The following is a 57671-nucleotide window of genomic DNA, read 5'->3' as shown; positions in this document are numbered from 1 at the left end:
CTCATCATGTTCTTTATTATCGTCGCGTCTGCAGGAACACTCTATGCCAATGGCATACATGATATTGCTACTGCAGCGCAAGCTGCTGAAGCTCTGCGCCCATTTGCAGGTGATGCATCATATCTTCTTTTCACACTTGGTATCGTGAGCACCGGTCTTTTGGCTGTGCCGGTATTGGCGGGGTCTGCGTCCTATGCAGTCGCCGAGACATTTCGATGGAAGAATGGGCTTTACAATAAACTTCATAACGCTCATGCTTTTTATGGAATCCTGATCATCTCCATGGCAATCGGCTTCCTTTTGAATTTCATAGGCATCAACCCAATGAAGGCTCTGATTTATTCTGCTGTCGCCAATGGACTGGTTGCCCCTCTTGTTCTTGTTCTCATTGTTTCTATGAGCTCAAACAGAAAAATCATGGGTAAATGGGTGAGTGGCCCTATAACAAAGTTTTGTGGATGGTTTGTTACGATCCTTATGGCGCTTGCAGGTGTTGCGACGATTGCATCACTATTTTTGTAAAGGTGCATTGCATTAATTATTTAATCAATACGCATATATGGGTAAAATAATAGGGTTTCCGGGTAGAAAGGGGCAATCAGATCAGTCAAATCAAAATCAAGACGATCCGGCGTTAAATGAATCTCTATTTAGAACTGACGAGAGAAAAGGGATTTCGCTCAAAGGGCGTGCGATTATGGACAAGCTTGAGGCAGAGCGGCAAGAAATGATTACTCAAACACCTCCCGAAGAAATCCGAGGATATGAAATGGCGATGTTGAAAAAAGCCGGGCTAGACATTGATCACTACGCCACAGTCATGAAGCTTCTCCATTCACTCGTCGACCAAGTGCCTCCTGCACGAAAGAAAAGACAGGAACAGGAATACCGGTCGCTTATCAATACCTATGGATTTGAACAGGTCGCTGTAATGATGAACGATGCGACAAAGGCAGATATTACGAAAAAGCCGATGTTTTATCATGTACTCGCCCTAAGAATCGAAGCTCAGCGCGAACACTATCGAAGTGGTTATATAGGATTGAAACTTTCTGAAAAACGCCGAAGCGAAAGAAAGGATGGGAAACCAGAAGAATAAGATAGTACATAGAAATATGAAAAGGTTTTTATTTTTCTTTGTCTTAGTGGGCTCACTTATTGGTTTGCTGTGCGCTGCAAGTATGCCGGTAATTGCAGCAAAGTCCGGATCGGCTAGTACGTATAAAGGGACGCTTATGGGGCATATTCGATTACAGTGCGTATTGAATTGCCGTTATAATAAACCCTTTATTAAAGATTACACTAAACTGAAAAAATGCGCCGAAAAATGCGCCGCTCACCCCTCTCAATCTGTACGAGAAGCCGCTTCTATAGGTCAGAAGGTATGCAAAAAAGAGGTTCCAAATCGTGATAAAAATATATGCGAAGCAATTTCCACAAAACGTGATATCACGGAGCTTGTGCTGAACATAGGAAATACAACAGATGACCGTTGTCCACTTGGAGCAAAAGTGAATGGAAAGAAATGCGTCTGTCCGCTTGGGAGCTCCGTTGACAAATCTCATACAAAATGCAAGAAGGAATCAATGGCACCAAAGGAGTTAAAAGAAAATATTACGCTCATAAAAGAACTTCTTAGCGAGGATCAATCGAGCACAAAAGAACCTGTTCAAGCGCCAGCTGCACAAAAGCAAGAATCGCTTTCTCCACAGGCACCACAAACGACGCCAGAAGAACCATGGTATGTACAATGTACAACGCCATGCCAAGAACCTTTTTCCTGTCATAATGTCGAGGGTATATTTGCGCATGCATGCTCTACGCCGCTTTATAATTCCGATCGTACTCGAAAGGATTGTGAGGGCATGAAGGGACGTCAGGTCGGTACATGGTGTGTGCGGGAAAGGAATTGATGCATGGGCATACATAGCAGAATGCTCATAGGTATTTTTGCTTTCAGCGTATTTGTTATACTTTCTTCGATCGCCTATCTTACCGTGGGTATAACTCTACTATCTTCCTTTGTAGTACTCCTTGGCAGTATATTGATTGCCTTTGCAGCACAACGGTCATTTCCTGTATCAGAAAAACAGCCCCTTACTGACAAGAAGATACATGTATTGGCATACCTACTTCCTTCTAGTGCCATACTTTTTGATTGCATTTTTTTGTTTGCACTGTGGAATGCACGTACCAATGCGCCACTCCAAACACCATGGTCGCTTGTACCCTGGTGGATGTTTGTATGCGTTGCTATTTCATTTTTTTGTCTAGTACAAACTGCTCTAAGAGCATCTGTGGTAAGCAGGATCCAGTGGGTAGCAATGAGTGTGCATTTTTTTACCATCTACGGCATTGCGTTAATCGCCTTTCCCTATGGTTTTGGATATGATCCGCTCATTCATCAAACTGCAGAAGAGTATATTAAGCTTCATGGGGTAATTACTCCACTACAACCCCTGTATATCGGACAATATGGCATTGTCAGTGCATTGAGTTTTCTTACAGCAATTCCTATAGATATCATAGACCGTTTTCTTGTACCAATTCTTGTAGTAGCTACCTTGCCGTTTATTATTTTTTTTGGTCTTGTACGCGGGTATGGTTGTTCTGTTCGGCGCGCACACATTGCAATAGTTTTATTTACACTCTATCCACTTACAGAGCTTACATTTACCGTTCCTCATAATCTCACAGTGATTTTATTGCTTTGGTGGATATTTCTTGCCCCGATCTGGCAGCAGCATGTGTTTAGCAAAATTATTCTTTGGTGCATTTCATTGGCGGCGATGGCAATTCACCCCCTTATTGGCGTTCCGCTTGTGATCTCTACTCTCGCACTCTCGCTCCATACGTGGAAAGTCGTCCAAAGGCACAGAATTGCATTACTTTTTGGCGTCGGTGCATGTATTGGAGTTGCGCTTGTAACTCTATTTGCTATCTATCGTTTCATGCATGGCATGACTCTCTTTGAATCCAGAACTCTTTCTTCGGCATTTGAAAAAATAAAATCGATCTTAGCATTTCCGCGCTCAGTAGGTATGGCCTCACTTGGTAGCAGTATTATTAATTACTATGAATATTTCATAAAAGCCACTTTCTTCGTAATCGGTATAGTATGCAGTATTGTATATTCAAAAAAAACACACCTTCACATTCCGAGCAGTTCTCTTGCCATTGGACTAGCGATAGCTGCATTTGGCCTCTCGATGTATATTACCCTGCCAGGAATTGTAGTAAATGAGCAGGGAGAGTTTGCAGCGCGCCTCTATCGCATTATCCCCGCTATCTTTTTCCCACTGCTTATTTCGTTTCCCCTGCCGATGATTTTGAAGCAGATTTTGAATAATGGCATTGTTCGTGTATTAAGTATTAGTATTCTATCAATCTCTGCGGCACTCTCGCTCTACCTTATGTATCCCCAAGTCAATGAATTTAAACCAAGGGCTGGATGGAATGCATCTGCTGATGATTTTGAAGCAGTTCGATTTATAGAGGATATCGAAAAAGGAGGAGAATATGTAGTGGCAAGCGATCAACTCTTTGCAGCAGTTGGATTGAGAGTACTGGGATTTGAGAAAACATTTAAGAATGCTTTGAGTGATAAAATGCATACCTATGCAATTTCACCCATTGAGTCTCTGTATCCCTATAGCAACTATTTTCTGTATGGCGAGGTAAACGAAGAAATCATTCACAATCTTAAAAAGGTCATTCAAGATCGCCCACTCTATTTGGTAGTGCATTCATATTGGTATCGACAGAGGGGAATTGAAAGGGAAGTAGAAGGACTTGGAGGATCAAAAATATTGATAAGTCCGTCGATAACTGTTTATAGGCTTTGACAGAGCTCTTTTTAACACCTATACTATAGACAATAATTTATTCATATCCATTAATCCTATGGATAGGCGTTTAATGCGTTTTCATGTTATATTTTTAACAATTACTGCCTTAGTTTTGAGTGGCACACCTGCGCCATCATTTGCGGAAGAAGACGAAGATTTGGATTTGGTATTTGTCGCAACTCCCCGGACGATTGTAAAAGGCGAGCGTGTTGTACTGGAATGGGAGGCATCTGATGCCACCTATTGTGTAGCATCGGGTGCATGGTCGGGTAGGCAAAAGACATCAGGGTCAGTGGTGGTATATCCAAAAAAGAAAAAAACAGAATATTCCCTCGAATGCTTTGATGATGAGGGCTTCAGTACCGATGAACAAACCCAGAAAGTCCAAGTGATAAAAAAGAAACCTGGGAAAAAGAAAGTTCCCGGCGTTACATTCAAAACAAACAAGGCAAAAATTACTGATGGTGCTACTGTTACGCTACAATGGCGCGCAAAAGATGCAGTAGCGTGCCGCGGGTATGGTCCAGATGCATGGGAAGGTATGAAGCGAAATAGCGGTAGTGAAGTTATCGCGCCTGATACTACGACCACGTATTTCCTTCGATGCTGGAATGATCAGCGTACATTTACAGCAGATCTCTCCGCAAATGTTATAGTTGATCAAGCTAGTACCGAAATGAAACCGGGGTACAGTTATTCATTTCCGTATGATTTATCGCAACCCTTACCTATTCCAATTCAAGCATATCCCGTGCCATATCAGCCATATATGCCTCCTCCGGAAATGAAATCTGGCTATGGCACCATGCAAGCACCGTATTATCAACAGTATGAAGCACCACCATTACCGTTGAGTATTTCACTGTATCCCTCCACCTACTATTTTGCAAAACCTGGCGATCCAATTGTTCTGACATGGAAAGCAAAGAGCGCCAAGAGCTGTGTTGCATCCGGTGGCTGGAGTGGAGATAGACCCGTTGAAGGCACGGAACATGTGCGCCCAACAGAGGATACAAGTTATAAACTGACATGCACGTCAGAAACAGGAGTTGAAAATTCGGTATCGGTAAATCTGTCAAAAAAGAAAATGAAGGGAGATATTTCCATGAGCATGCAACCGGCACGGGCAAATATCAAAGCTGGCAAATCGACAACCGTAACGTGGAATGTGCATAATGCAAGAAGCTGCACGGCATCCGGTGGTTGGACGGGAACTCGTGATTTAGAAGGCTCGGAAACATTTTCACCTGACAAAACGACAACCTACTACCTTGACTGCAAGAATGATGAGACTTCAAAGCGTAAGTCCTTTGTTGTTGAAGTACTTGAACCAGATAATGCTCCGGTAAGTTTGACGCTCTATCCTTCACGCTATTCTTTTAAATCACCGGGTGAATCAATTCTCCTGACATGGAAGACTAAGAACGCAACACAGTGTAGTGCGTCCGGCGGATGGAGCGGCGACCGTTCCGTCGATGGTTCTGAGTATGTACGTCCGCAAGAAGAAACGGATTATAAGCTTACCTGCAAAAATAATGAAAGCGGCAAAGAGGCATCTGTCTCTGTTGCCATTGCTAAGGCAAAGAAAACAGGGAGTATTTGGCTCGATTTCTATCCTCAGAAATCAGTGATTGCATTAGGCAAAACAGTAACGGCATTTTGGGATGTACGGAATGCTAACATGTGTACGGCATCCGGCGGCTGGACTGGCACAAAGGAGTTGAGCGGTTCAGATGTTTTTGCTCCGGATAAAACAACAACCTATTATTTTGATTGCAAAAATGATGAACGATCAATGCGCAAATCAGTCGTCGTTGAAGTTGTTCAACCACCTCAGTTGCCGGTGATTACTCAGGCAGAACAAAAAGCAGGGTATGAGCAAAAAGCAGGATACGCACAACCACCTGTCCAATTGCCCGCAGCCTTTTTGAGTGTAAAGACGAATGCTGCTGTTGGATCCCCTACACTTGTCCGCGGTGAAATACAGCAGCTCATTGGTTCATTCGTCATCGTAAATGGATTTAGTGAAAGTGTCAGTATCGAAGAGCCGACCATAAGTGACAGTGACGGAACTGAAGGACTTGGTAAGGCATTTAATAATATCAAGTACTTTATTGATGGAAAGCATGTTGGAATCACCCATGTTACACCATTTACTGCTCCAGGCAGTCAGATAGGTTTTGGAGTAAACTCGTATACTATTGCGCCAGGCGCGAGTGTTGTTGCTAATATTTATGCAGATGTTTTATTGGAAGCAAAGCTTACCGGTGAAGATGACCAATTGCGATTGGTTTGGGCGCTTGAGTACTCAACTAAATATGGTGTATCCAGAAAAGTAACGAGCCTTCCGATTTATTTGCAACGCTTTACGCTTAAACCGGCAACAACAACGAGTACATCAGCTACTCAACCTGCGCAGCAAAGTACAAGTACGGGCACCGGAAGCTCAACTTCGACTACCCAGCCAGCACAGCAGAATACAACCACGTCAACAGGTTCAAGTAGTGCAACAACAACTCCACTGAACTAGGTGGTAATAGTTTGGCGTTGCTTTTTGAACCAGCGAGCAATAATTTCCTTTGAAAAAGGGGATATTGTGATGTTCTCGAGTTCTGGAATAGAAACCCATTGTATTCCTCGAATATCTTTATTGTTGATATCCACGTCTTTACTATTCAACTCAACAACGAAACAAAAAATACGATCCCTGCGGCATTGGAATCTACAAAAGACGTATCCGATGTATTGTAGCATCTTTGTCCGAATGGAAAATTCAGTTCTGAGCTCACGGTGAGCAGCGTCTTGTGGACTTTCGTTTTCTATTTGAATGAGCCCTGTTGGAAAATTCCATCCACTGCCATATTTGTAGTCAACAAGCAATACTTCATTGCCACATCGCAAAATACAAGACGTACCTTGAAGTTTGGGCCGTGTAAAAAACCACACAAATGCTCTGTAGGGTGATGCTTTCAATGGCATAGTATGGGTACTATACCACTCAATCTATAAAAAACAATACAACCATAAGGAAAAGTGTCATTTCTTCAGTTGTCAAAATAAGTGGTGAAAAGTGGAAAATGCACTCCAGTATTTGTTTGATAGCAAATACATGCTAAAATTTAGTTATCTTAATTGATTAAACTATGAATCAACAACCACAACAAATGACTATTGATGAACTCGCTCTTATAGTGAAGGCATGCTTTGATGATATCTCACAGAGAATGGCAACCAAAGAGGATATTAAGGACATGGCAACCAAGGAAGATCTTAAGGCCTTTGCCACCAAGGAAGATCTTGGAAGGCTTCGTTCGGACCTTATTGATTATATCGCTAAGCAAAATATGGAACTTAAAGGGGATCTTGTTGTGCTTCTGCGAGGCGAAGACCGCAAATTATTTACGCTTGTCGAGATTATGGTAGAGAGAAATCTCTTAACAAAGGCAGACGCAAACCGCATAACAAAGCTTGAGCCGTTTCCGCAAGCTGTATAATCAATACCTTTTTTATGAATCCACAAAAAACAGGACTTACACTGGGAATTCTTGTTGGAGGGCTCCATGTTTTTTGGTCACTACTTGTAGCACTTGGGTTGGCACAGGGACTTGTTGATTTCATCTTCATGCTTCACATGATTGTTCCCAATCATCAGATCGCATCATTTAATCTGATGTATGCAATTGCCCTTGTTCTCATTGCGCTCGTAAAGGGATACGTTGTCGGTTATCTATTTGCTTTGCTTTGGAATTACGTAAGTAAAAAATAGATCATAGAATACTCAAGTAGAGTCGCGTTAGTGATGCTAGCTTTTTGTATGTTTTCATTTGTGGTATCATTTTTTTATTATGACAAAAAGTATAAGCGCTCTTAGTGTAACCAATCTCACGAAAATCTACGGCACCTATAAAGCCGTTGATACTATTACTTTTGCCGTTCCGCAAGGAGGTATTGTGGGACTCTTAGGACCAAACGGGGCAGGCAAGACAACGACAATTCAGATTCTCCTTGGTATTACCCAGTCAAACGGAGGGCGCATTGAATATTTTGGCATGGATTTTAGCAAAGCAAAACAGGCATGCTTGGCGCGCATCAACTTTGCGTCTTCGTTCAATACGCTTCAGGGTCGCATATCTGTTATGGAAAATCTATTGGTATTTGCTGATTTATATTGTGTAAAAAATGCCCGAAGTAAAATAGCTGAACTTACAGAACTTTTGGAAATAACCAATCTCGTAAAGATGAAATACTGGGATCTTTCTAAGGGTCAACAAACAAGAGTGAATATTGTCAAAGCATTGCTTAACGATCCTGAACTTCTTCTCTTTGATGAGCCAACTGCTTCACTCGACCCGGATATTGCCGATAAATTACTTTCACTTATTGAACGAATGCGAGACGAACGGAAAATCTCTATCTTGTATACAAGTCATGACATGGCCGAAGTCACGCGCATTTGCGATGAAGTGATCTTTCTTGATCACGGTGTTATAGCTGCCCATGATACACCGCTTAATTTAACGCAAAAGATAGAATACGCACGGCTTCAAATCACCTTCGGTGGAGAGAAAAAGAAAATCGAAACACTCATGCACTCATACTCAAAGCAGGTCACCTTTCCCTTCACACATACCATCTGCGCTGAAGTTAAACAAAAAGAAATTCCTGCTATTCTGGCAAAATTAAGTAAAGCACAGATTGCCGTTGAAGATATTTCCATCGAAAAACCTACACTCGATGATGTATTTATGCAAATAGCACGAGGCACCTATGATTTCACCCCAAAGAATTAGAGGCGTACTCATACAGCAGTGGCATATTACCAGGCGATCCCTTGAGGTCATTATGGATATTCCATTTTTTGCATTTATCGGTGTGGTTGTGTTTGGGTACATATCTCAAGCAACACTTGGAAGTATTGCGACTCAGACAGGACAGTACCTAATTCTTGGAGCAATGCTTTGGGAGGTTATGCGCATTAGCCAATATTCGATGACGGTATCAGCATTTTGGAATGTCTGGTCCCGTAACTTAGGGAATATGTTTGTATCACCTCTTTCACTTACGGAGTTTCTTCTTGCACAGATGGCACAAGGGATACTTACTTCAGGTGGTGTATTTTTGGTTCTTATTCCACTCGCCGGAGCTCTTTTTAAATTCAATATGTTTAGTATGGGTCCTTTGGCGCTGGTGATGATATTTATTAATCTTCTTCTCTTCTCATGGTCTGTAGGGCTTGTTCTATTGGGTTGTGTTTTTCGTTTTGGAACTCGTGTCCAAGCGCTTGGATGGGCGCTTATTTTTATCTTCCAGCCTCTCTGTGGGGTGTACTATCCTATGAGTATCATCCCCGAACCGTTCCATAGTTTTGCATTTCTCTTTCCGATCACGTATGTTTTTGAGGGTGCACGAGAAACGCTTTTGATGGGTAATCCTGCCCTGAATTGGCAAGTGCCGGCACTTATGCTTAATATCCTCTATTTCATTTGCTCTCTTTTGATTTTTAAATATCTTCTTTTGCGTGCGCAAGAAACCGGACAATTCGCACGAAATGAAAGCTAATAAAAAAAGACCCTTTATAGAGGGTCGGTGGGCTAGATCATAAGTATGAGTGATCCAACGTTGAAGCAGACATTTCCATCGGAATCAATCCATGGTCCCAATCTTTCCGAAAACTTCCGAAGTCGCTTTACCAGATCAAGGTAAGGTGCTATTGACGGCTTGGTTTGCTCAACAAGCGTAATATTAATCGCACTTTTATTATGGAACTCAATAAGAAGTTCAGAGACAAGGCAGATAAATCCCGTGAGAGCAGATGCGAGGATGGAGGCATCAATGCCAGCTCCTGAAGCGTGCTTATCAACAAGTGCCTTGATGCTGCTTGTATCCAAATTGAATAGAAGAATGTTTCCATGGTCTGATGACGCAGAAACTTGATTAAGGACGTCAGAAATATCCAAATGATCCATTGCAACGATTGTATAATGCCTCCTAAGTTCCAGTGCGTAGAGGAGTCCTGCATGCATGAGGAATGCAAGAAATTCATCCTCTTGTATACTAAGTTCAGATGCGAACTTGCGTATGTATGGAGGTATTTCATCAATCTCTTTTGGAAAGACCTCTAGTTTACTCGCATAAGAAGTCTGTAAGAGCTCTGTGGCTTTCTCTCGTATTTCAAAAAAACGTTCGTCAGTCAGTGGAAGTCTTGATGTACGCGCTGATCGAATACTCATTGTTAGTGTACGGTAAGATCAATAATGACAGGTTTAGTAGAAAAAGTCAAGTATGCTATACTAACCATAATGAAACCGACATTCCAAAAAATTGATTCTCTGTTTATTACGGAAATGCATCAGTGGGGCATTCCTCTTTTACGCTATGCGCTTGCAATCGTCTTCATCTGGTTTGGCCTTCTTAAAGTAATGAATGCAAGTCCTGCGGCGCCAATCATTGCAGCAACGTATTGGTTTCTGCCTCAGAGCGCTTTTATGGCGGTTCTTGGCATATGGGAGTGTCTTATCGGTATTTTACTAATGGCTCATCGGGGTTTACGCGTTGCATTGTTGTTGCTTTGGCTTCAAATGCTTGGCATTTTTATTGCTCTTTTGTTGTATCCTCCGATGTTTTTTGGCAGCAATCCATTCCTTCTTACATTTGAAGGGGAGTTTGTTATCAAAAACATTGTACTCATTGCCGCAAGTCTGGTTGTTGGCGGCTATGAATTGTATGGACGTAAAAATCAGAAACGATAACTTTTTATATTTCACTTTATGTTTGAACTTTTCCAATTAGCAGATTTACAAGATACTGCATTGTTCGTAGCTCGCATTGCATTGGCTGCTGTATTTTTGTTTCATGGCGATCAAAAATTGCATTACTGGAAAATGCACCACAATGCAAAACTTAGCATTGCATGGCTTGCACTTTGGAGAACGCTTGCGGTTGTGGAGATTCTCAGCGGCATTGGCATGCTTATTGGCGCGTTCACCAAAATCGCAGCGCTATGTATTATGGCTGTAATGCTTGGTGCATTATATTTTAAAATCAAAGTTTGGAAAAAGGGATTCAGTGGCGACAATGGATGGGAATTTGATTTGGTCCTGTTTACATCCGCATTCCTTATCTTTATTATGGGCGCAGGAATCTATTCAATTGATTGGAACGTATTTGGGATCTAGGGTTGACTTTTTACCAGAAAAGATCGTCCCACTAGGGCGAGTTTTTTAATTTCTGACGCTTTATATTGTGTGACTATTCACAGATTCTGCAAACTACACTATACTATCTTGATATCTCTATAACGCATTCCTATGAAAAAAATTGCAGTATGCTATCACAAAGGGTGTTTGGATGGATTTGGCGGGGCATATGCCGCGTGGAAAAAATTCGGGTCACGAGCTGACTATATCGGTCTTGAACACCAAGAGACCGTACCGAAAGAGCTTAAAGGAAGAACCCTCTATTTCATAGATTTTTGCTATCCGACCCCTGTGATGAAAAAGGTGATTGCAGCAAATAAAAAAGTGATTATTTTGGACCATCATGAAAGCCAGGTGGACGCCATTCGTTTAGTACCAGAATTTCGTTATACAACCGATAATTCAGGTTGTGTCATAGCATGGAAGTATTTTCATCCAAACGCTAAAATCCCATATCTCCTTGATGTTATTGAAGACAATGATCTCTTTCGTTTTAATAATTCTGAAACACATCGCCTGATAGCTGCGCTGCAGTTCTGTGATCAAACATTTTCCTCATTTGATACAATTGCAAAATCCCTTGAAACAAAAAGGGGGCGGAAAGAAATGTTGCGCGATGGCAGTGTGCTTTTGAATGCTGAAGATAGTATGATAGGGCGCTTGGTACAACGGGCGGAAAAAGTAACATTTGAAGGATATGGCGTATATGCAGTAAACACGCCGCTGTTTTATTCGCATAGTGCCAATGTCATTTCCCACGAAAAAAAAGTTCCTTTTGGCATTACATGGTTTTATCGAGAAGGCAAGCTCCAGGTATCGTTAAGGACATACAAAAAAGGTGTTGATGTATCTTTGTTGGCAAAAAAATATGGTGGTGGGGGGCACAAGGGTGCGGCAGGATTTAGCTATGAATATAAAGGCGCATTTCCTTGGGAAAAAGTCTAACTATGAGTAATGAAAACAATATCCAGCGAGCAACACCAAAAGATTTTTTCCTAAATCTCTTGGCAATCGTTACGCTTTACATGAGTGCGGCAAGTTTTCTAACTATTGTTTTCCAGATCATTAATATTTCATTGCCTGAAATTTTTGAAAAGTCAACCATGATGTATTCCGGAAACACACAAGCATTGCGCTTTGCCCTTGCCTCGATTATTATTGTTTTCCCTGTATATTTAGCTGCAATGGCATATCTATTTCGTATTAATACCAAAACTCCGCAAAAGTGGCGTCTTGGCATCCGTAAATGGCTTATCTGGTTCACATTGTTTGCCGCAAGCCTTATTATCATTGGAGATTTGGTTGCATTGGTGAACGATCTTTTGAGCGGTGAGACAACATTGCGATTTGTGTTAAAAGCATTATCTATCTTATTTGTGATGGCCAGTATCTTTGTATACTATCTCTGGGATTTAAGAGTGCATAGCGACTCATAGAAGCAATGAAATATTTTATATTCACAATTTGCGGTGTCGTACTGGCAGCAGTCGTTGCAGGCTTTCTGTATGTCGGCTCTCCTCGCAATGCGCGACTTCGTCAGCTTGATGAAATACGGCTTGGGAACTTGCAGCAAATTCAATATGAGGTTATCAACTACTGGCAGAGTAAAGAGAAATTACCTCTATCGCTTGACGATCTCTATGATGCAACTCGAGGTGTCAGTATTCCGAGTGATCCGGCACATGAACGCCAGTATGAATATATCGTAACGGGAGATTTGACTTTTGATCTGTGTGCAACATTTGCATTGCAAGGAGAGGGTACTTCTGGATCCTCAATGCCCATGAGACCCATGATGTATCCTGCCAAGGGTATCGACTCTCGAAATGCTGTTTGGCAGCACGTGGCCGGAAGGTATTGCTTTTCAAGAACGATCGATAAAGATTTTTATCCGCCTTTTCCAAAAACAGAGATGAAGAGATGATATTCTCAGGTTTTTTTGATAATGCACATTTTTGACGTTTTGTCAAGGGGGTGGTACTGTTTTGGTTATAAATCAAATGTATTATGGCGCAATCAAGCGGACATGACACCCATGAATCTCCCGAAGCACGCAATGAGCGGTTTACGAGGGGGGAAATAACTGAAAGCGAAATTCAGGCATACCACAAGAGTCCAGAAGAGACATTATTTAAAACCGAAAAACCTTTTCCATTATCTGTAATAGCACTTACACGAAAGAATGTTGACGGTGTTTTGCAGGCAGTTAGGAATTCCTGGGAATATGAATCGGATTTTAATGCAATGCAAAGTACATTTAAAGCTGTTTTTGAGCAGGAACAGTTAGGCGTTCCGGGACTTCTTAATCCTGAATACTATCTTGCTCTCAATGAGAAGGGTGAAGTGATTGCCGTTACTGGCATTTACACTATTGATATTCAGGGAGGGAGGGGTTTTGCAACTCGTGACAAGCTCGATGATTCACACTATCTCAATGCCCGCATTGGCTGGACGTCGGTTCGGAAAGATATGCAAGGGAAAAAACTTGCCGGTTTTCTTATTGATTGGGTAGAAGCGATGGCGCGTTCACGAGGAGCAACTCATGTATTGGCAGAAGTTGATGACTTACCATCAAACGAAAAAATGCGACAGCGCTATGAGCGGCACGGATATGCATCCGGATTTCACATTGATGATTATTTTGGACCCGGTAGGCATCTTAGAACATATGCATTCGATACATCAGATTATAGTGGAAGTGAATTGCAGCTTCCTCTTGAGGAGGTTCAAGAAAACAATAAGCAGGACATACTAACATGCGCAAAGGAGAATTACTCACTCGAGAGATTTGATGAGTTTGAAACGTGCTTAGATCTTTTTTTAGCTCAGAACAAAGGCGAAGGTGTTTTTCAACCCCATAGTATTCACCTTCAGGATGCTGACGGAAAAACTGCGGGATATGTCCTAGCAACAGGAAGTATTATTTATCCAAATATTTTAGAAGTGCACTGGTATGGAATACGAGACGGAGAACATAATGACACCGACAAACTTCTTAAAGCTGTAGCTCGGCTTGCCCGTGATCTAAAGAAGGAAATTGTACTCTTTTATTCTGACGGACAGGATGAACACCTTCATGTAAAAGGACTCGATTGCCAGCAGGGTATTCCAAGGGTTTGGCGGGATCATACGCAGCAATTACTATACTCAAAAAAATTAGTTACTCATTAATAATAAGTTACTCTATGATAGAGACATCTCCAGACAGCATGCAGCGCGATTGGCAGGGAAGCTGTCCCCATGGTGTGCCCGTTGTTTCATTCTGTCAGCCATGCACGGCAGAATCGCAGAGCAATCAACCCGCATGGAAGGATATTGAGAAGTTGCGAGGCATGAGTAAATTTACACGATCAAATAATGATTCACCTTCATGTACGCTTGATTTTGAAGGCAAGAAGTATCAAATCGAGCATGTAGAATCAGGAGAAAGCCCTACTCTGTCTGAAGTTCAGGATTTATTTATTCGGACATTTGGCGAGGAAGAGGTAGATCCGGAGGAAATTTTACGGCAAGCTGTATCGGGCGTAGAGTTTGGTGTTCCAAGTCAAGTAAAATATAAAGTGTTTGCCGTACGTGATCCCGAGGGTAAGGTTGTATGTACGGTTGCAGGCGGCAATCTTGATCTTAAAGATGAACATGGCAATCCGACAGGGGAAACAATGCTTATGATAGCCTATGCAGTTACTGATAAAGAAGTAAAACAGTCTGGCTTGGCGCGAGAGGCGTATATATCGGCACTTATGGATTGTGCTGCTGAAGCAGAAAAACTTGGAAAGAAATTTGCATTAGCTGCAGGGGAGTGTACGTATACATCTGAAAAATTTTGGAATAAGTTAGGCTGGAAACGAGCATATATCGAAAGCGGTGATAAACAGAAATATACAGAGTTGAAATATGTTCAACCCGCATTAGACTTTGTTAAAAAAACCGGCTTACCGAAGAAAGGCGCCGGGGAAGTTCCTGAACATCTTATGGTACGGCCAATGGATGGTAGGACGCCTTCAAAAGACAAGGTAATGAGTGCTGTTGAAGCATTTTATCAATGGTGCAATCGTTGGGGTCGTGAAGCATTTTCTAGCACAAAGGCATACCAGGCAAATCAATCGTATGTTGATGATATTGCGGGAACGTTCAAAGAAGGCCTTGATAGAGGAGGGCAGCTTATATTCCTTGATCAAACAAATAGGGAAAAAGCACGGGTAAAAGGCATAAAAGTACGAGAATATATCGATGCTGATCATGGTGATGCCGGCAAAGAGGACTTTTAGGCTGCAAGTGTTGATTATGCTTCCATCTGTCCATGACAAACAGCAGGCGCAAGAAATCTTTCGTAAGCTTAAAAAACTCTTTCCTCATGCTGGGATGATACTGAAGTACTCCAATAACTGGGAGCTTTTGGTTGCTGTTATGCTATCTGCACAATGTACTGACAAAAAGGTAAATGAGGTGACGGCTAAGCTCTTTAAGAAATACAAAACACTTGGTGATTATCTAGGTGCAAAGCCAAAGGAGTTTGAAAAGGATATTTTCTCAACAGGATTTTATCGTAACAAGACAAAAAATATTCTTGCAGCAGCAAACATGCTAAAGACGAAGTTTCATGGCAGACTTCCACGAACGATGAGAGAAATACTTACTATCCCCGGAGTTGCTCGCAAGACGGCAAACGTGGTGCTGGGTAATGCCTATGCCGTTGTGGAGGGTATTGCAGTGGATACGCATGTTAAGCGCCTTGCGAATCGCCTGGGCTTGTCAAAACATCAGGATCCTAATAAGATAGAGCAGGACTTGATGGCGTTATTTTCTCGCAAGCAATGGTTTAAGCTGACGTATCTCCTTATTGAATACGGCCGAGCATACTGTACTGCTAAAAAACATAACCATATAAAATGTCCCCTCATTCAATTTGATAGATAACTTTCACTTTCTATGTCAATCCTCGATAAAATGAAAGACATGTACGAGATGCGTAAACAGGCTACCCAGCTCCAAGCACTATTGGCAAAGGAGAAGGTGACAGGCGCATCCAATAATAACTCATTCAAAGTAACGCTCGACGGTAATCAAAATGTACTCAGCGTAGAAATTGACCAGTCAATTGTTGGTGATAAGATGCAACTTGAAAAAAGTGGGCGCGAGGCGTTTTCTAAGGGTCTTGATGCGCTCAAGAAAATGATGGTTTCAAAGTTCTCAAGCTACCTTCGTTAATTTACTAGCTCTATTGTCATGAAGTATCTTTGGCTGCTCGGCGCAAGCGCTATTCTTCTTGCACTTCAGATTACACTCATACCAACAGTGGACATACTTGTGATTGGACTTGTGCTTGTTGTGTTTTTTTTCTCCGAGGAAGAGGCTATCACCTATGCGCTTATCAGTGGTTTTCTGCGTGATTTATTTTTTCCACTTTTTGGTTTTCATCTGGTGCTCTATGGCATTGAATGCCTAGTAGGTATTGTATTGATCAATACTATTATTACCCATCGGTCATTTTTAGGGTTTACAGGAAATACTTGGAGCATATTGATTATCAATCTTTCCCTCACACCACTACTATTAGCACTTATTAGCTATAGTATTCCCACATATGGCTTTGCCGTGCCATCGCGTACTGATGCTATCGAATCAGTTTTGAGTTTGCTTGTCGTTTATTCTGTTGCATCTATTGGATATGTCATCATTGGCAGACTACACTATGTGAGACGTTATGGTATGACCATTGACCGTGTATGAAAAAATCACAGCTGCCGTTTATTCCAGAGCTGGATGAGGGGGAGGAGATATCGGTAAAGTATGGCAATCCGTATGAGTGGGTTGAATCTTCTTTTATTGAAGGGCAATCACATGCGGCAGAGTTCATGGGGAGGACTATTACTGATCGCCGACTGAATTTGCTATTCGCATGTTTCGTTGCTGTTATTCTTTTGTTTGCTGCACGAAGCGCGTACTTTCAGCTTTTCAAAGGGAATGATTTTGCTCTTCTTGCTGAGCGCAACAAAACCCGAGTTATTACAACACAGGCGCATCGCGGCATATTGTTTGATTTGAAAGGAAGGGTACTTGTCCGAAATATACCCGATTTCGCTGTTGCCCTAACTCCTATTGATCTGGATACTCAGTCTGATGTCCGCTCAGCTCTTTTTGCAACACTTTCATCTACTCTAGGAATACCGGTGCAGAACATAGAGCAGGAAATAGCTCGGCATGACCGTTATCAGCCATTCCTTATTGTAGATCATATATCCTATGAAACAGCACTCAAGCTCGAAGCATCTCTTCAAGGGGCATCGGGTATTGAACTAGTTGTATCTGAACGCAGATTGTATGAAATGACGCCAGAAAAAAGCATTTCACATATTATAGGATATACGGGAAGAATTAGTGACGATGAACTTCAAGAAGTAAAAGATGCGTACACACTAACTGATACTATTGGCAAAATCGGATTAGAACTTTCCTATGAGGATGCGCTGAGAGGAATTGCGGGAAAGAGGGAGGTAGAGGTAGATGCGCTTGGACATGAAAAAGGAATACTTTCTGAGCGGCCAGGGAAGCAGGGAAGGAATATTGTACTTACATTTGATTGGGAGGTGCAAAAAAAGGCAGAAGAAATTCTTGGAGCCGTGCTTAAGAAGTTCAATAAGAAAAGGGGAGTTCTGATTGCAACCGATCCTTCCGGCGGCCAGATACGGGCATATGTCAGTCTGCCCTCCTATGATAGTAATATGTTCGCAAACGGCATCAGATCTCAGGAATACCAATCACTTCTTGATGACAAGGAGCGGCCGCTGCTGAACAGAGGAACAGGAGGCGAATATCCATCCGGTTCAACGATTAAAATGCTTGTAGCAGCCGCTGCGCTTCAGGAACATATTGTCACAAAAGCTACCACTGTGCTGAGTAGCGGCGGCATTCGGTATGGAGCATGGTTCTTTCCGGACTGGAAGGCGGGAGGGCATGGAAAAACGAATGTTATTAAGGCGTTAGCAGAATCGGTTAACACCTATTTTTATAGCATTGGAGGTGGGTATCAGCGGCAAAAGGGCCTTGGTGTGGATTTGCTTGTGGACTATTTCAGGCGATTCGGCATAGGAGAACAAACGCATGTTGATTTTCAAGAAGAGCGAAGCGGTTTTTTGCCCACGCCAGAATGGAAAAATGACGTACGGCATGAGCCGTGGTATATCGGTGATACCTACCATATCTCAATAGGGCAGGGAGATGTGCTTGTTACGCCCTTTCAAGTGAATGCATATACTGCGTACTTTGCACAAAAAGGCGTTAGTTATCATCCGCACATCGTTCAATCTATTGCACAAAAAGAATCGAGCACTGAATATGATACTGTTCAACCGATAATACATAAAAAAGATATTGTTGGGAGTGATGTTGTGGCAACGGTACGCGAAGGATTGCGTGCGGGCGTGCTTGCTGGAAGCTCACGCAGACTCCTATCATTGCCGGTTGATGCAGCAGGAAAAACAGGAACGGCACAGTGGTCATCTACAAAACCTCCTCACGCGTGGTTTACCGGTTGGGCACCCTACGAGAAACCAGAACTTGTACTGACAGTTCTTATTGAAGAAGGAGAGGAGGGGAGTAGGACGGCAATGAGTGTTGCAAGTGATTTGTTGAATTGGTATTTTAGGGAATATAAAAAATTAAGTAATAAATAATTGTTAGTTTTACTGTTGACAAATATGGTATTGACGACTTGCTAGAAAATAGGTATACTAGCGTTCATATTCGTAATACAGTTATCTACGAAAGGGAATTGTTCTATGCCACATTTTGTTACGCAGGAAGGTTTAAAAAAAATAAAGGAAGAAATTGAATATTTAGAGAACGTTGCAATGCAGCAGGTCATCGAGCGTATTGCTGCAGCTCGCGAACTCGGAGACTTAAAAGAAAATTCTGAATATTCTTCTGCAAAAGAAGAACAGGGGCTTTTGGTTGCTCGTATTGGAACACTTAAGGCTCTGATGAAAGATATTGCAGTTGTTGAGCAATCCAAGGATCATTCTCATGTACGTATCGGTTCTACGGTAGTAGTTGAATCAAGCGATAAAAAACGCTTTGAATATATGATTGTCGGTACAGAGGAAACAAATCCAAGCCTCGCAAAGATTTCCTATGAATCCCCAATGGGGAGGGCTTTTTTGGAAAAGCAAAAGGGAGATAACGTTGCTGTTGGTACTCCTCGGGGAATGATGGAATACCGCATTATTGAAATCAAATAGCAAAACAATAAGGCACGCGTACTACTCTCTAGCTGTCCCTGAGTACCTTATGGTTATTCAGGGGCTTTACGGTATGGCTTTTTTCGGTTATTCTCTAGGGTATACATAATGAATTCTTAATGAATATGAGTGACATTGATGAGAGAAGCGTACGCATAGCAAAAGCCCATACAATTCGTACATTAGGTTTGGATCCCTACCCGTCAACGGTTCAAAGAACTAAAACATGCCACGAGGCACGTCTCTTTTTTGATGAGCTCTCCAGTTCACACGAGAGTATACATATTGTTGGAAGAATTCGCAATCTAAGGCGGCATGGTGGATCAGCATTTATATCTGTACAGGATGAAACCGATCGCCTACAGGCGTATGTAAAAAAAGATGATGTTGGGGATAAATGTTACGCAATTGTAAAAGATTTACTGGACATAGGAGATCATGTACAGATTGAAGGCACGCTCTTTCAGACAAAAACAGGAGAAATGACCATTCATGCAACGGCATTAAGCATTATTTCAAAGGCATTGCTTCCCTTGCCTGAGCAATGGCATGGTTTGAGCGATATTGAAACGCGGTATCGACAGAGGTACCTTGATCTTATAGCAAATCAGGACGTAAAGGATATTTTCCAAAAAAGAAGTTGCCTCATGCGAACGATTCGTCGGTATTTTGAAGAGCATGGTTTTTTCGAAGTAGAAACACCAATCTTGCAGCCACTTGCAGGGGGTGCAGCGGCAAAGCCGTTTGTTACCCATCATAATGCTCTGGATATGGATATGTATCTTCGGGTTGCGCCTGAGTTGTATCTCAAGCGCCTCATTATTGGAGGATACGAGCGTGTGTATGAATTTGCTCGCTGTTTTCGCAATGAAGGCATTGATCACGCTCATAATCCTGAATTTACCCAGATTGAAGCATATTGCGCGTATGTGGATTATCATTTTCTCATGTCTTTTATTGAAGCATTACTACTCTCTGTTGTTCGAGCTATGCATGATTCTGACTCCTGTATCTATAAAGATGTAAAGCTTGTGTTTGGACAGCCATTCGAAAAGCTTTCGTTTCGAGATGCGCTTTTGGATTATGCACATATCGATATTGATCGACATACTTCACTGGAAGATCTCAGACGTGAAGCGTCAGACCGAAACATCGACTGTGCAACATACCCTACAAAAGCAAGTATACTTGATGAACTTTTTAAATCCTTTGTGCGAAGCTCTATTGTTCAGCCGACATTTATCGTTGATTACCCCATAGAACTTTCTCCTCTAGCGAAGAAGAAAGCCGATAACCCAAATCTTACGGAGCGATTTCAGCTGATCATTGCCGGTATGGAAGTAGTCAATGCATTCAGTGAGTTAAATGATCCCCTTGATCAGCGAGAACGTTTTGAGGTGCAAGCAATGAATCGTGAGATGGGAGATGAAGAAACACATGGCACTGATTATGACTTTGTGAATGCGCTCGAATATGGTATGCCGCCCACTGCTGGCTTCGGCATGGGAATAGATCGTCTGACAGCTCTTCTTACAAATTCAGCAAGCCTGAAAGAAGTTATTCTTTTTCCTACTCTTCGACCAAAGGCACAATGAAGCGCACACACTACAACTCTCAGAATGCCACTGTTATGGCATTCGGCACCTTTGATATCATCCACCCCGGGCACATTTCGTATTTGCAACAGGCAAAACGTCTGGGAAAAAAACTTGTTGTTGTTATTGCGCGAGACAAAACAGTAATAACGCTAAAGGGTAGAAAACCTATTTTTAATGAACAAGAAAGACTTGCGATCGTTGGATCCTTGGGGTGTGTTGATCAGGCAATACTTGGTGATAAAATTCATCATTGCAAAATAATAGACCGAGTGCGTCCCGAGATTGTGTGTCTTGGATATGATCAGGATATTACCAACAAAAAACTTTCGGAGCAGCTCGAACGTATGCATATATCCGTGCATGCAATAGTTCGTGCTCGAGCATTCCGCGGTACGAGGTATAAATCATCGCTCATAAAGAAAGCATTTTGTGCCAGCACCTAGTGCCCATCAACGCCTTAGCCGAAAAAGGCATGGCAGGATGCAAATGTTTTTTAAAAAAACTCGATTTGTAAGTATTACTGCAAGTATTTTGGCGGTGATTGGTTTTATTGTATACGGAATATTTTTTTCAAACCTTTTTTCTATCCAAGCCATTGATATTATAGCGCCTGAATCTTTGGATATTAATGAACTTCGTTCTGATTTGTATCGCCAGCTTGATGATTCTGCGTTTAGATTTTTTTCTCAGCGTAATATTTTCTTTTTCAATACCGACAAAGCTTCATCAGTAATTTCAAACAGTGTTCTTGTAGATACTCTTCATATTCAAAAATCGTATCCACGAACTATTCGCATTACACTCGAAGGCAAGAAATTTCAATTGCTTTGGTATAGTAAGGGCGGAGTATGGATGATTGGGAGTAATGGTGCTATTATTGGGCCTACTGATCAAACGACTATTGCATCACTGCCTCTGGACCTCTTACGAAAGCACTATGGGAAAGATAGTGTACTCGTTGGTCAACATATTCAGAAACGACCAGTAGTACCACCCCTTATTGTTGATGCTACCCAGCAAGATGCCCATGAGGGTCTTTCTGTTATTGATCAAGATGTTCTTCAGACGCTTATGGTACTGAGAGATAGTGCAAAAAAAAGTGGCATTGACAGTGCCTATACGCTCTATACACGAGGTGATCCATCGATTGCTATGGTTACACAGGAAGGATGGGAGCTTCATATGATGCTTGACAGGGATGTATATGCACAACTGAAAAATGCTTCAACTCTCCTCTCGTCTTCAATCAAAAAAAAGCGATCAAAACTCAAGAAAGTTGATGTTCGTTTTGATAATCGCTTATACTATACGCTTAACGATTAATGCAGTATGACAATCGCTATTGACGGCAGATCGTTGCAGGGAGCAAGGGGAGGTATCGATGTCTATACCTACCAGCTTTTGAGCCGGTTGTTTACTCAGTACACACAGCATTCCTATATTTTATTTTTTAATGCCAGTACTTCGTTTGCACACCCGTTCAGTGAGAGCGCGAATCTTCAGATTGTTCATACGCATATACCTTCAAAACTATTTAATACTTCCCTTATGGTTGCACATTATCCTAAACTTGATGAGTATCTTGAAAAAAATACCGGCAGACGCATAGACCTTTTTTTTATGCCAAACATGAACTTTGCAGCATTTTCTTCACGCGCACGTGTTATTGTGACAATCCATGATTTGAACTACATCCATTATCGGGACAGACAGTCATTGAAAGGTAGGTGGTGGCACAGCGCTCTCGACCCTGAGAGGCTCATAAAGCTCTGTAAGGGAATTATTACTGTTTCTGAACACACCAAACAAGATATTGTCTCGACTTATCGCATTTCACCGAAGAACGTGAGCGTTGTTCATCTTGGCGTTGAAGATCAATTTCAATCCCATACTAGTTATTGTGAAGCACTTCCGATTATTCTTGCTTTTTGTCCGCAAGAAGGCAGAAAAAATATCGAATCATTGATCGAAGCATTTGCCCGTGCACGCACTCTCAATGAAGAACTACAAAGCGCCTATCTTGTACTTGCGGGTGTGTCCACTCTACCGAAACGGATACAAGTAGCTATACAGAAGCTCCGGATAAGCCAGTGGGTTCGCTGTGTCCCCTATATGCCTCGCGAACGTCGATTTGCTTTGCTCTGCTCAGCTCGCGTATGCGCATATCCAAGCATCTACGAAGGTTTCGGTCTGCCTCCGCTTGAAGCCTTTCTTGCAGGAGTACCTGTTATAGCGGGTGCGCATTCGAGTATACCGGAAATCAGCGGTTCAGGAGCGTGGTTGTGTGATCCCTGTAATATTGCAGATCTTTCGGAAGGACTCTGTACGCTTTACACTAATGAGGCTGTAAGGAAGCATCTTATGCAGCAGGGGAAGGATCGTGCGGCGCGGTATCGATGGGATGAGACGGCACGGCAAACAGTACGCGTATTTGAAAATATATGCGCATAGGAATTGACGCACGATTGTATAAGGCGGGACTCGGAATAGGGCGGTATATTGAGCAGCTTTTGCTTCATCTTGAGCAGCTACAGACCGATGATGAGTATGTAATTTTTTTGCGGAAGGAAATGATGAATGTATACATGCCAACCAATACGCATTTCAAAAAAGTTTGCATCGATATCCCGTGGTATTCTCTTGCGGAACAATGTATTGCACCTATTGTGTTTCTGACGCATAACGTTGATATTATGCATTTTCCGCATTTTAATGTACCCATATTCTATCCAAAAAAATTCGTTCTTACGCTGCATGATCTGATTATGATAAAACACGCTGAATCATCAAAAAGTGCTGCTTCAACAAGACATCCATCCATTCATGCATTAAAGTACGCAGCATATCTCTTTGTTCTCCGTAGTGCTTGTAGGCGTGCGCGAGCCATCATTGCAGTTTCAGATTCGGTAAAAAATGACATTATGCGCTATCTTACCATTCCTCAAGAGCGACTGTATGTTGTTCACGAAGGCGTACAACTTAATGAGCGCGGTAGGGAGCTACCACTGCCACCTTGTGTCCGAAAACCATACTGTATTAATGTGGGGAATGCCTATCCACACAAAAATATAGGATATCTTCTTACGGTTTTTGAGAAGCTAAAAATAGAAGGAAGCCCCATGCAGCTAGTCTTATGCGGGCAAGAGGATTATTTTAAAAATCGAGTCGTTGAAGAAATTAAAAAAAGGGGACTTGAGGATAGTATAGTGCATTTGGGGTATGTATCTGATGATCAGCTTGCAATACTGTACCGCAATGCACATGCGGCACTTTTTCCATCTCTCGAAGAGGGATTTGGATTCGGACCTCTGGAAGCAGCCCTATTGGGAACGCCTGTTATTGTATCCCACATACCGGTGTTTCAAGAAATTCTTGGAACAGCCTGTCTGTATATTGACCCGCTTAATCCATGTGATATGATTGACGCGTTAAAAAAACTTGATACTGACGTACATTTGAGAAATAATCTTATCACACGTGGACAGGGATTGTTGGGTCGGTATTCGTGGAAGACCAATGCTTTTAAGACTTCTCAAATCTACCATACCTCACTATGAAAACAGTGCGAATTCTACTTCTCTTGTTTCTGCCAGTCCTCCAAACCCTTGTATTAAAAATAGGACTCGCATTTCCATCTCATTATCTTGCGATTGCTTTTGGAGGTGTAATTCTTTTGGATGCGTTACTTACACTTTTTTTTAAAAAGAACATTCAACGGATGAAGATCGTATGGTATGCTCTTCCGGCACTCTTGTTATATTGTAGTGCAGCTTCGTCACTGTTTATTGTTGAAGAATCGTATCTTCGTAATACTATCATTGCGAGTAATGCACTATTCCAATGGCTCTACCTGATAAACCTCTATTTTCTGCTCTATAAGCAGGAGCAGTACCAAGTGAGATCCTATTGGCACATTACCATGGTGCTCCATGTGATTTCATTTCTTAATCTATCCATTCTGCTTTTTGGACTCATTTATTACGTTGAGTATAAACTATCTTTTCTTATTATTCCATTTGCAATAGTTACTGCACTCTTCTTCGTTCAACAGCTTGTGATACATGAGTGTGATATTCGGCAGTTTTGGAGATTCACTGCTGTCCAAACACTTATTATCGTTGAAAGCGCATTTGCAATCCATTGGTTTCCAACTCATTTTATTCCCAAAGCATTTTTTCTTACAATTCCTTTTTTCCTGATTAATCAAATAGGGTATTCAACCCTCAAACGAGAGCAGACAGTTCGATCCGTACTTTCGTCTGTCGCAATTACTCTCGCTATGCTACTATTAGTACTACTCACAAGTAGATGGAGATAATTATGACCTTTACTCATCAGTCCCTTGCGTATCGATTGTTTGCATTTATTCTATTTGTTGGCGTTTCGCTGCTTTCTGGTTATGTGGGGGGGTTATTTGCGATCCAACCTCTATCGTTTGAGGATATACAACCCCACTCGTTTATTATCGAACAACCTGTGTCAAAAAAAAGCGATGGAACGCTTGAATCTCTCTATAAGCGAACCAATCCGATTGTCGTGAGTATTGCTGTTGGGCAAGCAAAACAGCGATTAACAAACTCAATGATTCAGTCATTTGGTATCATTCTCACTAGCGATGGCTGGATTGCTTGCCCTAAAGTGGTAAATGCTTCAAATGAGAATCTCTTTGCTGTTCGATCCGACGGATCAAGCGCACCCATTGTGCGAAGAATCACCGATGTTGCACTTGGAGTTGATTTTCTTAAGATGGAGGGCACGGGCTTTGGTTCAACTGATTTTGTTTCAAAAGAGCAATCCTTCGAAGCCCGGCAAAGCTATGTTGTCATACCGCGTAAAACCATAGATCGTATTTTAACCATTCGCCGATCGTATCCTACTTCTGTCAAAGATAGTTTTATTCGAAATTCTGATACACTGGAAAAAGCATATCTTACCGCGTCGAATGATTATCCAAATGGTTCTCCTGTTTTTACCGAAGACGCTCAACTGCTAGGACTATTCGTTGATTCAAACATCCTTCCAAGTTATTATATTCACGACTCCTTGGAGCGTCTCTTGAGGACGGGCACTATTAAACGCATGGATTTGAATATTTCTTACATTGATCTTGCAGCAACACCAGCTCTATCTCAAAAACCACAAATGGGAGCATTGATTGTTGCAGATAAAAACGGCATTCAACTTCTATCAAAAGGACCGCGCACCACGCTGTATAGCGGTGATATCATTACAAAGGTTAATGGAGAAGAAATAAATGAAAACCAAAGCTTATCAGAACTTATCGCGCAATATACCGTCAAAGACGCTATTACTCTGACGTATCTTACTTCCGATAGAAAAGAACATACTGTTGAGCTAGATGGCAGGCTATAAAACATCAATACTCTTTTTAATCATAGCTTTATACCTTCTATGACAAGCGCTGATCTCTTCGCATTTCTTACCACATTTTCAGTAGTAGTAGTTTCTTGTTTTGCTTGCTCGGCGCTTTATTACTTGATTCAAATTTTAAAAAGAATCTATCAACTTCTTGATGCGATTGAAGATTCATGTAACTCAGTATCAAAAAGCTGGGATTCATTTATGCATCGTTTTTCAACAATCAGCGACTCGTTTCAATTGTTTGTGCAAGGCATCAAAACTGCAAGTAGTATGTACCAAAAATATAAAAAATCGCCTAAGAGAAAGAAGGCAGTATTAGAAAACAAAGAGTCTGCCGATGAATAATTATGAATTTTGTTCAGCTCCATGTCCATAGTCACTACAGTCTTCTCGATGGTCTTGCTCGAATAGGCGAACTTGTTGCACGCGCTAAGGAGTTTGGTATGAGCGCACTCGCTTTGACAGACCATGGATCGCTCTATGGCGCTATTGAATTTTATCAGGCATGCAAAAAAACAGGGATTAAGCCTATTATCGGAGTTGAGACATATATCACATCTCGTGGACGTTTCCGTAAGCAGGGCAAAGAAGATGACGAGCGTTTTCATCTCATACTCCTTGCAAAAAACCATGCAGGCTACAAAAATCTTTTAAAACTTGTCACACTATCGCACCTTGAAGGATTTTATTATAAACCGCGAGTTGATTTTGAACTTTTGGAGAAATATTCGGAAGGTATCATAGCAACAAGTGCATGTATTAATAGCCAGATTGGCCAGGCGGTGCTTAGTGGAAGGAGTGGCCACGAGGAACTCCAACGCTATTTAGATATCTTTGGTGATAATTTTTTTCTTGAGCTCCAACACCACAAAAATTTGCCGGAACAGCATACTGTGAATGCCGGACTCATTTCACTTGCTCGTGAGATGGGCGTAAAGCTTATTGCAACAACCGATTCACATTATCTTATTCCCGAGGATGCCACAGCACATGACGTACTCCTCTGTCTTCAGACAAAAAAAGACCGTAACGATAAAAACAGGCTCTGTATGCTTGGCGAAGATTTTTCATTCGGCGACGGTTCACTAACAATTGAAGCATTTAAGGATACCCCTGAAGCAATTAGTAATACTGTTCTCATTGCAGATCAGGTAGAACTAGATATACCTCTTGGAAAAATTGTACTGCCGACCTATTCATTGCCTGATGGAGTGACTCCAGAGCAAGAACTTCGCAAAATGTGTGAAGATGGTATGCAGAGCAGGTTTGGTGATGCCATAACAGATATACAGCGGGAACGTCTTGAGTATGAACTTGCCGTCATTCTGAAGGCAGGGTACCCAGCCTATTTTTTGATTGTTCAGGACTTTGTAAATTGGGCAAAAAAACAAGGGATTGTTGTGGGACCGGGGCGTGGTAGTGCTGCCGGGAGTTTGGTTGCGTATCTTCTCAGAATCACCAATGTTGATCCGATACTGTATGATCTACTTTTTGAGCGCTTCCTCAATCCGGAGCGCGTATCAATGCCTGATATTGATCTTGATTTTGCAGATAGCCGTAGAGATGAAGTATTGGGATATATTGAAGAAAAATATGGCAAAGACCACGTTGCTCAAATTATCACATTTGGAACAATGGCAGCTCGCGTATCGGTGCGTGATGTTGGACGTGTTATTGGCGCGCAGTATTCCTTTTGTGATCAGTTGGCAAAACTAATTCCACAAAACATGATGCTTGATGCAGCCGTACAAGCAGTTCCTGAATTACGCGAACTTGCCGCTACAAACGATCAAGCAAAAGAAATCATACAAATTGCGCGAAGGCTCGAGGGTGTTGCTCGGCATACATCTGTGCATGCCTGCGGCGTTGTCATTACGCCTGAGCCGCTTACGGAGTATGTGCCATGCCAATATGCCTCACCCGATGATAAGACGGTTATTACGCAGTATTCACTACATCCCGTGGAGGATTTAGGATTGCTGAAGTTTGATTTCTTAGGATTGAGTAATTTAACAATTTTGGAGCATGCAAAAAATCTTGTTCAACATACGAAAGGAGTAAAAATTGATTATGACACACTTCTATTAAATGATCGGAAAACCTACCGATTACTTCAGCAAGGGAAGACGACGGGTGTGTTTCAACTTGAAAGTGCAGGCATGAAACGCTATCTCAAGCTACTCAAGCCAACACATATCGAAGATGTTATTGCAATGGTTGCGCTCTATCGTCCCGGACCCATGGAGCTTATTCCCGATTATATTGCAGGGAAACATGGCAAAAAAATTCCTGAGTATCTTCATCCAAAGCTCAAGCCTATTCTTGAGCAAACATACGGAGTGGCTGTCTATCAGGAGCAGCTTATGAAAATAGCACAAGACCTGGCGGGGTTTACACTCGGTGAGGCGGATGTTTTGCGAAAAGCAGTAGGAAAAAAGATTGCAAAGCTTCTCATAGAGCAAAAACAAAAATTTGTAGCAGGATGCTTAAAAAATGAAGTCCCAAAAAACCTTGCAGAAAAAGTTTTTGACTTCATTGAGCCATTCGCAGGATATGGTTTTAATAGGTCTCATGCCGCATGCTATGCCATGATAGCGTATTACACTGCATATATGAAGGCTCATTTCCCTGCAGAGTTTATGGCTGCATTACTGACTGCAGATGAGCAGAATATGGATAGAATTTCAATTGAAATTGAAGAGTGCAGGCAAATGGGCATGCCAGTGCTTCTTCCTGATATCAACGAAAGCTATACATCGTTTACTGTTGTTGGAAACAAAAACAATAGCCAAGAATCCATTCGTTTTGGGCTTAGAGCAATTAAAAATGTCGGCGAACACATTGCGGAAGTTATTGTTACTGAACGCAAAGAACATGGTCCCTTTGCGACACTGGAAGATTTTCTTGAGCGAGTCAATGATAAAGATTTAAATAAAAAATCTCTGGAAAGCCTTATTCGCTGCGGTGCCCTTGACAGATTTGGCGATAGGGGACAACTGATGTATAATTGTGATAAGCTCCTTTCATTTGCAAAGAGCCTCAACAATGAACGCCAGGGGAATCAAGCAAGCTTATTTGGAGATACGTTTCGAAAAGCATCACTAGTACTTTCACCTTCAGAAGCCCTTGATCCAAAAATTCCCCTATCGTGGGAAAGGGAACTTCTTGGCCTGTACTTGAGCGCGCACCCACTCCATGGAGTAATGGATGTCATGCAACGTTATGTGATTCCGTGCCAGCAGGCAAAGCAGCAGCGAGAAAATACCCAGGTGCGCATTTGCGGTGTTGTTGCATCAATGAAAAAGATTTTGACAAAAAAGAATGAACAGATGCTCTTTGTAACTCTTGAAGACCTCTCTGATACTATCGAGGTCATTGTATTTCCTAGTATACTGAAAGATTCTTCAGAGCTTTGGAGAGAGGACATTATTTTGGCGGTTGAAGGAAGACTTTCTCGTAAGGATTCCGATAGTAAGCTCATATGCGGCAAGGTTCGTGAAGTAACAAACTCTATGATTGCAGCACTTTCTCAAAACCAAGTGAAACAATAAACCTAATGTATGTTTTTCCCTCATAAAGAACAACCTAGGACTAAATTCTACAGCAAGCTTGCCACAAGTTTTATTGTCATTTCTCTTATTCTTGTGGCTGCTGTTTTTTATATTACGTTCAGTTGGGCAACCATTGTTCTTACACAGCAGAAGCAAGTTCAAGAGAGAACGGTAACGGTACGGATTGCAGATGTGACCAATGATGAGCAAGGGGTGCTCCAGGGTAAGATTATTACACAGGAAATGGATGCGCAGGGCACCTATTCTCCCAAAGAATCCACTTCTCTCGTTCAGAAGTCTCAGGGTTTTATTACCGTAATAAATTCAACCCAAAAACCACAAGCATTGCGAAAAACAACTCGACTTCTTTCAGTTGATGGTGTGCTTTTCCGCACAACTGAATTTGCTACCATACCGCCAAAGGGGAGTTTTCGCATACCAGTTGTTGCAGATGAAGAAGGGGAAGTCGGTTCTCTGAGTAGTGCGCGGTTTACGTTACCGGGGCTTTGGCCCGGGCTGCAAAACAGCATTTATGGTCAGGGTTTTGAGCAGGCTGAAGGAGGGGTGAAGCGTGTGTATGTAGTATCGCAGAATGATATTGATCGTGCAGCAGGAGAACTTGATACCTCGCTTCAAGAAAAATTTTTAACACTGGCGCAGACCCAACTACCATTTAAACCACAGGCATTAAAATCAATCCTATCATCAAAGGTTCTTTCTCAGTCTGTTGATAAGCCCATTGGCGCTACAGCTGAGTCGTTTACAATGAATATTAAGGAACAGCTTACCGGTGTGCTTTTTGATCAGTATGCTGTTAAGACATATATCGAACAGGTATTAGCAAAGGAATTGCCAAGTGGTTATCAACTTATTCCACTTGACATAGATTCCCTAGAGTATAGTCTTGAAGATATTGATCGGCAGGCCGTAAAAGCAATACTTACCGTTCGCTTGAAGTCTGGTCAGATGAAAAGTGCGGAATATCTTTCCCTTGAAAAAAGGGCGTTGACTGGCAAGACGATTAACCAAGTCGTATCGTACTTTCAAGATATGCCAGGCATCAGTAATATTCATGTGCGTTTCTATCCTTTTTGGGTGACTCGGACACCATTACTGCATGACCATATTAATATCATTGTCCAAAATGAGGAATAGCAATGAGTATATCATCACCACAAACACATTCTCTTGAGATGATGCGCCATTCTACGGCGCATCTTCTTGCTGCAGCATTGATGAATCTTTATAAGGGTGCCAAGCTTGGCGTTGGGCCCGTTGTTGAACATGGCTTTTACTATGACATAGAAAGTCCCGTTCCTATTAGCACTGATGATTTTAAAAAAATAGAAAAAGAAATGAGAGAGATAGCAAAACGTGATATCCCGTTTGTTCGAGAAGAAATGCTACTGAGTGATGCAAAAAAATTATTCACATCATTAAAACAGGATTATAAAGTTGAATTAATCGAGGATATAGAGAAATATGGCAGTACTCTGATAGATGACCAAAAAGAAGAGGCTCTTTCCACTTCGAAGGGTGATACGCTTGTATCTGTATATCGCACAGGAGATTTCGTTGACCTTTGCAGAGGCCCCCACGTGGCGTCTACAAAAGATATTGGCGCATTTGCACTGCATAAGCTTGCTGGCGCCTATTGGAGAGGTAACGAAGCAAATCCACAACTGACACGCATATATGGACTTGCTTTTGCTTCTAAGGAAGAATTAGATGCGTATCAAACACTTCTTCAAGAAGCTGCCAAGAGAGATCATCGTAAGCTTGGAAAGGATTTGGAATTATTTACTCTTATTGATGATATCGGGCCAGGATTACCGCTCTTTTATCCTAAGGGTGCGTTGTTACGCAGATTTGTTGAGAATCTCATTACTGATGAGCAAGAAAAGCGCGGCTATCTCCCCATATGGATACCACATATTACCAAGGATCAGCTCTATAAGATTTCGGGACATCTCGATAAGTATGATGCAATGTATCCGCCAATGCACTTGGAAGAAGCTGATTACTATCTAAAGCCAATGAATTGTCCGCATTTCATGATGCTCTATAATACGCTTCCTCATAGCTATCGCGATCTTCCTGTCCGCTATACCTGCACAACAACAAATTACCGCTATGAAAAATCCGGAGAGTTGTCTGGCCTTACCAGGGTCCGTGCGCTTACCCAAGATGATTGCCATGTTTTTTGTGCTGCTGACCAGATAGAATCGGAGATTTCTCTGATGCTTGACATGATTCAAGACATATATCGCATTTTTGATTTTGAGGAATATACCGTAAGTATTTCTGTCCGCAATCCAAACAATAAAAGCACGTACATTGGAAGTGAGGAGTACTGGGATACTGCTGAGCGTTCATTGAAAAAAGTAGTCGGTGACCGCAATCTTACTGCGATAGTGTGTGAAGGTGAAGCTGCATTTTATGGTCCGAAGCTCGATTTCATCTTTAAGGATGCACTTGGTAGATCATGGCAACTTTCTACCATACAGCTTGATTACAATTTACCTGAGCGTTTTGAATGCGAATATGCTGATTCGGATGGGACCAAAAAACGCCCCATTGTCATACATCGAGCAATTCTTGGATCAACTGAGAGATTTTTGGGCATTATGATTGAACATTTTGCGGGCAGATTTCCACTCTGGTTGTCTCCGGTACAGGTTGTTGGCATACCTGTTGGGCTTTCGCATCACGATGCTTGTAAAAAACTACAGACAGGACTTGCTGCATGCGGTATTCGATGTGAGATAGATTATTCAAATGAATCGGTGGGTAAGAAGATTAGAGCTGCAGAAAAGTTAAAAATGCCCTACATGATCGTTATTGGTGATAAGGAAGAAAATCTTGATGAGCTCACAATCCGCGTGCGCGGACGAGAAGAGCCTCTGGTAATGAAGTATGAAACGTTTACGGCAATGGCTCAACGGCTTATTTCAGCAAAGTCTCTTGAGTTGACCAATGAATAACTACAGCACAATGCCGGGAACGTATAAGCTCACAACACTTGGTTGTCAGATGAATAAATCCGACTCGGAAAGAATCAAGGGCCTTCTTGAAAAGATTGGCATGAGAGAAACTGATGATAGCGAGGGTGCCGACGTACTCATCTACAATACCTGTTCGGTGCGACAGAAATCAGAAGATAGGATCTATGGCCTCCAGGCTCAATTTGAAGTTTTGAAACAAAAAAATCCCTCAGTCATTATTGCAGTAACGGGTTGTATGCCCGGTAGAGATCGAGATGGAGTTCTGCGAGAGCGTCTTGAGTATGTTGATCTTTTTTTTCCGACAGAAGAAATTGTTCTTTTACCAAAAAGACTAAGTGAGTTGCGCAGCGATATTATTGACCCCAATAGCATTGCTAACTATGAGTACAAACATTATCTTGATATCCAACCTTCGTACCAGTCTTTGTCCCAGGCTTTTGTTCCCATAAGCAACGGATGCAATAAATTTTGTACCTACTGCGTGGTTCCCTATGCTCGCGGTAAGCAAAAAGATCGACCGTTAAGAGATATTTTAGATGAGGTTCGATCTCGTGCCGACCAGGGATGTAAGGAAATTACATTATTGGGCCAGACAGTGAATCTCTATAATCCACCCGATAAGGAATATTTTTCACTATCCAACCCCTTTGATCATTCAAAGAATGGATTCGCTGCTTTGATATGGGAATTGAATGAGTGTTCAGGAATTGAACGAATTCATTTTACAGCACCCCATCCGCAATATATGGATAACGATACTCTTGATGCGCTTTGCCTACCTAAACAGATGAATTATGTGCATCTGCCGGTGCAATCAGGCAGTAATGCGGTTCTGAAGCGAATGAATAGACCATATACGGCTGAGTACTATTGTGAACGGATTACAGAATTAAAAAAGAGAAAACCGACAACTGCATTGGGGACTGATATTATTGTAGGATTCTGTGGCGAGACGGACCAGGATTTTCAACAGACCGTGGAGCTCTATACGTTCTGCGATTTTGACATTGCATACTTGGCTATGTATTCGGTACGATCGGGTACTGCCGCACATCGCATGTATAAGGACGATATTTCCAAGAATGTTAAGAAAGAACGGTGGTGTGAACTTCAAAAAATAATGGAAGAAATTGTCCTCAAAAAAAATCAGCGCTATGTCGGCGAGGTTGTTTCAGTACTTGTTGACTCGTTTGATAAAGGAATGTGTAGTGGTAACTCACGTGAAATGAAACGAGTGCAATTCAAAGGGCAGAACGAGTTTTTGGGAACACTATGCGATGTTAAAATTGACAGGGCGTTAGAGTGGGTACTCTATGGTACGAAAGTCTGATATCCACCTTATTGTTATTCTTGGCCCTACTGCAAGCGGAAAATCATCATGGGGTGTTGAGATTGCACATGAGTACAACGGTGAAATAGTATCTGCTGATTCACGGCAAGTGTACGAAGGTCTTGACATTGGCAGTGGTAAAGTTACTGAAAATGAAATGGGTGGAGTGCCTCATTATCTTTTGAATGTCATCAAAGCTGGTAGCCGCTTTACTGTTGCGGATTATAAGGAGCTTGCTGACACTGCAATTGAGGCCATATATACTAAGAGAAAGACCCCCCTATTAGTTGGAGGATCTGCTCTCTATCTTGATGCGGTTATTGAAAACTACCAACTGCCAAACGTTGATCAGGATATCAATTATCGAGCGATGCTTGAGCGAAGAAGTACTGATGATCTCTGTCGAGAGCTTGAACGTGTTGATCCAAGACACTTCGAGGTAGTTGATAAAAATAACAAACGCCGGCTTATTAGAGCCCTTGAAGTATTTCATTTAACAGGAAAACCATTTTCTGAATTCCAACACAAGGGAGAAGATATGTATAGGTCAATGATAGTTGGTATTGAGATGCCTCGTGACGTACTCTATGCAAGAATCGATGCACGTGTTGACAGCCGCCTTGAACAGGGGATGATTGAAGAGGTTGAGAGGCTGTTGTCGTTAGGTATTTCTCATGAGTGGCTGGAACAACTTGGCTTGGAGTATCGCTATATTTCTCGATATCTCTGCAATTGCAATGGAAGCATTTCAGAAAAAAATGAGATGGTTCAAAAACTTAAATTTGCCATTCATGATTTCGCACGAAGACAGCTCATATGGTTCCGTAGTAAGGAAAATATCCACTGGTGCTCTTCGATAGATGAAATTCGCGAACACATTAACGAATCAGGAGCTTTTCGAGCGTTGATTTGATAAGGTCAGGTTGTGCTTTGCCTTTCATTTCGAGCATGACCTGTCCAACAAGATACATAATGACCGTTATTTTTCCGCTGCGATAATTTGCAACTGCATCCGGGTTTTGCTCAATGATTTTCTGTGCTGTCTGCTCAATAAGGCCAGTGTCAGTAACTTGCTCAAGGTGTTCATCTCGTACGATAACCCGAGGGCTTTCATTGGAATCTAAAATACGATCAAGAAGCATTTGAGCGACAGAGCTATTGATTGCACCTTCTGCAATCAGTGATACAAGTTCAGCAAAATTCTCAGGTGTTAGCGTGAGAGATTGAATTGATAGTGTTTTGTCGTATAATCGTGCCGAGAGCTTGTTGATAAGCCATGCAGCAAGGAGTTTGTATGCATCTATAGAATTTTTTTGCCTGGTTGAAAGCCATTCAGAAAGCTCTGATGCACTTTTTTCATAGAAATCTCCAAGGAACTTATCTTCAACAAGGATCTTGCATTCGGGCTCACAAAGGCCGTATTCCTCACAAAAACGCATGCGGCGTTGTGCGGGAAGTTCGGGGATGGTTGCTAGAAGTTCCGCTCTAAGTTTGTCGGTAAATCTCAAAGGAGGTAGATCCGGTTCTGGAAAATATCGGTAATCGTGAGCCTCTTCTTTGCCGCGTTGAAGGGTTGTTGTTGACGTATCGTCATTCCAACCAACAGTGATCTTATTTGTTCGGTTACGAGTTTCTCCGCCATCCATCCAATCATTATACAGGCGTTGAGATTCATAGTGAAGCGCATGTTCTACCGCTTTGAATGAGTTGAGATTTTTAATTTCTGAAATAGGAGTAGTCACCTCAACGCCATCAACGTCAAGTTGAACAGAAACATTGGCATCGCAGCGCAAATGCCCTTTCTCCATATCTGCTTGGGAAACGCCCAAATACCGGGCAAGAAGTCTTAATTCCTGTAAAAATAGTTTGGCTTCTAGCGGTGTTCGTATGTCTGGCTCTGTGACAACTTCCATGAGAGGTGTTGAGCAACGATTAAAATCAACAAGACTTGCGCCAAGTTCTGCGGCGTGGAGAAGTTTTGCCGCATCTTCTTCAAGATGAAGCCTGTTGATACGGACTCTCATGTCTGTTCGTCCGTTTTCGTCCGGTAGGAGAATAGTAATATGCCCGGCAACTCCGATGGGTTGATCGTATTGGGAAATCTGGTATCCTTTTGGCAAATCGGGATAATAATAATTCTTTCTATCAAATTTACTGACATCATTAATAGTGCACTTCAAGGCAAGAGCCATGCGTGCAGATGAGAGAACGGCCTGTCTGTTTATGACAGGCTGAGTACCCGGATGTCCAAGACACACTGAACAAATAGTCGTATTCGGTGGCTGGTTTTCTCCATCATTTGAGCAACGACAAAACATCTTCGACTTTGTGTTGAGCTGAATATGTATTTCCAGTCCAATCGTCGTGCGATACATATGTATCCTTCAAGAGTTAAGCAGCGGGATTGATATGGATACCCGGTCCCATGGTTGACGATACGCTGACTGCCACGATAAACGTTCCTTTTGCCGTTGATGGTTTTGCCTTACGAAGACTGTCAATAAAGGCTTGGTAATTTTCTGCAAGCTTATCAGCATCAAATGATCGTCTGCCTATGACTTGGTGTACATTGCCCGTATCATCATTTTTAAAGTTAATTTTACCTCTTGTAATTTCCTCCAGTGTTTTGGTGATATTTGTTGTGACTGTTTCGTTCTTTGGCGAAGGCATTAGTCCTTTTGGACCAAGGATTTTTGCAACTTGAGCTAAATGTTTCATCATGTCTGGAGTTGCAACGGCAACATCGAAATCGATTTTTTGCGACTGTTTGATTTCCTGGATAAGTTCAACACCACCCACTCGAGCGGCACCATTTTTTAGAGCTTCTGCAGCTTTCTCTCCTTCCGCAAAAACAACAACACGCTTTGTTTTGCCAATACCGTTCGGCAGCATGATGGATCCTCGGATTGTCTGATCGCTTTTTCGGGGATCAATACCCGTGCGTACATGAACCTCTACACTCGCGTCAAATTCCTCATAGGAGCATTTCTTAACAAGCTCAAAAGCCTCTTGGGGTGAATATGATTTATCTAGATCGATATCAGAGATGCATGATTTAAACTTTTTTGATTGCTTTCGCATAGATTTTTGGTGGTACGAGCGGTTTGGTTAACCTCCCACAGATATGAATAAACATTATACTTTAATCTCAACGCCCATTTGGCGAGCTGTTCCTTCTACCATACTCATTGCAGCTTCAATAGTCCTCGCAGTGAGATCGCACATTTTCTTTTCCGCAATATCCCTTACTTGCGCTTTTGTTATGGACCCAACTTTTTCGGTAAGCGGTTTACCTGAACCCTTTGGAATGCCTGCTGCTTTTTTAATCAACTCTGCCGTAGGGGACGTTTTGAGGATAAAGGTATAGGTACGGTCTTCATAGACAGTGATAACAACGGGGGTAATATCATCACCAAGTTTCTGAGTTGCTGCATTAAATTTTTGGCAAAATTCTGCAATATTCAAGCCATGCTGACCCAATGCAGGACCGATTGGTGGTGCTGGATTTGCTTTGCCTGCCGGAATTTGCAATTTGATAAGAGCTTTTATTTTTTTTGGAGGAGCCATAGAGAGATGTATGATGATTTGATGACGATATGAGAGCGAGAGGCATCGATCACTAATCGCCTGAGTTAGTTAGTCTATATCTTCTTTATTTGTAAGAAATCAAGCTCAACTGGTGTTTCGCGACCGAAAATAGTAACGAGTACTTTAATTTTGCCTCGTTCTTCATCAACTTCAGTAATTTTACCCTCAAAATTCTTGAAAGGTCCGTCAACGATACGGACTGGCGTAGATACAGTCAGGTCAATTTTGTACTTCGGTTCTTCAAGGCCCATGCGTTTTTGCAAATATTCCATTTCCTGGTCAGAGATCGGGTTTGGTGTAGTGCCACTTCCAATAAAACCGGTAACATTTGGCGTATTACGTACAACATACCATGATTCATCTGTTACAATCATGCGAACGAGTACATACCCGGGAAAGATTTTTTCTGTAATAACTTTTCGCTTGCCATTCTTAATCTTAATTCTTTTTTCAGTCGGGATAAGAACGTCAAATATGAGTTCTTCCATATCCATAGACTCAATACGCTGTTTGAGGTTGCGTACGACGTTTTCTTCGTAACCCGAGTAGGTATGAATTGCATACCATCGCGGCAATTGATCTGAAACTTGTTTTGGCATACAGAAATAATTGGTGAAATATGGTTATTTAAGAAGCAGTTTTTGAATCCCAAAATTAAAGACAATATCCAGAGCACCCAAAAATATTGCGACACCGATACTGAAAAAAATGACAATTAGCGAGTGATTGATTGTTTGAGACCGGGTAGGCCAGACAACGCGCTTGAGCTCCTGGTATGATTCTATAAAATACTGTTTTGTTTTTTGAAATGCTGCATTCATACGTATGGTTGCAATAAGATTTTGCGTAATTTAAAAAGGCCACTGGCCTTCACTAGCCATCATATCATAGGATTCAATACTGTCAAGGGCAGGAGTCAAGAGAGCTATGTGTCTAAGGACAGAGGTATTCGTCTTCCTTTTTTGTGCGGTCTTTGTTGTATGGAACGGTATGCGTTTGAAGCTGTACAGGAGATTTTAATTTAATTTTACTTCCCAAACCCGTTACTCCAACAATACCCGTCACTTTAAATGCAATTGGTGTAGATTTTCCCTTCGGGTTTTTAATGCAAGCTTTTATCTCTATGAGGTGTTTTCCCGGCATTACTGTATCAAAAAGACCATAGTCTCCCAAGCCAGACCAGTGAAGCTGATTTTTGCCACCTGAAGCATCCATAGAGTCCGGATCTTTGCCATCAATTGTAATCCGAGCCTTTTTCCATGGTGGCAGTGAGGGAGTATAATTAAATGTAATTGCTTTGATGCGCATTTTTTTCTTTGCAGTCAGGGTGAATGCTGCAATGATGGCATCTTTTGAGCCAGGGATTAATTTTGTTGTTAACCGACCACCAGCCGAAGCAATGGCAACATATTCATCTGGAATAGGCTTTGGTTTCTGAATACTTTCTGAGAGCCGTGCAGTATTTTTGTCAGCTATTCCTTTCGACGAAGAAATATATTTTTTTGTAGCTGATTTTTCCTTGGCTGAACTAGCTGTCAGTCCGGCAGCTTTGCTGCTAGCTGTTATTTCGTTAAGTGTCTTAAATTCCTTAGCATAAATATTACTTGGCCAATCTCGAGGGGTAACTGTAATTTCTTTGGAAAACCATCCGCAGATAAGATTATACCGCATTTCAGTAGGGCGCAGAGTTATTGAAGCTCTTCCTTCGGCATATCCTTCTTCATCTTCAGGAGTCATAGTAAGAAGTCCGCTAAACTCATTATTAATTTCTTCTATGAAGTCCTTTCTTTTCAAGTCTAAATATTTTGTTCTTCCATAACAACGGATAGCAAATTTTTCTTTCGTTAGATCATATTTCGAATAGATATGCTGTATTTTCCACTCAAGGTAGCCATTACGAAATCTAAAATACTCAAGACCGCTTTCTTCTCGAACAGGCTTTTGCGGTGGAGGAGTAATAATTGGTGTTTGTATCGTAGATTCAAATGTAGAGTCTGCCTGGGTAGCTGCATGTGACATGCTATACACTGCTCCAAGCGATGTCATTACAAGAAGTGCCCATGCAAGTGTGTGTTTTACCATATACTAAATTATTATACAGTTATAGTATAAAGTATACACAGTCTCATGAAAATAATGAAGCAGAACACTAAATATCAATGTTTTTTACCGATTTTGCATGAACCTGGATAAAATGCTTTCGCTGTTCTACACTTGAGCCCATAAGAACTTCAAATACATCATCAGCCTTTACTGCGTCTTCGACGGTAACTTTTTTCATGATTCTGGTTGCCGGATCCATGGTTGTCTCCCAGAGCTGTTCTGGATTCATTTCTCCCAGGCCTTTATAGCGCTGAACGTTAATTTTGGGAGCGGTTTCTATTGGCACGGAAGCCTCACCATCCTCAGTTTCTGTCTCCTCGACAATTACCGGCTGCTTAACTTTACTATTTTTCCTTCGGCTTTCTGCAAGGGCAACAAATTCTTGCTTTGTTTTCTCAAGTTCATCTTCACTAAAAACATATTTGAATTCCTTACCGTACTGGACTCGGAAAAGGGGAGGCTGAGCAATGTAGATATGGCCCTGCAGTATAAGTTGAGGGAAGTAACGATAAAATAATGTAAGCAGAAGCGTACGAATATGTGCGCCATCAACATCGGCATCTGTCATAATGACGACTCTATCGTAGCGCAATCCTTCTATGTTGAATTGGTCACCGATATTAGTCCCAAGAGCGATGACAAGAGCTCGAATTTCATTGAAGGCAAGTATCTTATCAATGCGAGACTTTTCAACGTTTAAAATCTTACCCTTAAGAGGTAATATCGCTTGGAATTCACGATTCCGCCCCTGCTTGGCACTTCCACCGGCGCTGTCGCCTTCCACAAGAAATAACTCAGAGACACTCGCGTCTTTTGATGAGCAATCTGCAAGCTTACCAGGTAATGTGAGTCCCTCGAGTACACCTTTTCGCAGTACTGATTCACGTGCAGAACGTGCGGCAATGCGTGCGCGTGAGGCAAGGATACACTTTCCAATGATTGCCTCGGCTACTTTTGGATGCTCTTCAAGGTAAATTGCAAATGCGTCAGAAAAGACGGTATCAACAGCGGTTCGAGCTTCAATATTACCAAGTTTTGATTTTGTCTGGCCCTCAAATTGCGGCTCAGGAATTTTGATACTGATAACTGCTGTGAGGCCTTCCCGGACATCATCACCAGTGAGGTTTTCCTCTTTTTCTTTTATGAAACCCTTTGCTCGAGCAAATGAATTGATTGTACGCGTAAGAGCTGTACGAAATCCAACCACATGCATGCCGCCCTCCGGGTTGAGAATATTATTCGTAAATGCATACACATTTTCTTTAAAATCCTCAACATATTGAAGGGAGAGCTCAACATTGATATCTCCTTCATACATTTTTTCAACATAAAAAACATCGTCATGCTTTACTCCTTTTGCTTTATTAAGATAGCGGACAAAGGAAGCAACACCCCCTTCAAAATAGAAAACAATAGGAAGGTCATCCTTGGAAATGCGCTTATCAGCAATCTCTATGGTTATTGCCTTTGTAAGGTAGGCCTGCTGGCGCATGCGGTCAATAATTGTTTTAAGATCAAACTCTGTTGCACTAAAAATAGTTTGATCAGGTTTGAAAAAAATTGTTGTACCCTGCCCCCGTGCACTGCCAACTGCCTTTGCTTTATGTAGAGGTTTACCAATTTTATATTCCTGGGTCCAGAGTTTTCCTTCACGCTTTACTTCAGCCCGTAGGTATGTAGAAAGGGCATTTACAACCGAAACACCCACGCCATGCAAACCACCGGATACTTTATATCCCCCTTGGCCAAATTTACCCCCGGCGTGAAGGCGCGTAAGGACTGTTTCAAGGGTAGATACGCCTGTTTGTTTGTGAACTTCAACGGGAATGCCGCGTCCATTGTCTTCAACACTTGCCTTGCCGTCTGGCAAAAGTGTAATAGTAATATGAGTGCATGTACCTGCCATCGCTTCATCAATTGCATTATCGACCACTTCCCAGAGCATGTGGTGGAGGCCGTAGATATCCGTATTTCCGATATACATTCCTGGACGTTTACGCACTGCTTCAAGTCCTTCAAGGACAGTAATCTGCTGAGCACCGTATTCCTGACTTTTTTGATGTTTTTTTGGCATAAACTAAAATACAACGTTAATCAAACGCTGGTGTAATTATACCCCATATATCTTAATTTGACAATCGCTTTACATCAACCGGGAGCGAATTGATATCAGCAGAAACACTAATGGGTGCATGCGTGATCGCATCTGTGCCAGTAAGAATAATTTCTTTGATGATACCGGATGGCCCCGTGCTTGCATCAGTGAGAGGCGTATAATCAATTTGCACAGCAAGACCTACTTGGCGCTCCGGTTGAGCAAGGGTTGCACTGAGCGTTCCAATATGCCATGTAATAGTGTTAGATTTCTTATCATAAGAACTTTCTCCATGCAGGGTGGGAAGTATTGTGGCAATGGTAGTATTCTGGGATACAACAGCCTTTAGTACGGCGTTCTCTAACGGATGAATAGACGATGAGGCAGAAATAAAGAAAACATACCGCGTTGTTTTTCCGCTGCGTGGCGGTAGGGAGCCTCGGCCAATCTGATCGCCCTCCGGAGAATAGTAGCGTATGGATCCCTTTATTGAAGCTTGAGTATCAATCGGCATATGGATAGGAGTATCCGTAACAGTGTACTTAACATTTTTACTGAAATATGATGCAAAGGGCTTCATAGTAATTTCAAGCTTTGAATCACCGGCAAGATCGCGAATGCTATGAACATCTGATGGTTTGAGATTAAATTGAAGCGCATGTTCTTCACCAGGCTTTAGAATGTCGAGTTTTGATACTTGATTCCGTGTCCACAACCTGCGAAATGGCGTTGGCTGTAGTGCTGTAGCGCTTATGAGTGAGTCGGATGTTATGCCATACCCCTCAAGGTCAATACCAAGTTGTATGTTGGAAAGTTCTGTGTTTGAAGTGTTTTTCCATGTGAGATTCACATTGTAGGGCGTGCCTGGAGCAAGTGATGTCGGTTTGTTCTGAAAGCCTAGCTCGATAGCAAGGTCATTTTTTTCTATGGGGAGTAATAACTCCGACCTACGCTGTATAATTGCTTGTCCATTTCTCTTAAGAGAAAGCGATATATCGACACTGCGGTCTTGGGAACTGCGATTGATTGAACCCTTGATTGGCAATTGATAGCTTTCGTGGGGCTCTATTAAAGGTATTCGTATTTCTTTTTGAGCGTCATTATTGGGCTTTCCAACAAAACTTGATGGCATATCTATAAAAGCTACAATGTCTTGAATTTCAACAGAAGACCTATTCGTAATGATAACCCCTCCTTCAAAAGTATTGAGAAGGATAATGCGATCAGGGAAATCGGTGCCTATTTCGAGTGCGCTATCAGAAATTTCATAGGTAAGAATTTCTGCAACAGAATCACTAACTGACCCATCAGGAAGCTCTCCTTTTGCTGATGCCGTAATGCTTTGCCGCTCATGGATTTCACCTGCAATAGTGCCTTTGATATGAATGGTGAGTGTTTCATTTTTTCGAATGATGTTTGGAAGGGGGAGTGTAACAGTTTGCGCAGGTGAATCTGATACTGGTTCAAGAATGGTAAAATAGCGCGGTACATTAATTGAAAGCACCGGATTACTGATTGAAGTGCCGTTAGTATTTTTTATTGTTAATGTAAAACTAGCAACAGCTCCACTTATGATTGTCGGAGTATCTTGGGTAAACTTGAGTACTAACTGTGAAGAAAAAAGTGGTCCGATAAGTTGGATATAAGCAATGAAAGCAATCAATACCAGTGTGAGAACTGCCAGTGAAATATCAACTATCCAATGGATCAGGAATTGCTTTCTATTTGGATGATAATAGGTATTGTAGCGATCTTTGAGAATATCAATGAATGTTCGAGCTGCTTCTTGATCAATCGAAACATCTTTAATTTCTATTGCCGGTATGCTTGATCCATTCCTGCTCTCTTCGGGAAGCTTCAGGTTATTTGCTTTGTTATTTTGAATGCAGAGGAGGTGATCCGGATTGCTAGGGTCATGGGAGCAGTCAAATTCAACGTTGGTATTAGACATAGGTGATATTATTTCAGTGCATAGGTAAAAACCTTTGCTGTTGTAGCAATGATCTCATCCCTATTATCGCCGTTAACATCTGTAGCAAGCACTCTGATACCTCCTTTGTTTGCGGGTGAAAACGCCATAAACCCCGGATTTAGGGGATGGGCCTTACCGTCGAATACGCGAACCAAGGGAGATCCACCCTTTCCGGGCGATGTAACTATTGTGCCATAGCCACTTGAGTCGAAATGGGCCACTGCCACCGAAACGCCACCCGTAAAGGTAGGCTGATACGCGTAAAATCCTCCGCTTAGTAGTCTACCATGAGCGTCAAATATACGCACAACGGGGCTTGTTCCCGCACCCGTTGAAACAACCAATTCCTTTGAGCTGTCATTATTCAAATCGCCAATCGCTAGTCGTAACGATCCAAAAAACTTTTTACCAAGTGGGTATAATACGGCGCGTCGCGTACCGTCGGTTTCAAATACTCCAATTCCGCTTGGCTCGCCTTTCACTGTTTTTTTCTTGACAGTGCCGTTTTCCGGATATTCCCTACTCGCATAGATTATTGGTTTTTCGGGGTTTGCTGAGTCAATAGCAATATTTAGATCACCATTCCAATTTTGTCCGAATGGTTTGAACTGACTACTTGTTCCATCTGATTTAGTTATTCGCAATGTTCCTTTCTCGGCATGAATACTCGCAATACTCGTCTGAAGTGTAGACTGGTAAACAACAACAGATCCGCGGATGGATGAGTCATACGCAAAAAAACCATTACGGCGTACGTTTCCGCGCTGATCAAATACACGCGCAAATGAGCCATTGTAATAAGGTGCATTGTTGATTGTTGATAGAGGACGCAAGAGAATAACACCGTCAGAAGGACTGAGAGAAATACTGGAAACAATTGATCCGTTATTTACTTCGGGGTCCTGAGGTCCACGAATTTTTTCGAAATCTCCATCAAGATCTACGTTTGCAAGCTGAGATGATGAATTTGTAAGTACTGTCCCTTGCTGAAAATCCCTCCGCCATACCCCAGGCTTCATTTCAGAGGACATCGAATGAGTGATGGCATAGGGAGTCGTAGACGGTTTTCCGAGGTTGACGTCATATTCATCATATCGCCAGAGCTGTCCGTGGTTTTGCGTGCCATAATCAAATCCAAAATATGCATTGCCCATAAGTGCCGAGGTGAGACCAAAGCGGATTTTTTGATATATTGTATGTTCCCCGGAATTTCCGGTATTACTATTGATAATAAAAAGCGGGGGCCTTAAAGCAGCTGATGAAAGTGCAAGATAACTGCGCATGCTATCCTGCCATTCACCGTTGCCCTCCCATGGAGTAGGGAAGCTTTCAAACATTCTGCCGTTGATATACTGCTGATAGGCAGGATGCGAGCTGCCATTGATAACAATAAGTGCGTTATTACCCAAAAGCTCACGCGTATTTACAAGGAGCTGGGACATGCCAGTCTTCCAAGAAGCATCCAATAAAACGGATTGGTCGGTATGTCCATCGCTATCTGCATCGATCTGGCCATTATTTAAAAAAGAAATACTTACATCAACTTCATCATACAATATTCCATCCCACATGCCTGTGCTCATGACAGTATCATGTACGAATCGCGGCAAATACACATTCCATTCCGTCGTAACATTTAACGGCAGTGTTGATTCCCATGCGCGAACAATTGAGCCCGCTGAGTCTTTGAGATACCATTCATTCTGAATGCCACTCTTGAGCTTTTTTCGTATACCTGCTCCATCGTCAATATCTTTGATATTGATACTGCGAGAAGGGACGTAAGCAAGGATTGTGATGGTTGGATTTTTTGAGCGGGCGTAGTTAAAAAAGTCCTTATTATATACTGCTGCTTCCATGGGCAAAATGAGAACGTCATAGGAGCTAAGTGCATTGTATATTTCAGGATAAATATCTCTGCCAGCTTTGAGAAAATAGTTGGCTGTGCGTACATAATGAGTATCGGGTGCAAGCGCCGACGCATGAGGCAGGTATAATCCAAAAAAGCCGATAAATATAAGCGTAATTGGTGAAAGAAAATGCTTCATAGTGCGCTTATAGTATAAGCAAAAAGGGTAAAAAAGTCAAGGATATGATATACTATCAACTATATGGCAATGCAGGAGTACAATCCGGATATAAGCAATGCTGAGCTTCAGAGGAGTTATTGGTTTGTAACGCATTATAAAAAAATAAAGCAACTCATTGTTGTTGCGCTTATTGTTTTTGCGAGTATTACTTGGTTAGGAACGCTTTGGTCTGTTCTTTCAATATACGTATTGGCAGCTCAGCATACTGATGCCCATATTTCTGGAGTGAAACAAGTCCTTGCGCAGCAAAGCCGGCTGCCGACTATTGCTGAACCAATCATTCAATCTGTGGGAACGGCACCAGTTGCAGAGGGACTTGCAAATGCCTATGCATACTGCATTAATCCGAATGAAAACTGGTATGTACGCGGTGATCTTGTGTTTCTCCAAGGAGAAAATGTAGTGCGATCCGTTCCCATATTCTTGCTGCCAAGTGAAAAACGCTATGGTATTGGTATGGGAATTGCTTCAAGTGCCGGTACGCTTACTGCTTCATTTAGAAATCTGCGCTGGTCGTTCATTTCTGACGAAGAGAAGCGAGTTATGGCAGAAAAACGTGATATTGCAATCGGAGATACCCTTTTTATACCGTCAGATAAGAGTGGTGTCACGCGCCTTGTACCTGTCTCTAAGCTAAAGTTTACTGCAACAAATAAAACTATTTCTGACTTCTGGGAAGTGCGGTTTGGGGTTATTGCAAAGCAAAACGGGTCAATTGTTGGGATAAGTGAGGCATCTATAAATAGTTTGGATTCCGGCCAGAAAGCATCTCTTGAAACTATATGGTTTACCCAGCTGGTTGCAGCAGATGAATTTGACATTCAACCCCTTGTAGATATATTTGATCCAGCATCGTATAAGAAAAAAACTCGGTAAGAGAACTCTCGAAAATTATGCTTGCTGTATTGTGGGGATTTTTCCGACAAAGTGACCTCATTCTTTTTTGTTCTATGGCTGTGCTCATGGGGCTTGGTTTTGCTGTGCTCTATAGTATGGGTCTGGGAATAAGCGGCGATAATTTTTTTTATCTCAAACATCAGACACTGGCATTTGGCATAGGTATGGTTGCACTCCTTGTACTGAGTACCGTTCATTATCAGCAGCTGCGAACCTATAGTCTAGCGTTTTATATTGCAACGCTACTTATTCTCATTGCTGTGCTTTTTTTGGGGAGCACGATACGCGGAACAAAGGGTTGGCTTGCTATTGGAGGATTTACCCTTCAGCCTGTTGAACTGGCAAAATTAGGACTTATTATTATGCTTGCGAGGTATTTTTCTTCCTTCACGCGCCAGGTTGGGCAATTGAAGCATATTGTTATAAGCGGAAGCCTTGCACTACTGCCAATTGGTGCCGTACTGCTTCAGCCAGATTTGGGTTCCGCAGCAATATTATTTATTATCTGGCTTGGCATGATTTTGATGAGTGGAGTACCGCGTCGTTATACGATAGCAATGTGTATTATGATTGCGCTTATAGCTGTTCTTGGATGGATGTTTGTACTCAAGGATTACCAACGGCAGCGCGTGTTAACGTTTTTATCGCCAACCCATGATGTCCAAGGAAAAAGTTATAACATTCGGCAAGCACAGATAGCCATTGGTTCCGGTGAGCTTTTTGGCAGAGGTCTCGGTTTCGGTTCACAAAGCCATCTACGTTTCCTTCCGGAAAGCCAAACAGACTTTATTTTTTCCGTTATCGCAGAGGAGCTTGGATTTATCGGTGTTGGATTGCTGCTCTTTTTTTGGTTTGTGCTGCTAAGCAGACTTGTTCGCCTTATGCGCATTGTGCGTGATGATTTCGGCGTGTACTGTGTTCTTGGGGTAACGCTTTTGCTTTTTTCCCATATGGCTATAAACATTGGAGGAAATCTTGGCCTTATTCCTTTGACTGGCATTGTGTTGCCTTTTTTGAGTTATGGCGGCAGCGCATTGGTTATCGACCTTATAGGCATTGGCCTTGTTGAAAGCATTCATATTCATTCAGTATAGGATGTGAGTATTTCTTGACACTTTTCTTGACAGAAGTGCAATACCATGTAATTATAGTACCGTTGTTTATAAGATGATTTTATATTGTATATATGGAACCAATAGCATTAAAGGCAACAGTGCGAACTGTACAGGGTAAGGCCGTAGAAAAATTGCGAAAACAAAAGCTTATACCGGCTGTAATTTATGGTGCAGGAAGCAACCAATCTGTTGCTGTTGAGTATATCCCATTTGAAAAAGCCTATCGGTCGTGTGGCGAATCAACACTCCTTGATTTGGCAGTGGATTCAGCTACACCTATTAAAGTGTTGGTGCATGAAGTGCAGCTCGAGCCTATTCGCGGGAAATACCTGCACATTGACTTCTATCAGGTTAATATGGACAAAAAACTAATAGTTCATATTCCTTTGGTATTTATGAACGATGCAAGGGCGGTCAAAGAGCTCGGTGGCATATTTGTGAAACAAATAGATGAAGTTGAGGTGAAGTGTTTGCCGGGTGATCTTGTTTCAGAAATCCGCGTAGATATCTCTCCATTGGCAACATTTGAAGATGTATTGCGCGTTGCAGACATTCAATTACCCAAAGGCATTGAAATTTTGAATGAAGGCAATGGTATTATTGCGTCAGTGATGCCGCCAGTTTCAGAAGCAGAGCTTGCAGCAATGGAACAACAGCAGGCAACAGATGTTTCTAAGATTGAAGTTGTAGGCAAGGCTAAGAAAGAAGAAGGCGAGGCAGTAGTTGAAAAAGCTAAGTAATTTTACCGCCATGAAACTAGGAGGGCACCCCCACCAGCTCATTGGAATTTCAGGAAAAATGGCTTCCGGGAAGGGAAGTGTTTCGAAGTATCTTGTTAAAGAATATAATGCAGAAAAGCATGCCTCTTCTGGTCCATTGCGAGCGATTGTCGACATATTCGGTATACCTCAGTCACGCGTAAATCTTTCTGATTTATCTACGTTTTTGCGTGAAACATACGGTGAGCAAGTAATAGCGCATGCAATGCTTAAACTTCTCACTGAAAGCAAGGCGCCCATTACATTGTTTGATGGCATGAGGCGCTTGATTGATGTTCATACATTTCGTCAACTTCCAAACTTTACATTTATTTTTGTCGATTGCGATGAGCAGATACGGTATCAACGATATGTAGTGCGTAACGAAAATGCAGGTGATGCGGAAATGAGTTGGGATGAATTTCAAAAGAGGGGACAGGCTGAAACAGAAGTGCAGATTGATCAGCTTAAGACCTATGCGGATATTGTTATAGACAATAGCGGAACGTATGAGGAATTGATTATCCAGACGCGCTCAGCGGTTGAGGAGATTTTAAAAAAGTAATTGTGACTGATACACCTACAATAAAAAAAATCATCGCATTTACTGGTCGTAAAGCGTGTGGCAAGGGTGTGGCTGGAAACTTGCTTGCAGAGAAGTACGGGGCACTTCGAATTGATTATTCGAGTTCTCTGCATGAAGCATTGAATATTTTAGGCATTCCGGAAACTCAGGATACTATTCCAAAACTTTCAAGCTTTCTGCGTTCCCGCTTTGGCGTTGATGTCATGCAGAGAGCCGTAGTAAAGAAAATCCGCGCATCATCTGCCTCACGTATATCATTATTCGGTGCACGGCGCCTGACAGATTTTGATGATATAAAAAAAGAGTTTTCATTTCATTTATTGTATATTGATTCTAATTTTGAAGCCCGTTATCAGCGCTATATTGCACGCAATCAGAGGGCGGGCGATAGCGAAATGGATAGAGAGCGGTTTCGTCTCAAAGACGAGGAAGAGCCGGAACTTCAAATTGAATCATTGAAGCCATTGGCAGATGCTGTGATCGATAATAATGCGACACTCCAAGAGTTTGAAAAGAAATTATTGGAGGTGTTTGATACGCTAGATCTATAGCCGAATTTCTGCTACGCGTGTTCTGCCTGCCAGGTCTCTATGAAATACTACTGAGGCAGATGGTAGGTATTTTTTTATTGCAGTTTTGATGTACAGTCTTTGTACAGAACCTATTTCTAGAAAAATAATACCATTTTTATCGAGATGGTTGCCACATGTTTTTATAATGGCGTCGAGTAGGGCGCGTCCATTATCCTTAGCCACAAGAGATCCACGTGGTTCGTACTTTAATTCAGGGTATTTTTTAAGAGCCGTACTGTATTCTTTGGTAGAAAGATAGGGTGGGTTTGAAACGATGATATCAAAGCGTTTTGGCGAAGCGGGATAGAGATTGGCTCTAAGGATGCGAACACGCTTTTCACAACCAAAATGTTTGACATTTTTTCTTGCGAGAGATAGAGCTTTTGATGATATATCAGTACCGACAAGATTGAGTTTAGGATGTTGAAGTGCAAGTGTAATTGCAATACAGCCGGATCCCGTTCCAATATCCAAAATATTCTTTTTTTCAGGATACTCCAAAAGGTAGCGGCTCACACACTCAACAAGCACTTCTGTATCGGGGCGAGGAATAAGTACGGATGAGTTTACAAAAAACGCAGATCCGTAAAATTCTTTATATCCAACAAGATACGCGCAAGGCACTCTCTGTGCCCTTTTTTTGATGAACCCTCGAAAACCTTGTAGCTGTTTTTTTGAAAAACTTTGTTCACTATGGGCAAAAAGATACGAACGTTCAACCTTGAGGATATGCGCCAATAGCACCTCGCTATCAAGTTGAGATGTTGAGATGGCAGCCTTTTTGAGGAGTTTTTGAGATTCCCCAAGTGCTTGAAAAATGGTCATTGTTGAGTGGCAAAATGTTTTGAAAGGCGGGGAGACTGCGCCTCTTTGGTGTAATTAGAATCCATTGCATCATACACAGCTGTGGGCTGCTCAGTCATGCGACAGAATTTAATTTTTGAAATCGGCTGCCCATCGCGGAGAACTATTTCTTCAAAGGGGCGCACTTCAAGAACCAGGCGTCGGCCCGCCACTTCACCGCTTAGGCCCCATCCCCAGCCCGGGTCAATAAACCCTGCGTAGTGAGCGCGGAATTCTCCGGACTTTTCATCCATAGGGACCATTTCGCATGCTAGTGTAGGGCTCACTTGGACGCGCTCCTTTGTATAGAGAATATAAAAAGCTCCTTGACGCAGGCGAATATGCCCATTTATTTTTCTAAGTGGCTGGAAGAAATCCGTTGGCTGATAGAAATTCCGCTTTGAAACGTCAAGAACATGTGAGGAACCAAGGCATTCCCACCCAACAGTATCCATGTCGAGGTCAACACTCAAAATAAGAGAACTATCATTATCTGAAGCAAGTTCACTAAATGGAATGCTCCGCGCATCCCTATCGTACAGGAGGGGAGACGCAAAATAACTGTCTCTAAGTTCTAAATAACTAAGTGTCGTATCTGCATTAAAAAAACGGATTTGCGAGAGGGATTCATCGGGCGGAAGAAGAACGGGAAATGACTTTGGCGTAATAAGTGTCCATAGCTCGCCGGAATAGCCACCGGGCATAATGGTATCATAGCGCGGTACACCATCTGCGATAACGCGTGTCTGAATGTCGATTCTTCCTGTTGATGATTTTGGATTGCAGATGCAGTGGACATCGGAAGGAAGATGCATGATTTCTTTGATGCGGGCGATATAGGTGACGTTTTTTTCCAGTGGGTGGCTGAGATGATGCAGCGTGGGACGCGCAAGTTTCAATAGATCACGGACTGCCTCGCCCTTCCGAGGAAGAAATACTTGTTCAATTCTATAGACTTCGGAAGTAAGCGTAAGGTCAAGTGAAGCAGGGCGGATGTTTTTTTCATCCGCGTTTTTTACAAACCCATCTGAAATGAGTTTTGTAATTGCCTGGGAGGGGAGTGCACCTGGTTGGTTCATATAGAAAAAGACTAGCACTGATATGAAAAAGTGCAACACTAGAATAATATGTGACAATATTATTCCTCATCGGTGCCAGTGGCATCTTCACCAAATGTCCCCTCGCGGTCGGCTTTGCGAAGAGTATTCATGACACTGTCAAGGTTGCCATCGAGGATATCGGAAATGTTGTGCCAGCTGTGCTTGATACGGTGATCGGTGATCCTGCTTTGAGGAAAGTTATACGTACGTATTTTTTCTGATCTGTCACCCGTGCCAACCATTTTTTTTCGTTGCTGCGAGAGAGCTGACGCTTGCCTTTCCTGCTCTGCAGCCAGAAGTCTGCTTCGAAGGACAGTCATTGCTCGCTCACGGTTTTGGAGCTGTGATCTTTCATCCTGACAGCTGACTGCTATTCCTGTGGGAATATGCGTTACTCGTACAGCTGAGTAGGTCGTATTCACTGATTGTCCTCCATGTCCTCCAGCGCAGAAAGTATCAATTCGCAAATCCTTGGGTTCAATGGTGATATCCACTTCTTCGGCTTCTGGGATTACTGCAATAGTGACAGTAGACGTATGAATGCGCCCGCTTTTTTCAGTTTCCGGCACGCGCTGGACACGGTGTACACCTGCTTCGTATTTCATTAAGCGATAAACATTCTCACCGACTATTTCAAAAATAACTTCCTTAAATCCTCCAATTCCAATCCTATTTTCACTCACCAAATGTACCTTCCAACCCATTTTTTCCGAATAGAGTGTATACATACGGAACAGACTTGCTGCAAAGAGAGCAGCTTCATCGCCTCCTGCACCAGCTCGAATTTCCACAAAAATATCCTTTTTATCGAGAGGATCCGACGGATTAAAATACTCTTCAATCACTTCAGCATATTCTGTAAGCTGCTGTTCAATCTGGCGCTGCTCTTGCACTGCCAGGTCCCGCAATTCAGTATCAGTCTCATCGAGTGCCATTTTTTTTGCATGAACTAAAGACTCTTGGAGTTCAGAATATTTTTGGATAGCATCAATCATTCGTTGCACCTCCCGATATTCTTTGGTTGCAGAAAAATATCCCTTCTGATTTTTTAGTAATTCCGGATCGCTTAATTGCTGCTCAAGGGAGTGTTTTTTTTCTTCCAGTTGTTGGTTTTGAGCTAATGTAACCATATACTTTTGCTATATTTACATGCAACAAAAAAACATGCTGACCAATAATGCATGCCTTTTTGCTCAAAAATGTTACGCTTCGTTTTTCTGCGATGCTGAACGTGCGCGCTTGACTTTTCGTCCCTTTCGCACTGCTGAAACAGTCTCTTTCTTCTGGGAACGCTGTTTAAAGCGTTCAACACGGCCTGCTGTATCTACGAGTTTCTGGGTGCCGGTATAGAAAGGATGGCATTTGCTGCAGAGTTCTACTGAAATTGTTTGCATGGTTGAACCAATAGTTGCAACATTGCCGCATGCGCACGAGATTGACGCCTGAGGGTAGTAGGTTGGATGTATTGATTGTTTCATAGTCGTATTAATTCTCATATCAGCATACTAGCAGACTTCTCAAAACGGTGCAAGATGGGCGATTGGAGATTATTGTCCTGGCCGTTCAAGACCCCCCTTGATACATGCTAAGATATGCGAATAATTGTTATAATATTCGTCCTTGGCAACAAACTCTCGTGAATGGTGAGAAATAGTGGGTTTTTTTCGAAGTCCTACGGCACGGGAAGAGCCCATCATCATGGAAGCAACAAGGGCGATTTTATTTTCCAATTTAATCTGAGGATTGATCTCGTCTGACACACCCTTAAATACTGTCGGCAACTTTTTATCAACTTGCACTGTTCCGAGATATTCTTCTGCGCAGGCAAGTGCATGCGCAAGAGATATACCGCCTACGTCCAATGTGATTGACCCATGCCGCGAATCTTTATCAAATCGAATGTTAAATCCCGGCAAGATAAATGAAAGCCGATCTTGTGAATGAGCTGAGTCATGCTGTATGCCGATTTCACACGCATTGACTATTTTTGCATACCCCTTGTTGAACGGAAAAGATTTGTTTTTTTGGAGTGCAGATGACAATTGCTCCCATAAATTACTATAGTGTTGCAGTAATGCCTCAATATCATAGATTGAAGCAAAAACCGGCAGGCGAACTTCTCCGTTCTCAATGACTTTCTGTCGATCTGGCATTGGAAAAACGTCGATAAGCCTTGATTGGTTGTAGTATTCTACGTACGCACTACGTAAGCGTAAAATTTCTTTTTCGCGCAAGAGATACTCTTGAGGAGATATGGCTAAAGAAGTATCTTTTACAACGCATGGAATGACACATTGATTGCGTGATAGTTTACCCAAGAAATGTTCTAGTAGAAGAAAGGAAAAATGGCAGCACTCCATGATGAGTAATTCACATTCACGTTTACAATCATGAAGAAAACTTCTTGTAATTTCATCATTGCAGCGTTCACTGAGTAATGCGAAGACCTTATTGATTGAAAAAAGAGCTTTCTCAGCAGTTGTTAGGTGTACTTCATACCATTTTTCAGGATTAAATTCGGCATAGTCTTTTGATTCTAGTCTTGAAGGGTGCCTCGCAAGGATGCCTGGAAGCTGGGTTCTGGCCAACACGGTTGCTGCTCCAATAAGTGGGTGTATTTCAATCAGACGTTTGTAGAAATGGTTATGTCCCGCTTTTTGCCCAAATGCTTTTGAGCATGCCGTGCTCAGTTCTTGCTCTGTAAGAAGTGGCGAATGGAGTATGTTTAGGACTGGTAAGATATTGTAGCCGGAAACACCCCAATCTCTGCCATTGGAGTCCGCAATGAATTGATATGAAGTCCCACTTTTATCCCGAATAACAAAAGTTTCTACCACTCCCGGGTTCCTTCGTGCAGGATTTGTGACATTGAATTTTCCAATTTGATCACGCATGTCTCGGGCAATTTTACGCGCTTCTTTAGACGCATGAAGCATCACTTTTCTTAATTCCGGAATAAGTGATGTTTCAGATCTCTCGCGAAGTTTTTCCAGTCCATCATCATGATTCGGCATATGACCTTTAGAGATGAGTTTCCTTATAAATACTATAGTTTAATGCGCGCATTATAGCACATTTTGGCACTTTTGTCAAGGATAATGCGCGCTTTTTCTTATGGATATAATGTTAATTGTATTAAGATGAGTATGACAAAATAGCAGTAGCGACTAGTACCTTAGCGTACAAGAATCATTACCCGTTTACCGTAAGAGGAGTTGAAACCATACGGTCAGCGGGTTTTTTATTTCCAAGATACCTCTTGCATATTTTTAGAAGGTAGTGTAGACTCATGATATTAGTTTTTAATATCTCATCTTTCCGGCATCTCCTTGATCCTCCGCGTGAGGACATACATACGGAAAGAGAAGACGAAAGGAGACACTATGGTAGTATTACCGGAAATTGTTGATATGCTCAAAAGCGGCGTACATTTTGGGCATAAAAAATCACGCAGGCATCCCAAAATGGAGCCGTATATTTTTGCAATACGCAATGAAGTCCATGTGATCGATTTGGACAAAACACTTGATTGCCTTAACAAAGCCCTTGAGTTTGTGAAGGATATTGCAAAACGTGGCGGTGTGGTATTATTTGTAGGTACCAAGAAACAAGCACAGAATGCAATCGAAGCAGCTGCACAGAGCTGTGGTATGCCGTATATTAACCATCGATGGATTGGCGGCACCCTTACGAACTTTGCCGTTATTTCAAAGCTCATCAAAAAATTTAAGAAAATGAAAGAGAAGATGGAGTCTGGCGAGCTTGCGGCAAAATATACGAAAAAAGAACAGTTGGACTTCTCGCGCGAAATAGATGAACTTCGTGCAAATCTTGGAGGTATTCAAGATTTAACAAAAATGCCTGATGCAATGATTCTTGTTGACTTGATTGCTGAAGGAACAGCTCTTCGTGAGGCTCGAAAACGGCATGTACCCACCATTGCCCTCTGTGACACAAATGTAAATCCGGAGTTAATAGACTACCCGGTTCCTAGCAATGATGATGCGATCAAGGCAATTGAATTAATGATGAATGCTTTCTCTGCTGCAATCCAGGAAGGCTCAAAAGAGCGAGTTGTTGAAAAAGAGAAGGAAATTGGTGCCATTCCTGTAGAAAACAAAGTTCAAAAGACAAAAGCATCCGCTCTAAAAGCAGACGAGCATCATGCGGCAGTGAATTTATAACACATTTTAAACCCTACAATTATATGGCAGACGCAGGACTTATCATGAAGTTACGTACATTAACCGGCGCAGGCATTGTCGATTGCCAGAAAGCTCTTGAAGAGAGCGGAGGTGATTACGACAAGGCAGTTGAATTACTTCGAAAACGAGGTCAGAAAGTCGCCGCTGCAAAACAAGAACGTGAGACAAAAGAGGGTATTGTGCATGCCTATATTCACGGCCAGGGGCGAGTGGGTGTGCTTGTTGAAATATCCTGTGAAACTGATTTTGTTGCTCGCAATGACGAATTCAAGGCATTTGCGCACGATATTGCAATGCACATCGCCGCCGCAAACCCACTCTACGTGAAGCCGGAAGACATTCCCTCTGAAGTAATTGAAAAGGAAAAAGAAATCTATAAAGATCAAATGGCTAGTGAGAAAAAGCCGGATGAGATCAAAGAAAAGATTATTGTTGGTAAATTAAACAAGTATTATCAGGAAACATGCCTACTGAATCAGTTGTTTATCAAGGATGATTCTCTGACTATTCAGCAATTGCTCGCAGCCACGATTGCCAAAACAGGGGAGAATATCCAAATACGAAGGTTTTGCAGGTTTAGCTTGTAATTCATTCAAGGTGAGATATACTAAAGCTGGAAGCGATTATACGTTTCCAGCTTTTTTATAATACATTTTTTATGGCAAAACCAATTCGAATTGCAATCAATGGATTCGGTCGCATAGGCAGGAACGCCTTTAAAGCAGGGTTTGGAAATCCTAAGTTAGAATTTGTTGCTGTGAATGACCTTACGGATTCTGAAACGCTTGCACATTTGCTTCAGCACGATACAGTTTTTGGAAACTATGAAAGAACAGTCAAGGCAAAGGGTGCGGATATCACCGTAGGTGGAATGCTTATAAAAGTACTAGCGGAAAAAGAACCATCAAAACTTCCATGGAAAGATCTTAAGATTGATGTTGTGCTTGAATGTACCGGAAGATTTGCCAGTCCTGAGGGCGCACAGCAACATATAGCAGCAGGTGCGCGGAAAGTGATTGTATCTGCTCCGGTAAAAGGGGGTATAGTCCCAACGTATGTGCTTGGCACAAATGCATCTGCGTATTCAAATGAACCGATTATCAACAACGCTTCATGTACCACAAATTGCATTTCGCCCGTAGCGTCAGTGATCCATTCACAATTCGGCATTAAGAAAGCCCTTATGTCTACAGTGCATGCCATAACTGCGGAGCAAAATCTTGTTGATGGTCCACCGCCTGGCCTGAAGAAAGGGGACTTACGGCGAGCACGAGGGGCATATCAAAATATTATTCCTACAACAACAGGTGCCGCAATTGCAACAACGGAAACTATTCCTGAGCTTAAAGGTCTTTTTGATGGCATTGCCATTCGCGTGCCAGTACCGGTTGTATCGCTGACTGATTTTGTTTTTCTCCTAAAAAAGAAAACAACAGTTGAGGAGATAAATACTGCATTTGTCGCAGCATCAAAGAATAAATTCTACAAAGGTATACTTGGTGTTACTAATGAGCCTGTAGTATCATCTGATTTTATCAAGAGCAGCTACTCGGCAGTTGTGGATCTTTCTATGACCAAGGTGGTAGACGGAGATTTTGTA

General features: G+C 42.0%; 58 protein-coding genes (2 of these 58 cut by a window edge). 42 read left to right on the top strand and 16 right to left on the bottom strand.

Annotated elements, in window-relative coordinates; all coding sequences use genetic code 11:
* The 5 genes in view from AAB400_03215 to AAB400_03195 are tightly spaced (at most 58 nt apart) and all read left to right on the top strand, a layout consistent with a single transcriptional unit that may run on beyond the window.
* Positions 1-522: the 3' portion of a divalent metal cation transporter gene (locus AAB400_03215; GenBank protein ID MEK7648903.1), read on the top strand. 855 nt of this gene lie to the left of the window's left edge; 522 of the gene's 1377 nt are visible here — the last part of the coding sequence; its start codon lies off the left edge, out of view; the stop codon is at positions 520-522.
* 37 nt (positions 523-559) lie between these two features.
* Complete coding sequence (locus tag AAB400_03210) at positions 560-1099, top strand: hypothetical protein (protein ID MEK7648902.1); 540 nt, start codon at positions 560-562, stop codon at positions 1097-1099.
* Positions 1100-1115: 16 nt separating this feature from the next.
* Positions 1116-1913, top strand: a complete 798-nt coding sequence (locus AAB400_03205) for a hypothetical protein (GenBank protein ID MEK7648901.1) — start codon at positions 1116-1118, stop codon at positions 1911-1913.
* A gap of 21 nt (positions 1914-1934) precedes the next feature.
* The gene (locus tag AAB400_03200; protein MEK7648900.1) at positions 1935-3845 is read left to right on the top strand and encodes a hypothetical protein; all 1911 of its coding nucleotides are present in this window, start codon (positions 1935-1937) and stop codon (positions 3843-3845) included.
* 58 nt (positions 3846-3903) lie between these two features.
* On the top strand, positions 3904-6378 hold the full coding sequence (locus AAB400_03195; GenBank protein MEK7648899.1) for a hypothetical protein: 2475 nt from the start codon (positions 3904-3906) through the stop codon (positions 6376-6378).
* Here the strand turns inward: AAB400_03195 and AAB400_03190 are convergent.
* A complete protein-coding gene (locus tag AAB400_03190) occupies positions 6375-6827 on the bottom strand; it encodes an NUDIX hydrolase (GenBank protein ID MEK7648898.1) in 453 nt (150 codons plus the stop codon). The two genes, AAB400_03195 and AAB400_03190, sit on opposite strands and share 4 nt — an antisense overlap.
* 164 nt (positions 6828-6991) lie before the next feature.
* On the opposite strand from AAB400_03190, the gene AAB400_03185 reads away from it, so the two are divergent.
* From AAB400_03185 to AAB400_03170, 4 genes are all read left to right on the top strand, one after another.
* The gene (locus AAB400_03185; protein MEK7648897.1) at positions 6992-7342 is read left to right on the top strand and encodes a hypothetical protein; all 351 of its coding nucleotides are present in this window, start codon (positions 6992-6994) and stop codon (positions 7340-7342) included.
* 14 nt (positions 7343-7356) lie between these two features.
* Positions 7357-7614, top strand: a complete 258-nt coding sequence (locus AAB400_03180) for a hypothetical protein (protein MEK7648896.1) — start codon at positions 7357-7359, stop codon at positions 7612-7614.
* A 79-nt stretch (positions 7615-7693) separates the two neighbouring features.
* On the top strand, positions 7694-8638 hold the full coding sequence (locus tag AAB400_03175) for an ABC transporter ATP-binding protein (GenBank protein ID MEK7648895.1): 945 nt from the start codon (positions 7694-7696) through the stop codon (positions 8636-8638).
* Positions 8616-9407, top strand: coding sequence for an ABC transporter permease (locus AAB400_03170; GenBank protein ID MEK7648894.1), 792 nt, complete (start codon positions 8616-8618; stop codon positions 9405-9407). The genes AAB400_03175 and AAB400_03170 overlap by 23 nt, the downstream gene beginning before the upstream one ends.
* Positions 9408-9439: 32 nt before the next feature.
* Here the strand turns inward: AAB400_03170 and AAB400_03165 are convergent, their stop codons facing one another.
* The gene (locus tag AAB400_03165; protein ID MEK7648893.1) at positions 9440-10078 is read right to left on the bottom strand and encodes a hypothetical protein; all 639 of its coding nucleotides are present in this window, start codon (positions 10076-10078) and stop codon (positions 9440-9442) included.
* Positions 10079-10147: 69 nt separating this feature from the next.
* On the opposite strand from AAB400_03165, the gene AAB400_03160 reads away from it, so the two are divergent.
* The 25 genes from AAB400_03160 (at position 10148) to miaA (ending at position 35060) form a co-directional block, all read left to right on the top strand.
* Entirely contained in the window at positions 10148-10597 is a 450-nt protein-coding gene (locus tag AAB400_03160; GenBank protein MEK7648892.1) for a hypothetical protein, read from the top strand.
* 18 nt (positions 10598-10615) lie between these two features.
* Entirely contained in the window at positions 10616-11023 is a 408-nt protein-coding gene (locus tag AAB400_03155) for a DoxX family protein (GenBank protein MEK7648891.1), read from the top strand.
* A 132-nt stretch (positions 11024-11155) separates the two neighbouring features.
* Positions 11156-11989, top strand: coding sequence for a DHH family phosphoesterase (locus AAB400_03150; GenBank protein ID MEK7648890.1), 834 nt, complete (start codon positions 11156-11158; stop codon positions 11987-11989).
* A gap of 2 nt (positions 11990-11991) precedes the next feature.
* A complete protein-coding gene (locus AAB400_03145; protein ID MEK7648889.1) occupies positions 11992-12480 on the top strand; it encodes a DUF5671 domain-containing protein in 489 nt (162 codons plus the stop codon).
* Positions 12481-12485: 5 nt separating this feature from the next.
* On the top strand, positions 12486-12968 hold the full coding sequence (locus tag AAB400_03140) for a hypothetical protein (protein MEK7648888.1): 483 nt from the start codon (positions 12486-12488) through the stop codon (positions 12966-12968).
* Positions 12969-13051: 83 nt separating this feature from the next.
* Complete coding sequence (locus AAB400_03135) at positions 13052-14215, top strand: GNAT family N-acetyltransferase (GenBank protein ID MEK7648887.1); 1164 nt, start codon at positions 13052-13054, stop codon at positions 14213-14215.
* A 14-nt stretch (positions 14216-14229) separates the two neighbouring features.
* Positions 14230-15312, top strand: a complete 1083-nt coding sequence (locus tag AAB400_03130; GenBank protein MEK7648886.1) for a hypothetical protein — start codon at positions 14230-14232, stop codon at positions 15310-15312.
* Positions 15313-15328: 16 nt separating this feature from the next.
* Positions 15329-15961, top strand: a complete 633-nt coding sequence (nth, locus tag AAB400_03125) for an endonuclease III (GenBank protein MEK7648885.1) — start codon at positions 15329-15331, stop codon at positions 15959-15961.
* A gap of 12 nt (positions 15962-15973) precedes the next feature.
* Positions 15974-16252 carry a YbaB/EbfC family nucleoid-associated protein gene (locus AAB400_03120; GenBank protein ID MEK7648884.1) on the top strand — a complete coding sequence of 93 codons (279 nt, stop codon included), beginning with the start codon at positions 15974-15976 and terminating at the stop codon, positions 16250-16252.
* A gap of 18 nt (positions 16253-16270) precedes the next feature.
* Complete coding sequence (locus AAB400_03115) at positions 16271-16774, top strand: hypothetical protein (protein ID MEK7648883.1); 504 nt, start codon at positions 16271-16273, stop codon at positions 16772-16774.
* A complete protein-coding gene (gene mrdA, locus AAB400_03110) occupies positions 16771-18717 on the top strand; it encodes a penicillin-binding protein 2 (GenBank protein MEK7648882.1) in 1947 nt (648 codons plus the stop codon). The genes AAB400_03115 and mrdA overlap by 4 nt, the downstream gene beginning before the upstream one ends.
* A 105-nt stretch (positions 18718-18822) precedes the next feature.
* Complete coding sequence (gene greA, locus AAB400_03105) at positions 18823-19281, top strand: transcription elongation factor GreA (GenBank protein ID MEK7648881.1); 459 nt, start codon at positions 18823-18825, stop codon at positions 19279-19281.
* A gap of 125 nt (positions 19282-19406) precedes the next feature.
* Positions 19407-20876: a lysine--tRNA ligase gene (gene lysS / locus AAB400_03100; GenBank protein ID MEK7648880.1), complete on the top strand. Its 1470-nt coding sequence runs from the start codon at positions 19407-19409 to the stop codon at positions 20874-20876.
* Positions 20873-21322, top strand: coding sequence for an adenylyltransferase/cytidyltransferase family protein (locus AAB400_03095; GenBank protein MEK7648879.1), 450 nt, complete (start codon positions 20873-20875; stop codon positions 21320-21322). The genes lysS and AAB400_03095 overlap by 4 nt, the downstream gene beginning before the upstream one ends.
* 37 nt (positions 21323-21359) lie before the next feature.
* On the top strand, positions 21360-22202 hold the full coding sequence (locus AAB400_03090) for a hypothetical protein (GenBank protein ID MEK7648878.1): 843 nt from the start codon (positions 21360-21362) through the stop codon (positions 22200-22202).
* A gap of 6 nt (positions 22203-22208) precedes the next feature.
* A complete protein-coding gene (locus AAB400_03085) occupies positions 22209-23330 on the top strand; it encodes a glycosyltransferase family 1 protein (GenBank protein MEK7648877.1) in 1122 nt (373 codons plus the stop codon).
* Complete coding sequence (locus AAB400_03080; GenBank protein ID MEK7648876.1) at positions 23321-24436, top strand: glycosyltransferase family 1 protein; 1116 nt, start codon at positions 23321-23323, stop codon at positions 24434-24436. The genes AAB400_03085 and AAB400_03080 overlap by 10 nt, the downstream gene beginning before the upstream one ends.
* Positions 24433-25197 (top strand): hypothetical protein, encoded by a 765-nt coding sequence (locus AAB400_03075; GenBank protein MEK7648875.1) that lies wholly within the window; start codon positions 24433-24435, stop codon positions 25195-25197. Before AAB400_03080 ends, AAB400_03075 begins: the two co-directional genes overlap by 4 nt.
* A gap of 2 nt (positions 25198-25199) precedes the next feature.
* A complete protein-coding gene (locus tag AAB400_03070; protein ID MEK7648874.1) occupies positions 25200-26252 on the top strand; it encodes a S1C family serine protease in 1053 nt (350 codons plus the stop codon).
* 39 nt (positions 26253-26291) lie between these two features.
* Entirely contained in the window at positions 26292-26606 is a 315-nt protein-coding gene (locus tag AAB400_03065; protein MEK7648873.1) for a hypothetical protein, read from the top strand.
* A gap of 2 nt (positions 26607-26608) precedes the next feature.
* Complete coding sequence (locus tag AAB400_03060; GenBank protein MEK7648872.1) at positions 26609-29812, top strand: DNA polymerase III subunit alpha; 3204 nt, start codon at positions 26609-26611, stop codon at positions 29810-29812.
* A gap of 9 nt (positions 29813-29821) precedes the next feature.
* Positions 29822-30967: a hypothetical protein gene (locus AAB400_03055; protein ID MEK7648871.1), complete on the top strand. Its 1146-nt coding sequence runs from the start codon at positions 29822-29824 to the stop codon at positions 30965-30967.
* Between the two features lie 2 nt (positions 30968-30969).
* Complete coding sequence (thrS, locus tag AAB400_03050) at positions 30970-32796, top strand: threonine--tRNA ligase (protein ID MEK7648870.1); 1827 nt, start codon at positions 30970-30972, stop codon at positions 32794-32796.
* Positions 32789-34147, top strand: a complete 1359-nt coding sequence (gene miaB / locus AAB400_03045) for a tRNA (N6-isopentenyl adenosine(37)-C2)-methylthiotransferase MiaB (protein MEK7648869.1) — start codon at positions 32789-32791, stop codon at positions 34145-34147. The genes thrS and miaB overlap by 8 nt, the downstream gene beginning before the upstream one ends.
* Positions 34131-35060 (top strand): tRNA (adenosine(37)-N6)-dimethylallyltransferase MiaA, encoded by a 930-nt coding sequence (gene miaA, locus AAB400_03040; protein MEK7648868.1) that lies wholly within the window; start codon positions 34131-34133, stop codon positions 35058-35060. The genes miaB and miaA overlap by 17 nt, the downstream gene beginning before the upstream one ends.
* Here miaA and gatB read toward each other — a convergent pair.
* From gatB to AAB400_02995, 9 genes are all read right to left on the bottom strand, one after another.
* Entirely contained in the window at positions 35026-36522 is a 1497-nt protein-coding gene (gatB, locus tag AAB400_03035; GenBank protein MEK7648867.1) for an Asp-tRNA(Asn)/Glu-tRNA(Gln) amidotransferase subunit GatB, read from the bottom strand. The two genes, miaA and gatB, sit on opposite strands and share 35 nt — an antisense overlap.
* A 16-nt stretch (positions 36523-36538) precedes the next feature.
* Complete coding sequence (rplA, locus tag AAB400_03030) at positions 36539-37228, bottom strand: 50S ribosomal protein L1 (protein MEK7648866.1); 690 nt, start codon at positions 37226-37228, stop codon at positions 36539-36541.
* 54 nt (positions 37229-37282) lie between these two features.
* On the bottom strand, positions 37283-37714 hold the full coding sequence (rplK, locus tag AAB400_03025) for a 50S ribosomal protein L11 (protein ID MEK7648865.1): 432 nt from the start codon (positions 37712-37714) through the stop codon (positions 37283-37285).
* Between the two features lie 74 nt (positions 37715-37788).
* Positions 37789-38334, bottom strand: a complete 546-nt coding sequence (nusG, locus tag AAB400_03020; GenBank protein ID MEK7648864.1) for a transcription termination/antitermination protein NusG — start codon at positions 38332-38334, stop codon at positions 37789-37791.
* Between the two features lie 24 nt (positions 38335-38358).
* The gene (gene secE, locus AAB400_03015) at positions 38359-38556 is read right to left on the bottom strand and encodes a preprotein translocase subunit SecE (GenBank protein MEK7648863.1); all 198 of its coding nucleotides are present in this window, start codon (positions 38554-38556) and stop codon (positions 38359-38361) included.
* A 112-nt stretch (positions 38557-38668) separates the two neighbouring features.
* Positions 38669-39817 carry a hypothetical protein gene (locus AAB400_03010; protein MEK7648862.1) on the bottom strand — a complete coding sequence of 383 codons (1149 nt, stop codon included), beginning with the start codon at positions 39815-39817 and terminating at the stop codon, positions 38669-38671.
* A 67-nt stretch (positions 39818-39884) separates the two neighbouring features.
* Positions 39885-41912 carry a DNA topoisomerase (ATP-hydrolyzing) subunit B gene (gyrB, locus tag AAB400_03005; GenBank protein MEK7648861.1) on the bottom strand — a complete coding sequence of 676 codons (2028 nt, stop codon included), beginning with the start codon at positions 41910-41912 and terminating at the stop codon, positions 39885-39887.
* A gap of 52 nt (positions 41913-41964) precedes the next feature.
* The gene (locus tag AAB400_03000; protein ID MEK7648860.1) at positions 41965-43884 is read right to left on the bottom strand and encodes a hypothetical protein; all 1920 of its coding nucleotides are present in this window, start codon (positions 43882-43884) and stop codon (positions 41965-41967) included.
* Between the two features lie 8 nt (positions 43885-43892).
* Complete coding sequence (locus tag AAB400_02995; GenBank protein MEK7648859.1) at positions 43893-45953, bottom strand: putative glycoside hydrolase; 2061 nt, start codon at positions 45951-45953, stop codon at positions 43893-43895.
* A gap of 63 nt (positions 45954-46016) precedes the next feature.
* Here AAB400_02995 and AAB400_02990 point away from each other — a divergent pair, with 63 nt between their 5' ends.
* From AAB400_02990 to AAB400_02970, 5 genes are all read left to right on the top strand, one after another.
* The gene (locus AAB400_02990) at positions 46017-46871 is read left to right on the top strand and encodes a hypothetical protein (GenBank protein ID MEK7648858.1); all 855 of its coding nucleotides are present in this window, start codon (positions 46017-46019) and stop codon (positions 46869-46871) included.
* A gap of 17 nt (positions 46872-46888) precedes the next feature.
* Positions 46889-47986: a rod shape-determining protein RodA gene (gene rodA, locus AAB400_02985; GenBank protein ID MEK7648857.1), complete on the top strand. Its 1098-nt coding sequence runs from the start codon at positions 46889-46891 to the stop codon at positions 47984-47986.
* 92 nt (positions 47987-48078) lie between these two features.
* Complete coding sequence (locus AAB400_02980; protein ID MEK7648856.1) at positions 48079-48747, top strand: 50S ribosomal protein L25; 669 nt, start codon at positions 48079-48081, stop codon at positions 48745-48747.
* A gap of 10 nt (positions 48748-48757) precedes the next feature.
* Positions 48758-49330, top strand: coding sequence for a hypothetical protein (locus AAB400_02975; GenBank protein ID MEK7648855.1), 573 nt, complete (start codon positions 48758-48760; stop codon positions 49328-49330).
* Between the two features lie 2 nt (positions 49331-49332).
* Complete coding sequence (locus tag AAB400_02970) at positions 49333-49902, top strand: hypothetical protein (protein MEK7648854.1); 570 nt, start codon at positions 49333-49335, stop codon at positions 49900-49902.
* Here the strand turns inward: AAB400_02970 and prmC are convergent.
* From prmC to AAB400_02945, 5 genes are all read right to left on the bottom strand, one after another.
* Entirely contained in the window at positions 49897-50748 is an 852-nt protein-coding gene (gene prmC / locus AAB400_02965) for a peptide chain release factor N(5)-glutamine methyltransferase (protein ID MEK7648853.1), read from the bottom strand. The genes AAB400_02970 and prmC overlap by 6 nt on opposite strands.
* Entirely contained in the window at positions 50745-51845 is a 1101-nt protein-coding gene (locus tag AAB400_02960) for a 2'-deoxycytidine 5'-triphosphate deaminase (GenBank protein MEK7648852.1), read from the bottom strand. Before AAB400_02960 ends, prmC begins: the two co-directional genes overlap by 4 nt.
* Before the next feature lie 59 nt (positions 51846-51904).
* Positions 51905-52996 carry a peptide chain release factor 1 gene (gene prfA, locus AAB400_02955; protein MEK7648851.1) on the bottom strand — a complete coding sequence of 364 codons (1092 nt, stop codon included), beginning with the start codon at positions 52994-52996 and terminating at the stop codon, positions 51905-51907.
* 72 nt (positions 52997-53068) lie between these two features.
* Positions 53069-53344, bottom strand: a complete 276-nt coding sequence (rpmE, locus tag AAB400_02950) for a 50S ribosomal protein L31 (protein ID MEK7648850.1) — start codon at positions 53342-53344, stop codon at positions 53069-53071.
* Positions 53345-53413: 69 nt separating this feature from the next.
* The gene (locus AAB400_02945) at positions 53414-54880 is read right to left on the bottom strand and encodes a hypothetical protein (protein ID MEK7648849.1); all 1467 of its coding nucleotides are present in this window, start codon (positions 54878-54880) and stop codon (positions 53414-53416) included.
* Positions 54881-55249: 369 nt separating this feature from the next.
* Here AAB400_02945 and rpsB point away from each other — a divergent pair, with 369 nt between their 5' ends.
* The 3 genes from rpsB to gap all read left to right on the top strand — a co-directional run.
* On the top strand, positions 55250-56050 hold the full coding sequence (gene rpsB / locus AAB400_02940; protein MEK7648848.1) for a 30S ribosomal protein S2: 801 nt from the start codon (positions 55250-55252) through the stop codon (positions 56048-56050).
* Positions 56051-56073: 23 nt separating this feature from the next.
* Positions 56074-56658: a translation elongation factor Ts gene (locus tag AAB400_02935; protein MEK7648847.1), complete on the top strand. Its 585-nt coding sequence runs from the start codon at positions 56074-56076 to the stop codon at positions 56656-56658.
* Between the two features lie 71 nt (positions 56659-56729).
* Positions 56730-57671, top strand: the 5' portion of a protein-coding gene (gap, locus tag AAB400_02930) for a type I glyceraldehyde-3-phosphate dehydrogenase (protein MEK7648846.1). The gene runs 78 nt beyond the window's last position; the window shows 942 of its 1020 coding nt (coding positions 1-942); its start codon is at positions 56730-56732; its stop codon lies off the right edge, out of view.

This window comes from Patescibacteria group bacterium (assembly GCA_038065255.1).
Lineage (GTDB): Bacteria > Patescibacteriota > Patescibacteriia > JACQRZ01 > JACQRZ01 > JBBTRI01.
The sequence above is the reverse complement of the archived record's forward strand: the minus strand, read 5'-3'. Positions and strand labels throughout refer to the sequence as shown.

Coding starts and splice junctions, on each gene's coding strand:
- gatB (MEK7648867.1), bottom strand. CDS start 36,522: ATGTATCGCACGACGATTGGACTGGAAATACATATTCAGCTCAACACA.
- AAB400_03010 (MEK7648862.1), bottom strand. CDS start 39,817: ATGGTAAAACACACACTTGCATGGGCACTTCTTGTAATGACATCGCTT.
- thrS (MEK7648870.1), top strand. CDS start 30,970: ATGAGTATATCATCACCACAAACACATTCTCTTGAGATGATGCGCCAT.
- miaA (MEK7648868.1), top strand. CDS start 34,131: ATGGTACGAAAGTCTGATATCCACCTTATTGTTATTCTTGGCCCTACT.
- rpmE (MEK7648850.1), bottom strand. CDS start 53,344: ATGAAACAATCAATACATCCAACCTACTACCCTCAGGCGTCAATCTCG.
- gyrB (MEK7648861.1), bottom strand. CDS start 41,912: ATGCCAAAAAAACATCAAAAAAGTCAGGAATACGGTGCTCAGCAGATT.
- rplA (MEK7648866.1), bottom strand. CDS start 37,228: ATGCGAAAGCAATCAAAAAAGTTTAAATCATGCATCTCTGATATCGAT.
- AAB400_02945 (MEK7648849.1), bottom strand. CDS start 54,880: ATGCCGAATCATGATGATGGACTGGAAAAACTTCGCGAGAGATCTGAA.
- lysS (MEK7648880.1), top strand. CDS start 19,407: ATGAGTGACATTGATGAGAGAAGCGTACGCATAGCAAAAGCCCATACA.
- AAB400_03175 (MEK7648895.1), top strand. CDS start 7,694: ATGACAAAAAGTATAAGCGCTCTTAGTGTAACCAATCTCACGAAAATC.
- AAB400_03095 (MEK7648879.1), top strand. CDS start 20,873: ATGAAGCGCACACACTACAACTCTCAGAATGCCACTGTTATGGCATTC.
- miaB (MEK7648869.1), top strand. CDS start 32,789: ATGAATAACTACAGCACAATGCCGGGAACGTATAAGCTCACAACACTT.
- AAB400_03130 (MEK7648886.1), top strand. CDS start 14,230: ATGATAGAGACATCTCCAGACAGCATGCAGCGCGATTGGCAGGGAAGC.
- AAB400_03200 (MEK7648900.1), top strand. CDS start 1,935: ATGCTCATAGGTATTTTTGCTTTCAGCGTATTTGTTATACTTTCTTCG.
- prfA (MEK7648851.1), bottom strand. CDS start 52,996: ATGGTTACATTAGCTCAAAACCAACAACTGGAAGAAAAAAAACACTCC.
- AAB400_03170 (MEK7648894.1), top strand. CDS start 8,616: ATGATTTCACCCCAAAGAATTAGAGGCGTACTCATACAGCAGTGGCAT.
- greA (MEK7648881.1), top strand. CDS start 18,823: ATGCCACATTTTGTTACGCAGGAAGGTTTAAAAAAAATAAAGGAAGAA.
- AAB400_02980 (MEK7648856.1), top strand. CDS start 48,079: ATGGAACCAATAGCATTAAAGGCAACAGTGCGAACTGTACAGGGTAAG.
- AAB400_03000 (MEK7648860.1), bottom strand. CDS start 43,884: ATGTCTAATACCAACGTTGAATTTGACTGCTCCCATGACCCTAGCAAT.
- AAB400_03080 (MEK7648876.1), top strand. CDS start 23,321: ATGCGCATAGGAATTGACGCACGATTGTATAAGGCGGGACTCGGAATA.
- AAB400_03090 (MEK7648878.1), top strand. CDS start 21,360: ATGCAAATGTTTTTTAAAAAAACTCGATTTGTAAGTATTACTGCAAGT.
- AAB400_03195 (MEK7648899.1), top strand. CDS start 3,904: ATGGATAGGCGTTTAATGCGTTTTCATGTTATATTTTTAACAATTACT.
- AAB400_03210 (MEK7648902.1), top strand. CDS start 560: ATGGGTAAAATAATAGGGTTTCCGGGTAGAAAGGGGCAATCAGATCAG.
- AAB400_03055 (MEK7648871.1), top strand. CDS start 29,822: ATGTTTTTCCCTCATAAAGAACAACCTAGGACTAAATTCTACAGCAAG.
- AAB400_03185 (MEK7648897.1), top strand. CDS start 6,992: ATGAATCAACAACCACAACAAATGACTATTGATGAACTCGCTCTTATA.
- rpsB (MEK7648848.1), top strand. CDS start 55,250: ATGGTAGTATTACCGGAAATTGTTGATATGCTCAAAAGCGGCGTACAT.
- AAB400_03065 (MEK7648873.1), top strand. CDS start 26,292: ATGACAAGCGCTGATCTCTTCGCATTTCTTACCACATTTTCAGTAGTA.
- AAB400_03150 (MEK7648890.1), top strand. CDS start 11,156: ATGAAAAAAATTGCAGTATGCTATCACAAAGGGTGTTTGGATGGATTT.
- AAB400_02975 (MEK7648855.1), top strand. CDS start 48,758: ATGAAACTAGGAGGGCACCCCCACCAGCTCATTGGAATTTCAGGAAAA.
- AAB400_03120 (MEK7648884.1), top strand. CDS start 15,974: ATGTCAATCCTCGATAAAATGAAAGACATGTACGAGATGCGTAAACAG.
- AAB400_03145 (MEK7648889.1), top strand. CDS start 11,992: ATGAGTAATGAAAACAATATCCAGCGAGCAACACCAAAAGATTTTTTC.
- rodA (MEK7648857.1), top strand. CDS start 46,889: ATGCTTGCTGTATTGTGGGGATTTTTCCGACAAAGTGACCTCATTCTT.
- AAB400_03070 (MEK7648874.1), top strand. CDS start 25,200: ATGACCTTTACTCATCAGTCCCTTGCGTATCGATTGTTTGCATTTATT.
- mrdA (MEK7648882.1), top strand. CDS start 16,771: ATGAAAAAATCACAGCTGCCGTTTATTCCAGAGCTGGATGAGGGGGAG.
- AAB400_03155 (MEK7648891.1), top strand. CDS start 10,616: ATGTTTGAACTTTTCCAATTAGCAGATTTACAAGATACTGCATTGTTC.
- AAB400_03190 (MEK7648898.1), bottom strand. CDS start 6,827: ATGCCATTGAAAGCATCACCCTACAGAGCATTTGTGTGGTTTTTTACA.
- AAB400_03135 (MEK7648887.1), top strand. CDS start 13,052: ATGGCGCAATCAAGCGGACATGACACCCATGAATCTCCCGAAGCACGC.
- rplK (MEK7648865.1), bottom strand. CDS start 37,714: ATGGCTCCTCCAAAAAAAATAAAAGCTCTTATCAAATTGCAAATTCCG.
- secE (MEK7648863.1), bottom strand. CDS start 38,556: ATGAATGCAGCATTTCAAAAAACAAAACAGTATTTTATAGAATCATAC.
- AAB400_03060 (MEK7648872.1), top strand. CDS start 26,609: ATGAATTTTGTTCAGCTCCATGTCCATAGTCACTACAGTCTTCTCGAT.
- AAB400_03160 (MEK7648892.1), top strand. CDS start 10,148: ATGAAACCGACATTCCAAAAAATTGATTCTCTGTTTATTACGGAAATG.
- AAB400_03085 (MEK7648877.1), top strand. CDS start 22,209: ATGACAATCGCTATTGACGGCAGATCGTTGCAGGGAGCAAGGGGAGGT.
- AAB400_03165 (MEK7648893.1), bottom strand. CDS start 10,078: ATGAGTATTCGATCAGCGCGTACATCAAGACTTCCACTGACTGACGAA.
- AAB400_02960 (MEK7648852.1), bottom strand. CDS start 51,845: ATGAACCAACCAGGTGCACTCCCCTCCCAGGCAATTACAAAACTCATT.
- AAB400_02990 (MEK7648858.1), top strand. CDS start 46,017: ATGGCAATGCAGGAGTACAATCCGGATATAAGCAATGCTGAGCTTCAG.
- AAB400_03075 (MEK7648875.1), top strand. CDS start 24,433: ATGAAAACAGTGCGAATTCTACTTCTCTTGTTTCTGCCAGTCCTCCAA.
- nusG (MEK7648864.1), bottom strand. CDS start 38,334: ATGCCAAAACAAGTTTCAGATCAATTGCCGCGATGGTATGCAATTCAT.
- AAB400_03180 (MEK7648896.1), top strand. CDS start 7,357: ATGAATCCACAAAAAACAGGACTTACACTGGGAATTCTTGTTGGAGGG.
- nth (MEK7648885.1), top strand. CDS start 15,329: ATGCTTCCATCTGTCCATGACAAACAGCAGGCGCAAGAAATCTTTCGT.
- AAB400_03205 (MEK7648901.1), top strand. CDS start 1,116: ATGAAAAGGTTTTTATTTTTCTTTGTCTTAGTGGGCTCACTTATTGGT.
- AAB400_02995 (MEK7648859.1), bottom strand. CDS start 45,953: ATGAAGCATTTTCTTTCACCAATTACGCTTATATTTATCGGCTTTTTT.
- AAB400_02935 (MEK7648847.1), top strand. CDS start 56,074: ATGGCAGACGCAGGACTTATCATGAAGTTACGTACATTAACCGGCGCA.
- prmC (MEK7648853.1), bottom strand. CDS start 50,748: ATGACCATTTTTCAAGCACTTGGGGAATCTCAAAAACTCCTCAAAAAG.
- AAB400_03115 (MEK7648883.1), top strand. CDS start 16,271: ATGAAGTATCTTTGGCTGCTCGGCGCAAGCGCTATTCTTCTTGCACTT.
- AAB400_03140 (MEK7648888.1), top strand. CDS start 12,486: ATGAAATATTTTATATTCACAATTTGCGGTGTCGTACTGGCAGCAGTC.